50 protein-coding genes and 5 tRNA genes (1 of these 55 running past the window's edge) are annotated in these 45,772 nt (G+C 67.8%); 17 read left to right on the top strand and 38 right to left on the bottom strand.

The window, feature by feature from the left end:
- Positions 1-141: 141 nt before the first annotated feature.
- Positions 142-486, bottom strand: a complete 345-nt coding sequence (locus DFI_RS19970) for a hypothetical protein (RefSeq protein WP_027464395.1) — start codon at positions 484-486, stop codon at positions 142-144.
- 124 nt (positions 487-610) lie between these two features.
- On the opposite strand from DFI_RS19970, the gene DFI_RS19965 reads away from it, so the two are divergent.
- Genes DFI_RS19965 through dnaE form a run of 4 tightly spaced genes read left to right on the top strand, consistent with a single transcriptional unit; the run spans position 611 to position 5,911 of the window.
- Positions 611-1,231: a LexA family protein gene (locus DFI_RS19965; RefSeq protein ID WP_027464396.1), complete on the top strand. Its 621-nt coding sequence runs from the start codon at positions 611-613 to the stop codon at positions 1,229-1,231.
- 2 nt (positions 1,232-1,233) lie between these two features.
- Positions 1,234-2,484 carry a DNA polymerase Y subunit UmuC family protein gene (locus DFI_RS19960; RefSeq protein ID WP_027464397.1) on the top strand — a complete coding sequence of 417 codons (1,251 nt, stop codon included), beginning with the start codon at positions 1,234-1,236 and terminating at the stop codon, positions 2,482-2,484.
- Positions 2,481-2,726 carry a DUF6504 family protein gene (locus tag DFI_RS19955; RefSeq protein ID WP_027464398.1) on the top strand — a complete coding sequence of 82 codons (246 nt, stop codon included), beginning with the start codon at positions 2,481-2,483 and terminating at the stop codon, positions 2,724-2,726. The genes DFI_RS19960 and DFI_RS19955 overlap by 4 nt, the downstream gene beginning before the upstream one ends.
- 2 nt (positions 2,727-2,728) lie before the next feature.
- Positions 2,729-5,911, top strand: coding sequence for a DNA polymerase III subunit alpha (gene dnaE / locus DFI_RS19950; RefSeq protein WP_244940419.1), 3,183 nt, complete (start codon positions 2,729-2,731; stop codon positions 5,909-5,911).
- A 523-nt stretch (positions 5,912-6,434) separates the two neighbouring features.
- Here dnaE and DFI_RS19945 read toward each other — a convergent pair.
- The 6 genes from DFI_RS19945 to DFI_RS19920 all read right to left on the bottom strand — a co-directional run bounded on the left by DFI_RS19945 (position 6,435) and on the right by DFI_RS19920 (position 7,520).
- Positions 6,435-6,953, bottom strand: coding sequence for a hypothetical protein (locus DFI_RS19945; RefSeq protein ID WP_027464400.1), 519 nt, complete (start codon positions 6,951-6,953; stop codon positions 6,435-6,437).
- Between the two features lie 138 nt (positions 6,954-7,091).
- Positions 7,092-7,168, bottom strand: a tRNA-Pro gene (locus DFI_RS19940).
- Positions 7,169-7,172: 4 nt separating this feature from the next.
- A tRNA-His gene (locus tag DFI_RS19935) sits at positions 7,173-7,246 on the bottom strand.
- A gap of 37 nt (positions 7,247-7,283) precedes the next feature.
- Positions 7,284-7,358 (bottom strand) — tRNA-Asp (locus tag DFI_RS19930).
- A 4-nt stretch (positions 7,359-7,362) separates the two neighbouring features.
- Positions 7,363-7,439: transfer RNA gene (locus DFI_RS19925), tRNA-Glu, on the bottom strand.
- Between the two features lie 4 nt (positions 7,440-7,443).
- Positions 7,444-7,520: transfer RNA gene (locus tag DFI_RS19920), tRNA-Cys, on the bottom strand.
- Between the two features lie 335 nt (positions 7,521-7,855).
- Here DFI_RS19920 and DFI_RS19915 point away from each other — a divergent pair.
- Entirely contained in the window at positions 7,856-8,125 is a 270-nt protein-coding gene (locus DFI_RS19915; RefSeq protein WP_027464401.1) for a hypothetical protein, read from the top strand.
- Between the two features lie 15 nt (positions 8,126-8,140).
- On the opposite strand, the gene DFI_RS19910 is transcribed toward DFI_RS19915, so the two are convergent.
- From DFI_RS19910 to DFI_RS19885, 6 genes are all read right to left on the bottom strand, one after another.
- Positions 8,141-8,881, bottom strand: coding sequence for a hypothetical protein (locus tag DFI_RS19910; RefSeq protein WP_027464402.1), 741 nt, complete (start codon positions 8,879-8,881; stop codon positions 8,141-8,143).
- 168 nt (positions 8,882-9,049) lie between these two features.
- Positions 9,050-10,058, bottom strand: a protein-coding gene (locus tag DFI_RS20610; protein WP_216826949.1) for an IS630 family transposase whose coding sequence is annotated in 2 segments (ribosomal slippage) — positions 9,050-9,589 and positions 9,591-10,058 — 1,008 coding nt in all. Because the reading frame shifts where the segments join, the coding sequence is not laid out codon by codon here.
- Between the two features lie 188 nt (positions 10,059-10,246).
- Entirely contained in the window at positions 10,247-11,419 is a 1,173-nt protein-coding gene (locus DFI_RS19900; RefSeq protein WP_027462895.1) for an E3 binding domain-containing protein, read from the bottom strand.
- Between the two features lie 148 nt (positions 11,420-11,567).
- The gene (locus DFI_RS19895) at positions 11,568-12,299 is read right to left on the bottom strand and encodes a class I SAM-dependent methyltransferase (protein WP_162145417.1); all 732 of its coding nucleotides are present in this window, start codon (positions 12,297-12,299) and stop codon (positions 11,568-11,570) included.
- A 204-nt stretch (positions 12,300-12,503) separates the two neighbouring features.
- Entirely contained in the window at positions 12,504-13,562 is a 1,059-nt protein-coding gene (locus DFI_RS19890) for an SAM-dependent methyltransferase (RefSeq protein ID WP_027462894.1), read from the bottom strand.
- A gap of 20 nt (positions 13,563-13,582) precedes the next feature.
- Entirely contained in the window at positions 13,583-14,044 is a 462-nt protein-coding gene (locus DFI_RS19885; RefSeq protein WP_027462893.1) for a hypothetical protein, read from the bottom strand.
- A gap of 496 nt (positions 14,045-14,540) precedes the next feature.
- On the opposite strand from DFI_RS19885, the gene DFI_RS19880 reads away from it, so the two are divergent.
- Both DFI_RS19880 and DFI_RS19875 read left to right on the top strand, forming a co-directional pair.
- Entirely contained in the window at positions 14,541-16,283 is a 1,743-nt protein-coding gene (locus DFI_RS19880) for a hypothetical protein (protein WP_027462892.1), read from the top strand.
- Positions 16,284-16,467: 184 nt separating this feature from the next.
- On the top strand, positions 16,468-17,010 hold the full coding sequence (locus DFI_RS19875) for a hypothetical protein (RefSeq protein ID WP_027462891.1): 543 nt from the start codon (positions 16,468-16,470) through the stop codon (positions 17,008-17,010).
- Between the two features lie 139 nt (positions 17,011-17,149).
- On the opposite strand, the gene DFI_RS20500 is transcribed toward DFI_RS19875, so the two are convergent.
- The 8 genes from DFI_RS20500 to DFI_RS19840 all read right to left on the bottom strand — a co-directional run bounded on the left by DFI_RS20500 (position 17,150) and on the right by DFI_RS19840 (position 22,505).
- Positions 17,150-17,629, bottom strand: coding sequence for a hypothetical protein (locus DFI_RS20500; RefSeq protein ID WP_155864549.1), 480 nt, complete (start codon positions 17,627-17,629; stop codon positions 17,150-17,152).
- A gap of 293 nt (positions 17,630-17,922) precedes the next feature.
- The gene (locus DFI_RS19870; protein ID WP_027462890.1) at positions 17,923-18,336 is read right to left on the bottom strand and encodes a hypothetical protein; all 414 of its coding nucleotides are present in this window, start codon (positions 18,334-18,336) and stop codon (positions 17,923-17,925) included.
- A 151-nt stretch (positions 18,337-18,487) separates the two neighbouring features.
- Positions 18,488-19,426, bottom strand: a complete 939-nt coding sequence (locus tag DFI_RS19865) for an ADP-ribosylglycohydrolase family protein (RefSeq protein WP_027462889.1) — start codon at positions 19,424-19,426, stop codon at positions 18,488-18,490.
- A gap of 84 nt (positions 19,427-19,510) precedes the next feature.
- Positions 19,511-19,858 (bottom strand): hypothetical protein, encoded by a 348-nt coding sequence (locus DFI_RS19860; protein WP_027462888.1) that lies wholly within the window; start codon positions 19,856-19,858, stop codon positions 19,511-19,513.
- Between the two features lie 424 nt (positions 19,859-20,282).
- Positions 20,283-20,957 (bottom strand): hypothetical protein, encoded by a 675-nt coding sequence (locus DFI_RS19855; RefSeq protein ID WP_027462887.1) that lies wholly within the window; start codon positions 20,955-20,957, stop codon positions 20,283-20,285.
- A gap of 10 nt (positions 20,958-20,967) precedes the next feature.
- A complete protein-coding gene (locus DFI_RS19850; protein ID WP_027462886.1) occupies positions 20,968-21,336 on the bottom strand; it encodes a hypothetical protein in 369 nt (122 codons plus the stop codon).
- A 143-nt stretch (positions 21,337-21,479) separates the two neighbouring features.
- A complete protein-coding gene (locus tag DFI_RS19845) occupies positions 21,480-21,872 on the bottom strand; it encodes a hypothetical protein (protein ID WP_027462885.1) in 393 nt (130 codons plus the stop codon).
- Between the two features lie 105 nt (positions 21,873-21,977).
- Positions 21,978-22,505, bottom strand: a complete 528-nt coding sequence (locus DFI_RS19840) for a hypothetical protein (RefSeq protein WP_027462884.1) — start codon at positions 22,503-22,505, stop codon at positions 21,978-21,980.
- 115 nt (positions 22,506-22,620) lie between these two features.
- Here DFI_RS19840 and DFI_RS19835 point away from each other — a divergent pair, with 115 nt between their 5' ends.
- A complete protein-coding gene (locus tag DFI_RS19835; protein WP_027462883.1) occupies positions 22,621-23,739 on the top strand; it encodes a BMP family lipoprotein in 1,119 nt (372 codons plus the stop codon).
- 75 nt (positions 23,740-23,814) lie between these two features.
- On the opposite strand, the gene DFI_RS19830 is transcribed toward DFI_RS19835, so the two are convergent.
- The 3 genes from DFI_RS19830 to DFI_RS19820 form a co-directional block, all read right to left on the bottom strand.
- On the bottom strand, positions 23,815-24,480 hold the full coding sequence (locus DFI_RS19830) for a hypothetical protein (protein ID WP_027462882.1): 666 nt from the start codon (positions 24,478-24,480) through the stop codon (positions 23,815-23,817).
- A 78-nt stretch (positions 24,481-24,558) separates the two neighbouring features.
- The gene (locus tag DFI_RS19825) at positions 24,559-24,921 is read right to left on the bottom strand and encodes a hypothetical protein (protein WP_027462881.1); all 363 of its coding nucleotides are present in this window, start codon (positions 24,919-24,921) and stop codon (positions 24,559-24,561) included.
- A gap of 81 nt (positions 24,922-25,002) precedes the next feature.
- Positions 25,003-25,626, bottom strand: coding sequence for a hypothetical protein (locus DFI_RS19820; protein WP_027462880.1), 624 nt, complete (start codon positions 25,624-25,626; stop codon positions 25,003-25,005).
- 169 nt (positions 25,627-25,795) lie between these two features.
- Here DFI_RS19820 and DFI_RS20495 point away from each other — a divergent pair, with 169 nt between their 5' ends.
- The 3 genes from DFI_RS20495 (at position 25,796) to DFI_RS19805 (ending at position 28,882) form a co-directional block, all read left to right on the top strand.
- On the top strand, positions 25,796-27,091 hold the full coding sequence (locus DFI_RS20495; RefSeq protein WP_027462879.1) for a hypothetical protein: 1,296 nt from the start codon (positions 25,796-25,798) through the stop codon (positions 27,089-27,091).
- A gap of 279 nt (positions 27,092-27,370) precedes the next feature.
- Positions 27,371-28,099, top strand: coding sequence for a DUF4388 domain-containing protein (locus tag DFI_RS19810; RefSeq protein WP_051307726.1), 729 nt, complete (start codon positions 27,371-27,373; stop codon positions 28,097-28,099).
- Between the two features lie 75 nt (positions 28,100-28,174).
- The gene (locus DFI_RS19805) at positions 28,175-28,882 is read left to right on the top strand and encodes a hypothetical protein (RefSeq protein WP_118376066.1); all 708 of its coding nucleotides are present in this window, start codon (positions 28,175-28,177) and stop codon (positions 28,880-28,882) included.
- A 52-nt stretch (positions 28,883-28,934) separates the two neighbouring features.
- On the opposite strand, the gene DFI_RS19800 is transcribed toward DFI_RS19805, so the two are convergent.
- Together DFI_RS19800 and DFI_RS19795 are read right to left on the bottom strand one after the other, a co-directional pair.
- Positions 28,935-30,644 (bottom strand): ATP-binding protein, encoded by a 1,710-nt coding sequence (locus DFI_RS19800; protein ID WP_027462877.1) that lies wholly within the window; start codon positions 30,642-30,644, stop codon positions 28,935-28,937.
- Positions 30,645-30,848: 204 nt separating this feature from the next.
- Positions 30,849-31,112: a hypothetical protein gene (locus DFI_RS19795; protein ID WP_027462876.1), complete on the bottom strand. Its 264-nt coding sequence runs from the start codon at positions 31,110-31,112 to the stop codon at positions 30,849-30,851.
- A 94-nt stretch (positions 31,113-31,206) separates the two neighbouring features.
- Here DFI_RS19795 and DFI_RS19790 point away from each other — a divergent pair, with 94 nt between their 5' ends.
- A complete protein-coding gene (locus DFI_RS19790; RefSeq protein WP_027462875.1) occupies positions 31,207-31,833 on the top strand; it encodes a hypothetical protein in 627 nt (208 codons plus the stop codon).
- 161 nt (positions 31,834-31,994) lie between these two features.
- Here the strand turns inward: DFI_RS19790 and DFI_RS19785 are convergent, their stop codons facing one another.
- A complete protein-coding gene (locus tag DFI_RS19785) occupies positions 31,995-32,642 on the bottom strand; it encodes a hypothetical protein (RefSeq protein ID WP_043777919.1) in 648 nt (215 codons plus the stop codon).
- Positions 32,639-33,220, bottom strand: coding sequence for a hypothetical protein (locus DFI_RS19780; RefSeq protein WP_027462873.1), 582 nt, complete (start codon positions 33,218-33,220; stop codon positions 32,639-32,641). The genes DFI_RS19785 and DFI_RS19780 overlap by 4 nt, the downstream gene beginning before the upstream one ends.
- A 203-nt stretch (positions 33,221-33,423) precedes the next feature.
- Between DFI_RS19780 and DFI_RS19775 the strand changes: the two genes are divergently transcribed.
- Complete coding sequence (locus tag DFI_RS19775) at positions 33,424-33,738, top strand: hypothetical protein (protein ID WP_027462872.1); 315 nt, start codon at positions 33,424-33,426, stop codon at positions 33,736-33,738.
- A gap of 24 nt (positions 33,739-33,762) precedes the next feature.
- Entirely contained in the window at positions 33,763-34,035 is a 273-nt protein-coding gene (locus tag DFI_RS20490) for a hypothetical protein (protein ID WP_027462871.1), read from the top strand.
- Here the strand turns inward: DFI_RS20490 and DFI_RS19770 are convergent.
- Positions 34,032-34,622 (bottom strand): hypothetical protein, encoded by a 591-nt coding sequence (locus DFI_RS19770; protein WP_027462870.1) that lies wholly within the window; start codon positions 34,620-34,622, stop codon positions 34,032-34,034. The two genes, DFI_RS20490 and DFI_RS19770, sit on opposite strands and share 4 nt — an antisense overlap.
- 205 nt (positions 34,623-34,827) lie before the next feature.
- Between DFI_RS19770 and DFI_RS19765 the strand changes: the two genes are divergently transcribed.
- Positions 34,828-35,229 carry a hypothetical protein gene (locus tag DFI_RS19765; RefSeq protein WP_027462869.1) on the top strand — a complete coding sequence of 134 codons (402 nt, stop codon included), beginning with the start codon at positions 34,828-34,830 and terminating at the stop codon, positions 35,227-35,229.
- 44 nt (positions 35,230-35,273) lie between these two features.
- On the opposite strand, the gene DFI_RS19760 is transcribed toward DFI_RS19765, so the two are convergent.
- From DFI_RS19760 to DFI_RS19750, 3 genes are all read right to left on the bottom strand, one after another.
- Positions 35,274-35,663: a helix-turn-helix domain-containing protein gene (locus tag DFI_RS19760; RefSeq protein ID WP_027462868.1), complete on the bottom strand. Its 390-nt coding sequence runs from the start codon at positions 35,661-35,663 to the stop codon at positions 35,274-35,276.
- Positions 35,664-35,733: 70 nt separating this feature from the next.
- On the bottom strand, positions 35,734-37,749 hold the full coding sequence (locus tag DFI_RS19755) for a vWA domain-containing protein (RefSeq protein ID WP_027462867.1): 2,016 nt from the start codon (positions 37,747-37,749) through the stop codon (positions 35,734-35,736).
- 63 nt (positions 37,750-37,812) lie between these two features.
- The gene (locus tag DFI_RS19750; RefSeq protein WP_027462866.1) at positions 37,813-38,205 is read right to left on the bottom strand and encodes a hypothetical protein; all 393 of its coding nucleotides are present in this window, start codon (positions 38,203-38,205) and stop codon (positions 37,813-37,815) included.
- Positions 38,206-38,492: 287 nt separating this feature from the next.
- On the opposite strand from DFI_RS19750, the gene DFI_RS19745 reads away from it, so the two are divergent.
- Complete coding sequence (locus tag DFI_RS19745) at positions 38,493-39,128, top strand: hypothetical protein (protein ID WP_155864548.1); 636 nt, start codon at positions 38,493-38,495, stop codon at positions 39,126-39,128.
- 123 nt (positions 39,129-39,251) lie between these two features.
- Positions 39,252-40,652: a toll/interleukin-1 receptor domain-containing protein gene (locus DFI_RS19740; RefSeq protein WP_027462864.1), complete on the top strand. Its 1,401-nt coding sequence runs from the start codon at positions 39,252-39,254 to the stop codon at positions 40,650-40,652.
- Positions 40,653-40,715: 63 nt separating this feature from the next.
- On the opposite strand, the gene DFI_RS19735 is transcribed toward DFI_RS19740, so the two are convergent.
- From DFI_RS19735 to ligA, 6 genes are all read right to left on the bottom strand, one after another.
- Positions 40,716-41,975: an MFS transporter gene (locus DFI_RS19735; RefSeq protein ID WP_027462863.1), complete on the bottom strand. Its 1,260-nt coding sequence runs from the start codon at positions 41,973-41,975 to the stop codon at positions 40,716-40,718.
- Between the two features lie 191 nt (positions 41,976-42,166).
- A complete protein-coding gene (locus DFI_RS19730; protein WP_043777915.1) occupies positions 42,167-42,514 on the bottom strand; it encodes a hypothetical protein in 348 nt (115 codons plus the stop codon).
- A 101-nt stretch (positions 42,515-42,615) separates the two neighbouring features.
- Entirely contained in the window at positions 42,616-43,251 is a 636-nt protein-coding gene (locus DFI_RS20485) for a hypothetical protein (protein ID WP_155864547.1), read from the bottom strand.
- 144 nt (positions 43,252-43,395) lie between these two features.
- Positions 43,396-44,349, bottom strand: coding sequence for an adenine nucleotide alpha hydrolase family protein (locus tag DFI_RS19715; RefSeq protein WP_027462860.1), 954 nt, complete (start codon positions 44,347-44,349; stop codon positions 43,396-43,398).
- Between the two features lie 422 nt (positions 44,350-44,771).
- Entirely contained in the window at positions 44,772-45,011 is a 240-nt protein-coding gene (locus DFI_RS19710) for a hypothetical protein (RefSeq protein ID WP_155864546.1), read from the bottom strand.
- Between the two features lie 69 nt (positions 45,012-45,080).
- Positions 45,081-45,772, bottom strand: partial view of an NAD-dependent DNA ligase LigA gene (ligA, locus tag DFI_RS19705; RefSeq protein ID WP_027462858.1) — the end only. The gene runs 1,351 nt beyond the window's last position; only the last 692 of its 2,043 coding nucleotides appear in the window; the start codon falls outside the window, past its right edge — the gene reads right to left on this strand; it ends in the stop codon at positions 45,081-45,083.

The following is a 45,772-nucleotide window of genomic DNA, read 5'->3' as shown; positions in this document are numbered from 1 at the left end:
GCCGGCCCGGCTGACCTCCTGCGGAGGTGAGAGTCATTGGCCTGAGTGCGGGCCCGTCCGAAGGGCGCGCCCCTGCAATGGAAAGCGCGTCCCGGGGTTGACAGGCGGAACCGCCTCCTGGCCCGGCGCGGGGGAGGAATCCTACTCGCTGCCGAGGTCGAGGTTGTCGAAGGTCCCCGCGAGGATTTCCCCGACCCGTTCGCGGATGACGCCGGGTTTCTCCTGGAAGGTGCCGGTGAGGCGGATGTCGGCCGCTTTGGCCGCGGTGAGCATCACCTCGGTCTCAGCCCCGTACACGGCCTGCACGGCGGCCGTAATGTCGTCCTCGATGGCGCGGATGACGCGGTCCATGTCAGGGGTCGGTTCCTTGACCGGCTTGCCTTTTTCGTAGCGCACGCGGGGGGCGGGCTGCGCCAGGCGGATCTCGATCTGCCGGGTGAAGGCGGGGGTCGGAGTGTCGTTTACGTCCTGAGCGGATTCAATCATCAAGATTTCACCTCATGAACAGGTTGACACGAGTTAACCCCCCGGCGCAACCTAAGGTCACCCCGGTCACCTTCCTCCGCGTCCTCCCTCCGCCGGGGCTCCTCCCCACCCCCAGGAGTCGCCCATGCCGCCAGAACTCACCCCCACCCGTACCCGGCTGCTGAGCCTGATCCTCAGCCTCGGCAAGGACGCCACCACCACCCGCGTCGCCGAAAAAGCCCGCGTCAGTAAAGCCGCCATCTCCAACCACGTCACCGCCCTGCGCACCCTCGGTTACCTCGAAGAGTCCGCCGGCCGCTACGCGCCCCTGACCCTCACCGACCGCGCCCGCCAGATCCTGCAGATCGGCATTCCCATCTATGGCCAGATCGCCGCCGGCCGCCCCATCCTCGCCGAACAAGCCCCCGACCAGACCACCCCCAGTCTTGACGCCCTCCTGGGCGTCCGCGACGGAGACTTCCTCCTCGAGGTCCGGGGGGACAGCATGACCGGCATCGGCGTCATGAACGGCGACTGGGTCCTCGTCCGCCCTGCCAGCACCGTGCAGGACGGGGAGGTCGCCGTGGTCCTGATCCCAGGCGAGAACACGGCGACGCTCAAACGCGTGCTGCACTTCCACGACGTGATCATCCTGATCAGCGAGAATCCTGACCACCCCCGCATGAGCTTCCCGGCGGAGCAGGTCACCATTCAGGGCAAGATGATCGGCCGCGTCGGCATGGTCCCCACCCGGGGCCGAGGCTGAGCATGATCGCCTGCCTGAACCTCACCCCCTGGCCACTCGTGCTGCTCCAACGGCAGCACCCGGGCGTGCCGGTGGCCGTGCTGGGCGAGGGAAGACTGAGGAAGGTCCTGCATGCCAGCCCGGACGCCGTAAGCGGAGGGGTACAGACGAACATGCGGGATCTGGCCGCGATCAGCCGGGTCCCCGAACTCCACGCGGAAGTCATCGCCGCCCCCGTACAGCAGGCGACCTGGAACGAACTCCTGGAAGACCTGTACGCGAGATACAGCGACCGCATCGAAGGCAAGTCCCCCGGCCTGGCGTACCTGAAGGTGAGCGCGCAGACCGCGCGTGAACTCGCCGCGGCCCTGCACGCTCCGGTCGGGCTCGCAGACAGCATGGAACTCGCGTACCTTGCTTCGCTCCGGGCCAAGCCGGGCGAGATCCGGGAGATCCAGGCTGGTCCGGCCGAGAAGGCCTTCTTGCAGCTCACCCCCATTGAAGGCCTGAGCGTGGCCGGCCTGACGCCGGTTTACGCCGAGCGCCTGCGATTCCTGGGCGTGCGAGGTATTGCGGACTTGTGGAATTGGAGTGCCGCGCAACGAGAAGCCTTCCTCGGCGTTGACGTCGGGAAGCGCGTGAATCGGTTCCTCAAAGGGGAACGGACCACGGCACTGCCGAGATACACGCCCGGCCAGATCATCGAGGCCGGCCTCGCTTTCGATCAGCCCCTCCTGGAGCCGGCTGAGACGGAGGCCGCCCTGCAGGATCTGCTCCCCAGTGTCGTCGAGACCCTGCGCGGCCGGACTGCGGCGTACCTGACCCTTCACGCGGACACGATCGGCGGCTGCCTCACCGCCACGAGAAAGCTCAAGTGGCCGCTGGACAGCAAGGCCCTGCGCCGGATTGCCCTGCTGGCCCTGGAGGACACCCAGGCGCTGCCGCTGGGGATCGACCGATTGTCCGTGCAGTTCAGTGGCCTGCAGCAACCCGCCCGGATGGTCGGCCTGTGGGCGGGCATCGCCGAACTGGAGGTGACCAAAGACGTTCTGGACCGCTTCCCGGACGCACTGGTCCGTGTCCGTTGGCTGGACCCCTGGGCGTACGCCACGGATCAGCAGTACCAGTGGGTGGACTGGCTCACCGGAGACGTCCGCGTCACGGCCATGACCCCCACCCGTTCTGCTCCTCTGACGCCGATGAAGCGCCGTGAAGCGGCCGCCGAGCGCATGCTGGCCTTCTTCGAGCAGACCGCCCGGGAGGCCGACGCATGAAGGCCTACCAGCGCGAAGTGACCGTGGAAATCCGCGCCGACGGGTCCCCCCGGCAGCTGTACTGGGAAGGCCGCGCCTACCCCGTGCAGGTCGTCCTCGACCGCTGGCGGGCCGGGGGTCGCTGGTGGCAGGGTGAGGAGATCCGCGACTGCTACCTCGTGCAGGCCGGTCCCCTCGTCGCCGAGCTGCACCATGAGGCGGTCAGCGGGGGGACCTGGTGGCTGGCGAGACTGCAGGACTGAGCATGGACCCGCCCCGACTGGACGTCCTGATCGGCTGCCAGAGCTACTTCAGCGAGGGACGCAGCACCGTGAGCCCCCGGCGCCTCGTGCAGCGCGCGGCCGCGGCCGGATTCACCGCAGTGGGCCTGGCGGACTGGTGCAGCCTCGCCGGTGCTGTGGAACTCCACGACGTCGCAAGCGAGTTGGGTATTTCAGCCGTTGTCGGGGTGACCCTTCCGGTGATCTTCCCCGCGGTCGGCCGCCAACCCAGTGAAACGTTCCCCATGATTCTGCTCGCGACGTCGCGGGAGGGGTACGAAACACTGTGCGAATTGGTGACGCTGATCAACCTCCAGCACAACGCCGGGTTGCCCTGGGCAGTGATCGAGGAGCTCAGGGGCCAGGAGCACCTCGTCTGCCTGACCGGCGGCCGCGGCGGTTTCCCCACGTTGCTTGGAGAGCGCAAGGAGCTCGCGCTGGCCGCCCGGCACCTCACCGCTCTCAAGGGCATCTTCCCGATGGGCCTGTACGTGCAGCTGTACCACGGGGAAGCGCCGAACGAACGCCGGCGGCTGGAGTACCTGCGCGGCCTGGCCAGGGACCTGGAACTGCCGGTCGTGGCTGCCCCGGAGATCCGGATGGCCGACCGGGAGGACTACCCGCTGCTGGACGCCCTGACATGCGCGCGGCTGGGCATCGACGTCCAGACGCCGCACCCGGAACGGCCACGGAACGACGCGCTGAGCATCGAGACGCCGGAACACTGGGGACAGCTGCTGCCGTTCCCGGATGGGACGCTGAATGCCGCCCGAATCGCTCAGGTGTGTCGTTGGGACCTGCTCCCGGAACGGCTGCACAGCCCGGAACCAACCCTGCCCCCTGGGATGACCCCTCAAGCGGCCCTCGAAGAGCGTGCTCTGGCGGCGGCCGCCGAGAAATACAACGAGTGTGTCACCGAGGCACTGAAGGGCTCACGTGAGGGTGACGTGTCTCTGTCTCAGGCCACTGAACGCCTCCAGTCCGAACTGGCGACAGTCGCGGAACTCGACATGGCCGGCTTCTTCCTCACGGCCGCGGAAGTGGCGGACTACTGCAAGGCACACGGCATCCTCGCGGCCGGGCGAGGCAGCGCGGCTGGGTCGGTGCTCTGCTACGTGCTCGGCATCACCCTGACTGATCCCCTCAAACACAACCTGCTGTTCGAGCGCTTCCTGCACACGGGCCGGACCAGCATGCCCGATGTGGACTTCGACATCGCGAGTTCCCGGCGCGACCAGGTGCTCAGGTGGGTGGAGGAACGCTGGGGCATGACCGGCGCCGGGGAGGCCATGGTGGCCAACCGGATCACGTACCGGCTACCAAGCGCGGTGCAGGACCTGGGACGGGCCCTGGGGCTGCCTCCAGAGTTGCGGGACCGGCTGAGTCGCGCTCTGGGGCGGGATTTCCGCCACCACCGGCCGCACCGGGTTAGGGAAGCGGACTCGATTTTCTGCGAGGTGCTGGGGGATGCGCCGATCAAAGAAGCCCTCTTGAAACTGCTGGAACGGGTCGAAGCCCGATTTACTCGGCATCTTGCCCCACACAGTGGCGGCGTGGTGCTCAGCAGCGCGTCCCTGACGCGTTATTCCCCCCTGATGCGGAGCTCCGGGGGCATCCGGATGCTGACCTTCGACAAGGATGATGTGGAGAGATTGGGGCTGATCAAGCTCGACCTGCTCGGCCTGCGCATGCTCGCCGCCCTCGAACGGGCACGGGAGGAGGTGCTGCGTCTGACCGGTCAGTGGATGCCGTACGGGGACCTGCCCGACGACCCACGGGTGTGGGCGGAGATCAGCAGTGGGGACACCATGGGGCTCTTCCAGATCGAGAGCCCCGCCCAGGTGCAGATGACCGCCCGCCTCCAGCCGAAGACCATGGAACAGCTGGCGCACCAGATTGCCCTGGTCCGCCCGGGACCGATTCAGAGCGGGACTGTGCACCCGTACGTCCGGCGTGCCAGAGGGGAGGAACCCGTCCCCGAGCAGATGGAACCCATTCGCAGCATCCTCCGGGCCACCCACGGCACGTTGATGTTCCAGGAGCAGATTCTGCGCATCGCGGTGCAGTTCGCCGGGTACGACTGGCCGAGAGCGGACCGGTTCCGCAGCCGGCTCAGCAAGGTCGAAGACGAAGCCGAGTTGCAGCAACTCAAGGCGGAATTCGTGCTTGGGGCGGCGCAGACGGTGGGCGCGTTCCCCGAGGAAGCCGAGGAGATCTTCGGCATGTGCGCGGCGTTCCGGGGGTACGGGTTCGCGGAGAGCCACGCGCACGCGTTCGCGCAGCACAGCTACGCCAGTGCGTACATGCGTCACTACCACCCGGCCGCCTTCTTCGCGGGTGTGCTCACGGAGGCCCCGGGGATGTGGCCGGCGGGGACAATCGCTCAGGAGTGTCGTCGGCGCAAAGTGCAGCTCGCCCCGGTGGACATCAACCGCAGCGGCCTGGCCTGGCGGGCCGAGAATCTGCGCAGTATTCGCGCGTCCCTGGTGACCGTGGACGGCATCAGTGAGGACGCCGCCCGAATGATCGTGCAGGAACGCCTGGTGGGCGGGAAGTTCAGAAGTGTTGAAGACTTCTACGACCGGGTGGACCTGCCCAAGGACCGACTGGAGACGCTGGTGAAGGCTGGGGCGTTCGACCGCATCGACGCGCAGAAGAACCGTCGGGAGGCGTACTACGTGCTGCATACGGTCGCCAATACCCGGAAGCCGGGAACGCGGGGCCTGCTTCACGTTTCCACCGATGTCCCTGAACTGTCCGAGATGTCCGAGCCCGAACAGCTGAATCTGGACCTGGAGACCAAGGGCCTCAGCGAGTCCGGCGCGCACCTGCTGGACGCCCACCGGGCCCGGTTGCGGGACCTCGGGTGTCAGGCGTTGGCGGGCCTCCGGCATGGCGAGACGGTCTGGGCGGCTGGGGTGATCGTGGCCCGGCAACGGCCGCCGACCGCGAAGGGCTTCGCGTTCTACGTGCTGGAGGACGCCACCGCGCGGGTGCAGGCGATCATCAGCCCGGACCTCTGGGAAGCGAACCGCGTGCTCCTGAGGGACGCCCGGGCCCTGATCGTGCAGGGTCAGGTCACCCGCACTGGGCGGGCCGTGACGGTCAAGGTGCAGCGGCTCAGTGAACTGCCCCTGCGCCCAGCGCTTCCGCAGGCCGCGGATTGAGAACATCGGCAACTCAGCAGACGACCGTTCTCTGAACAAGCAGGCAATGGGAACGCACACCTGACACGACCTGTGCCCTCAGACCTCGCCCCCCGTTGCTCGCGTGATTCAGGCGTGCACACCTGTACCCTGAGCCATGCCTTCTCGCAGCAGGTCCTGGCGCTGGGTGCCCGAGACGTCAGCGGTGGCCTGGCGGGACCTCTTCGCGCGGTATCTCCCCAGCCCGGACCCGGCCAGTCCCTGTCCGCTCTGCGGGGAGTGGACGCTGCATCAGCACTTCCTCCGGTGGCGTGCTGAACCCACCTGGGTGGAGTCCCGCCTCTGGGCGGGGCGGGGCAGCCATTGGGCATGGTGCAGCTCTTGCCTGCACTATGAGCATGCTCAGGCCCTGATTCCGTTGAACTGGCCAGACCATCTGCCCGTGCCCCTGAGTGGCCTGGGTCCGCACCCTGGCGCGCTTGAGCGTGTGCGACTTCACCACGACATTCCCCTGAGGGCTTCTAGCCAGCCACATTGAGCCGGGTTAACGGCGCCGCTGTCGCCCAATGTGCGAGGCCGGCGGCCTGAGGGCGTCGAGTGCGGACTGGATGGCTGCGCGGACCTCGTCCTCGGGGTCTTCAAGTCCGGCCTGAAGCGCTTCCGCTGTGCGCTCGACTTGTAGAACGGCGAGCTGCTCGGCCGCCCAGAGCCTCGTTCCAGGGCGATGGGAGTTCAGGGCGTGCAGGCAGGCCTCGGCCAGGAAGTCCCAGTCCGGCCCGGCGATCTGTTCCAGGTGGTGGCGCAGCCCGCGCATGGTTTCGCCCGGGTCGCCGAACGCCGCCCGGTCGAGCAGGAGCGGCACGGCCGCACGGAGCCGGCGTTCGGCACACACCTCGGCGAGGGCCACGTACCGGTAGACGTCACTCCAGTCACCTGTGGGGCCGTTCAGGGCCGCTTCATCGGCCAGGGGGGTGAGGGCGGCGAGGTCCTGGAGGACAGCATCGTCCGGCCATGCGCGGCGCTCCTGGACAAGGTGACCGATGGTTGCTGCAGGGGACGACACAGCCTGAAGTGTAGTGGGCGGGTCGCGGGCAAGGGTCGAGTCCGGCGTGACAGACGCGACTTCGGAAGCGCCCCTGGTCGGTCGCGTGACTACAAAGGAGGACGCGCGCCCCCATCAGAGGTACGCGCGTTCCCTTGTTGGTCGGGAAGGCAGGATTTGAACCTGCGGCCCCTCGGTCCCAAACCGAGTGCTCTGCCGGACTGAGCTACTGCCCGAAACTGGGGTGATCAACCAGGGTCGAACTGGTGTTTCCTGATCCACACTCAGGCGTCCTGCCACTGGACGATGACCACCGTACTGGGGAAGGAGAACCCTCCCCTCTGGAAAATTTGGCGGTCCCGACGGGATTTGAACCCGCGACCTTCCGGCTGACAACCGGGTGCGCTCCCCCTGCGCTACGGAACCACGTTGGTGACCTCAGACGGACTTGAACCGTCAATCTCCTGGGTGAAAGCCAGGTGTGTTCACCATTTCCACCATGAGGCCAGATTGGAGGCGACGAGCAGATTCGAACTGCCGACAACACCTTTTGCAGAGGTGCGGGTTGAGCCACTTCCCTACGTCGCCTCGGGGTGGAGTTACGGAAGCTGGAGTTTGATGGACTCCGGCTCAGGTATGCATGCGAGGGGAACAGCTTGGGGTCTCTCGCGGATCTCGGCCTGCATCGCCCGGATGTTCGGGCGGGCACACGCGCTCACGCACCGGATCCTCGCAGCGGCCGGCGGGGGGGCGCGGCGCGGCGTGGGTGTGGTGGGGGCGGGGCGTGTTCATGCCCGGCAGTCTATGGGGCGCCAGGATGGGCAGCATCCGCCAGGTGGCGGACCGGCGCGCTAGGCCACCTGATCAGCGCAGGAGGGGTTGAACGGCACAGTCTGTCGTGCTGGTCTCCGTACACTGACCGCATGCGCCCTGCGGACCTGACGCCCCCTGAACTCGCGGACCTGCTGCACCAGGCGTTCGAGGCAGACCTCGGTGGCCTCAGCGAACCCCTCAGGCCAGAGCAGCGGACGGAACTCGCGGACTACCTCGGGTGCCACCCTGACGCCCGGGATGCGACGTGGGAAGCCTGGCAGGCCCTGCTGGAAGACGCCGGGCATGACCCGGCCGACGCGGAGTACTGGCTGGACGTCGAGTTCATCGAACCCTGCCCGGAGAACGGGCCCGGCGCCTGAGCGTCCGCAGGCCCACTACTCGGAGGCGGCGCCCTGCCGGGCATGCAGTTCGGCAATCAGGTCGCCGCGGGCTTCGTCGGTGAGCGTGGCGAACCAGTCCAGGGCGTCGGTGCCCCCGGTGGCGCGGTACACGCGGCTGGCCGCCTGCGGGGGGCAGAAGTGGCAGGGGCGTTTTCTGGGCGGGTAGGCGGACTTGATGTGACGCAGGTGGCCGCACTCCAGCACGTCCGCACCCTGCCAGGAAGCCGTGACCTTGCGGCGCGGCTGGAACCGCAGGGCGGGCAGGGCCGCCGCCCACGCCTGAAAGCGCTGGAACTCAGGCAGGAGCGCCGCGTCGGCACTCAGGTCCTCGAGGGCAGGACGCGGCTGGCGTTGTCCCGCCCAGGGGGGCGGCGTGATGGACACGTACACGCCGGGCCGGGCAGATTGAGCGCGGGGGTCCTGGTCTTGTGGGTTGAACTGGTCGCCGGTGATGTCGACGTGGTACGGCCCGGCGCACACCCAGGTGTGGGAGAAGTCGGTGACCGTCACGGGGTCGAACGCGGTCACGGTCACCAGCTGCGCCGTCTGTCCGTCGGCGCGCAGGGCCCAGGCGAGCAGGGTGGACGCGGCGCTGCAGGCCCCTGCCGGAAACGCCTGAAGTGCCGGTTCCAACTGCTGGCGGCGCTGGCACCGGGCGTTCAGGAGGAACTCCCGCAGCAGGGTGGCCGTGCGCGTCAGGGCGGCTCGTTGTTCGGGCGAGGCGGTGGGGGTCACGGGGAATACCGTCCTGTCAGGGGGGCGCGCTGGCCGTGCGGCGCGAAGAGGCGTCGGCGTGGATGGTCACGTCAGGGTCATCGCGACCAGCGCCATGAACCCCAGGGCCAGCAATACCAGCAGGACGCGCTGCGTCACTTCCAGCCAGTCGCGTTTCATGGGGTCACCTTATTGATAACGGCATAAGTTGGAATCCATCAGCTGTTGAGGCAGTTTGATGTACCGAACCCGTTGCCAAGCCGTCACCAGCTTCGCTTTCAGCACTCCCACCGAGCGGGCACAGACGTTCCCCAGCACATTGCGCTTTACATACGCCCACACCAGCTCGATCGGATTCAATTCAGGGGCGTAGGGCGGCAGAAACACCAAGAACAGGCGTTCGTGCTGCAGCACGAACGCCTGTGTTGCCTTCGCCCGGTGGATCCCGGCGTTATCCAGCACGACCACGATCTCTCCCTGAATGTGACGCAGCAGATGCTGGAAGAACCGGATGACGTCCCCACTCCGAATCGCCCCGGACTTCGTGTGCTGGAAGAATCTCCCGTCTGAGGTGATCGCCCCAATCGTTGAAAGCTTCTCCCAGTTCGCGGGAAGCGTGACCAAGGGCGTCACGCCCTTGGTCGACCAGGTCCGTCGCCGCACGCCCTTCAACGAGAACCCGACTTCATCCAGATAGACGAGTGTCGCGCCCTCAGCGACCTTTTTTTCCCAACTCCGGCGCGACCTGTTCTTTCCAGGACGCGATCCGGAGTTCATTGCGCTCAGCCGCGCGTCCATCCGGCATCTGGGGCGTGAACCCCAACTGGCGAAGAATTCTCCGGACGTGATCATGGTGGTACCACACGTCGAAGTGCCGCCCGATCAGATCCGTGACCCGCTTGGTGCTCCACGTCTGGTCGGGAAAGCCATGGTGCAGTGCACCCTCCCTCAGGAGGGTGCGGACCTGTTCGAGCTGTGCGGCGGTGAGTCGGGAGGGGCGTCCGGTCGTCACCGTCGCCTGGAGACTGCCGGTACGTTTCAGGCGTTTTTTCCAGTTGCTGACGGTGTGTACTGAAACCCCGAAGTGCTGGGCAATCTCCTGCTGTGAATGCTTGCTCTCTTGAAGCCACGGCGTCGCGGCCAGCCGGCGTTCTTCCAGCTGGGCACGGGAGTATTTGGAAGGATGCCATTCGGCCACGCCGCAAGCCTAGCAGCTCATACTTACGCCGTCATCAATAGGCCGTGACGGCGGCGGGCGCTGCCTCATGTGACCACCCGGATCCAGCGAGGCTCGGGGCCCACTGAACCCCGGAGACGCAGGGGTCGTTCGCAGGGTAGGGAACGCGCCAGGCCCACCGAGGTCAGCCTGGCGCGAACGGGGCGGGGTCAGAGCAGCAGGGCGATGGGACGCTGCAGCAGTCGTTCGATGGCCGCGAGGAACGCCGCGCCCTGCTGAACGTCCACCTCGCCGAGGAGGCTGAGGCTCAGCAGGCCGTCGTGCACGTCGGCGGTCAGCAGCAGGCCCCCTGGCTGCTGCGCGAACTCGGTCACGGGGCCCCCGCCGATCAGGATGTCGCCGGAGCGTTCGGCGGGGCGGCCCCTGAGCGCCGCCTGACGCAGTGGCAGGTCCGGGGTGAGGACGGCCTGACCGTCCAGGTAGGTCACGTGCGCGCGGCCGGTGAGATGCGCTGCGCGCTGCGCGGCGTGCGCGATCAGCAGTGTGTCGCTGACCGTGGTGCCGAGCACCTCCTCGAGCTGCGTTTTGAAGGCGGTGTACGCGGGGACCGGGTCGCTGCGGCGCATGAACGTGCCGCGCCACGCCGTGACGCCTGCCGCTGGAGCCGCAGCCGGGGTCGGCGCGGGCAGAGGCACGGACGGTGCGGAGACAGGCGTGCTCTGGGGGACGCGTTCGCTGAGCGGCCGCTCCACTTCCGGAGGGGTGACCGGCACCGGAATCGCCGGCGGCGCAGTCGTCGGCGATTCCGCCGGGGAGACCACGGCAGCGGGAATGAAGGAGGGGGCCGGAACGGGCGGGTGCGCCGGGAGGTTCGGCGCGGCGGGCACCGCATGCGGTTGAGCCGGGGCAGGCGCGCGTTCCGTGTCCTGACGCCCGTACAGCCGGCCCAGCAGGCCACTGAGTCCACCCTTGGACGGGGCGGCCGGGACCGCGGGGACCGGGTCAGGCCCCACGTTCGGCGCGGCCGTGGGGACAGGCGCGGGAGGGGCCGCCGGTTCCGGTGCCGGCTCGGCCGCGGGCACGGGATCAGGCGCGGCGGGCCGGAGGCTCGCGGCGGCCTCGCCGACCATCTGGAGGGTTTCCTGGTCCATGCCCGCGGCCTGAAGCATCGCGGGGTCCAGGTCGATCACGCCGTTCCAGTCGGGCGGCGGCGCGTCGACGGGCGTCAGTGGCGCGTCCACGTGGCCCATCATGATCGCGGCAAGGTGGGTCAGGACATCTTCCTCGGTGATGACCCCGCCTTCTCCGGTGCCGCGCAGGGCGTACCAGTCGATCCCGTTGGATTCGGCGAGAGTCTGGGCGCTGGGCAGAATAGTGGTCACGCTTCATGGTGCTCCGCAGGTGAGTGGTGGCCGGTCGCCGGGGGGGCATGCCCCTGCCGGGGAGGGTGGGCCGTCCACGCCGGGCGGATGGCCGGCGGACACGTGAAGCGCCCCGCTTCAGCTGAAGCGGGGCGCGGTTCAGGGACGTTCAGTGGGTGCCGGCGTTGATCCAGCGCATGACCATGAACGGCGGGATCGTCGCGAACTCCGGTTTGATGGTGCCGAGTTCACCGGTCGCCTGGGGTTCACTGATGGCCTCGAGCGTGAAGCCGGCGCGGATCAGGGTGTTGATGTACGTGGACAGCGTGCGGTGGTGCGCCCCGACCCGCCCGCGGACACTCTCGGTATTGACCGACCACCACTCGCGTTCCTGGAAGTACTCCGGGATCACGCGTGTCACGCGGTCACCGTCACGCACCTCCCAATGCGCTTCGGGCGCCTGAAAGCACGGGTGGGTGATGGAGAACACGAAAAACGCCTCAGGTTTGAGGACGCGCTTCACGGCCGAGACGACCGCCGTGAAATTCGGAATGTCCATCAGGGCGAGGTTGCTCACGCAGCCGCTGTGCGACTGGTCCGCCAGGGAGCTCAGGGTCTGCGCGTCGTCGAGCTGGTACCGGATCCCCAGGGGAAAGCGGCGTTCTTCCTCCTGTGCGATGCCGAGCAGTTTGCTGGACAGGTCGATGCCGGTCACGTGAGCGCCGGCCCGGCCGAGGTGCCGGGAGATGTGGCCCTGACCGCAGGCCAGGTCGCACAGGTGCAGGCCCTGGACGTCGCCGGTCATGCGCAGCAGTTCAGGAACGATCAGGGCTTCGGAAGGCTGGATGCTCTGGATGTGGGCGTCGTACCACTCGGCGATGGCGTCGTAACGGGGTGTCATGGCGGGCGTCTCCTTCGTCGCCTTGCGGCGTTGATCCAGTTCGGGGGCACGAAAAGCGCTGCGGATCGCCAGGGGCGTGGCCGCAGGGCCTCGATGACCGGCCTGGGGTGCGCTCCGCTGGCGCGGAGGCAGCCGCGCGGCGGTCATCCCCGTCATGGTGGGCGACACCCGGGTGGTTTCCGCCCGAAACGGGCCCCCGCCCGGTCAGGGCGCAGGGACGCCGGGCTCGAAGAGCGGAAGGAGGGGCCTGGCCGGAGCGGGCGGCGGCGCGGCGCCGGAGAAGGTCAGCCAACGGGCGTACAGGAAGGCCATGTCGACGTCCTCCAGCCAGACCGGCAGGTGCTGCCGCTGCAGGTCCAGCGCGATGGCCTGCAGGCCCCGCTCGAACCTCGACCGGCTCCGCTCGCCCGGGTCGAGGGTGTTCCAGACGCTGTCACCGAACGTGTAGGCCGTCAGGAAGACCTGCAGGGTGCTGGTGTTCGGGAACGGGTCGTCATGCCACGTCGTGGGCTGACGCCGCCACGACTGGTCGGTCTGGGTGACGTGCAGGATCACCGTCTTGCAGAGCGTGCCGCTGCTCTTGAAACTGCCGTCCGGCAGCGGGAGCACTTCGTACTCGCGGTCCAGCAGCAGCGGGGCGAGGAGCCGGTCCTCGAGCAGCGGAACGGCCGGCAGCACGGCGATGACGCTGCCGCCTTCCCGGCACAGGCCAACGGCGTGGATCAGGTGCGTGCGCCAGGCCAGGGCGTCCCCGGGCACGCTGAACGGCGGGTTCATGACGATCAGGTCGGCTGGCGTGGCGCAGCTCAGAAAGTCAGCGCGGGTGACGCGGTACCCGAGGACGTGCAGGATGGCCGCCCGGCCCGGGTCGAGTTCCCAGGCGTGCAGGTCCAGATGCGCCGGGTCGTCCCAGACGCGCTCGACCGCCTGCAGGAGCGCGCCTTCGCCAGCGCTGGGTTCCAGCACCGTGACGCGTCTCCCCAGGTGAGCGCGGTACCCGAGGGCCTCATGGGCCAGCTCGGCGACCTGCTGCGCGACCTCCGGCGGGGTGGGAAAGAACGCCAGGGGATTGCGCGGGGGCAGGCGGCCGCCGGCGTTCAGGTGAGCGAGCTTGCGGCGCAGGTCCACTTCGCTGCCGGTCAGGCGGTGGACTTTACGGCGTTTGTCCCAGGTGACGCCGAGGTACGCCAGGACGTCCTTGAGCCCGGCGTACGTCTTGGGCGGCATCTGCGGGAGCGTCACGTCCTGGCCCTGAACGGTCATGCCTGCCAGGGCACTGAGGTTCACAGGGCTTTCCAGCCCTTGCCGGTCTCCCAGTAGTGCGTGATGGCCGGGTCCTGGACCTTGAGCTGCCGCAGTACGGCCGGGCTGACGGCCGCTTTGAAGCCCTTGATTTCCAGGTCGCCCAGGTCGTCTTTGCGGCTGGTCCGAACGACGATCTTCTTTCTGGATTCACGGTCGAACTGCCAGCCGGTGATCAGCTCCTCCACGAGCGACTCGCCGTCGGCCGGGACCGTGAAGTCGTCGTACTCCCGGGCGGGGCGGGACGTGGCCAGCGCCTCGAACGCGGTCTGCTCGGCACGGTCGGCGAAGTACAGCATGGTGCTGCCGCCGCGGCCGCTCTGCTCCGCCGAGCCCACCTTCCGGCCTTCGCGCCAGATGGTGCAGACGTAGGCGACCCCGTCCATGGTGTCGTGCTCTTTGTAGCCCTTGATGTGGTATCCGCCGATGTTGAAGTGATCCATGACGCTCTCCTTGGAAGTGGGCTGACGTGGCCCGGACGTGAGGGTGTGAGGCCGCGGCACGCAGCCACAGGCGCACCGCCCCGACCCGCAGACAGCGGGTGAAGGGGTTGGGAAGCGCGTGCGTTCGGGGCGCTGCACGGTGGTGGAAGGCGGTCTGGCCTGGCCTGCTGGGACTCTGGAGCACCCCTCGTCGTCCTGGTCGGTGAGGGGCTGTGGTGAGTCGGGGAAGGCCGCTGCCGAGTGTGCGTCCAGGTGCGACGCTGAAGGTCATTTCGCCGGAACCAGGCAGGGATTTTCTCGCCGTTTGGCCGCTTCGTGCCCCCGTGATCCTTTCCAAATTCAGCTCTGAATTTTCCCAGGCTGGCTTCAGGTTGCTCTCAGGACTCCGGGTGCGCGCGGCCCGTAAGGTTCGGAGCGGATCATCCCAGTTCACGCACGTCTTCTTGGAGGTATGGGTATGCGACGGTCGTCTTTTCTTCCCCTTTCCCTGTTCCTGTTGCCCGGCCTTCTCGCCGCCTGCAGTCAGTCCAGTGTCCAGCCTGCGGACGCAGCGGCCATCACCTCCCTGGGTGAACCGCCCGCCCGCCTGACCGCCCAGGCGTTTGATGCCCGGACCGTCCCGGCGGACCACGGCCGCCTGAGGGTGTCCTTCATCGGGGATCAACCGGGCCTGCCCCGCGTCGGCGTCCGCCAGGTGTTCCTCTGCGGAACCGGTTGCGTGGCCGTCGGCGCCACGAAGTCCATCGCGGCCCCCGACGACGGTCGCGGGACCGGGGAGCTGTTCAGCGATTCGGCCTTCCCGGCCATGCGGGTGGACCGCATCATCGTCCAGCCGGACCCGGCCGCAGGTGAGGTCGTCCCCTTCAAGACCATCCGCCTGGCGGAGCCCATCAACGTGATGGCCGGCGCCCGGCACGAGGTCTTCCTGACCGTCAGGACCGTCCAGACTGGGGCGAAACGGCACCTGGCTGTGGACTACCTTGCCGACGGCCAGATGCCGCCCACCAGCGCTGACGTGGTCGCCTACCGCCCGGACCGTCTGTTGAATGCCGGCGGGCACTTCAAGCTGGAGCCGGGCAGCCTGCCGGAAGCCACGCTCCTGGGCCTGCAGACCCTGGACACGGGAGACGTGACCTCGCGCGTGGCCGTGTGGCCAGGAACCAGGCTGACGAAACCCGCGGAGGTCACCCTCCCCGTCAACGAGGCCCGCCTGCCCACCGGGCTCACCTGGGCGGACTACCACGTCCGGGTCGCGGGCCGGAAGGTGGGCCAACCGGTGGTGAAAGGCGGGGCGGCCACCTTCACGACGGGTGAACTCGGGGACGTGCAGCTGGCCACGGAACGCCTGATCGTGCAGGCCGACGGGGAGCGGCCCGTGGCCGTGGCGGAGCCCGCCCGCGCTGAAGGGGTCCTGACGGCCCTGTCGGAGGACACGAGCAGCTGCCGGACCCGGCTGAAGAGCGCGAACACCGAGATCGAGAGCCTGTTCGCGCAGGGGCACAGCGCCGTGAAGACCAACGCCTGCGAAACCAGTGCGCCCTACATGCACGTGGTGGTGATCAACCGCTCCGACCGGGACCAGACCCTGCACGTTCCGCTGGTTCCGGTGTCCGGCGGATATGAACTGCGCTCCATTGAACAGCACGGGGCCGGTTCAATGGTCGCCATCAACGCCACGCAGTGGGACGGTGACTACGGGGTCTTCGCCGGGGGCGTCGGGTACCCGCTGTGGACCCTGCGCACGCAGAACGTCAACCGCAAACTCACGTCCAATTACGAGGCGTTCCTCGCGTTCCAGCAGCAGCCCGCCGACAAGTCCAGGGGCACGTCCGCGGAATTCCACCGCGGGTACAGCGCGAACTCCACCCTGTCCGGCAGCGCTACCCCATCGGTGAACTTCAACACGCACACGTACCACGTGCTGGGCTCGACGACGTCCATCGTGGCGAACGGCGCGTGCTCCCGCTCGCCGGGCACCACGCGGGAAACCTGGAGTGCCGCCGGCATCGGCCTGAACCGCATGGTGCTGGCGTCCACCACGTCGGACGCCTCAACGAACGACTACGAGATCTGCGCGATCTTCGAGGCGCTCGGGTACATGAACGGCGCCCTGCGTCTGGACGGCGGCGGGGCGGCCGCGATGGCGTGGAATGGTGTGCACCTCAACCCGCTGACCGGCACGAACTACCTGAAGTACGGCAACTTCCGGTACCTGCTCAACGCGATGGTCTGGAAGTAGCCCTGGACAACGAAACGGCATCTGTGGCCTGAAGAGGAGGGGACGCGGGGTTGTTGACCGCGTCCCCCTCTGTGTGTGGGGAGCAGGGGCTGGAGCTGACGTCCACGCAGGAAGCGGCGTGATCGCTGCGAACGCCTGAGCAAACTCGCCGGAGCGCTGTGTCCAGCGGTGTTAGCCTTGCCCAATGTCAAAAGGGAAAGTGACGACTTTTGCCGGCAATCACGACGAGCACATGCGGCGATACGTGCAGGCCCTGCTGATCGGGAACCTGAGGGACTACGTCCGCAGCGCCCGGGCTCTGCCTGCCGACGGCGCGGATGTGTACCGCACGATGCTGAACCTCAGTCTGGCTGCGCAGGGGTACTGGGAACATGCGACCGAGGGAGACTCCAACGCGGCCAATGCGCTGCGCAGAGCAGGGACGACGAACATCAAGATCAACGGCGAAATCACGGACGGCTACCGGCATTTCACGACGACGTCTAGTAAGCACGTGACGGAGCACACGCCGAAGCGGACCCGCGAAATCTTCGCCGGCGAGGGCGTGGAAACCCGGGCTGTCTACCATCCCCAGGTACACCTTGAAGGAGGCAGCGTGAATTACAACGACGTCATTAAAGACGTCATCACGCAGATTTCCACGCATGCGGTCAGCTGCGGGTGGATGACTGACGACGATCAGGCGGAGCGTGACGCTCTCCTGGCCGAACTGGTGATTGCGCCGTAGCTCGGCAATATGACAGCGAGGTCAGGCGGTTGTGGAGACCCACAATCGCGTCATCGGTATGAGCTGAATGCCTGAGGGAGACTCTTGGCGCGGGCACCGCCAATGTCAAACTGAGACCCCTTCTCTGTGCCTCTGGAGGTCAAGGATGGGTCGCAATCCACTCCTTGAGGAACCAGGTCACCAGGGTCTCTGTCATCTTCGGTAGTGCTTTCTCCACGGCTTTCTTTTCACTTACATACCAAGTAAATGTGATGGTGCGTGCTGTTCCTGACTCATGCATTTTTTTGTGCGTTCCACTCAATTCCTTGAGAGAAGCAATATCATTAACGATTAGACTTATTGTTGTTGACATCAGAAGTTGATCAACTGCAAGAGATTGAATAATAATGCGGACGTTGTAATCGTCGCAACCGATCTCCACTTCTCTAAATCCGTATGAAATGAGTTTTTCCAGTGCGTTAGCGACCGCAGTATCGATTTGGAGTGCTACGCCGTCAGGCACATAGTCATGGATCGTAGCAGACCTATAGACACAAACATTTTCCTTCGTGAGTTTGGAAAAGTCGCTGGCACCAGCAACAGTTAATAGAAGGAAGCACATCAAGAGGTACTTTTTCATTCGCAACTCCTGGCAGACATATCATTCACACCCTTCAGCGCCAACGATATTTCCGTTCCAACTCTGAGTGAACATTGGGGTGCCTGGTGCATCGCCCACCTAAAATTCGTCTCCGAGAGATGCACGAACATGGAGGTCAAGGACTTTCCTGCATGTTCTTCTGTCAGACAGAAGCCGACGTTGACGCGGTCGCGTTGTTGCGCAGGCTCAACATGCCCCAGCGCCGATTGCCAGCTGAGCATGTTCAAAGTTCGCAAGACGCAGCCATGCTCCGCCAAGGACGGCTTCCCGCCCTACTGACCAGCGTCAGGGGTGATGAAGATGCGGGTGACCGAGTACGACCAGCCGTTCGGCGGAATCACCGCCGCGAGCATGCTCAGCGTTCCTTTGGTAATGGTGGCGGTGTACCACCCGCTCTTCCCATCGAACGTCCAGGCGCTGACGCTGGCGTTGCGGGCGCGGGCGGCCTGCTCGACGACGCGGCGCCCGAACTCGGCGTTCCGCTCCGTGGCGAAGCAGTAGGGCAGGGATTTGAAGTTCTTGTGGAACTTTGCCTCGTCTAACCCGGACTGCCAGCAGTCGGCCTGTTCAACGCCGGTGTAGCTGTACACCTCGGCCGCGAGGTTGCGGATGTTGGGGTTGTCCTTGAGGTGGGTGGCGCTGGCAGACGTCGCCAGCAGCGCGAGCAGGGGCAGCAGGCGTTGCATCACGCCGAGCATAGGGGCGCCACCGCAGGGCCACAACAACCCCCCCCCTGCTGGACGAAGGCCATTGATGTCGTGTTCGCACGGACGCTGCCTCCCTCGCTCGGAAGGGACCACGCGACCTAGCTGACTCTGATTGTCGTTCGCAGGGGCGTTACGACTGCGGCTCGCCGCTGGCCGGCACGATCGCGGGGTAGCGCTCCTCGCAGGACCACTCCCGCGCCCAGGCCTTCCAGGTGTGCCCGACGCGCAACTCGGGAATCAGCGTGGGGGGGACCGTCAGTCCGCGCGCGGTGAGCACCGCGCCCGTCAACGCCGCGCTGTCCGGGCTGGTGCGTATGGCGGCCTGAACGCCGTCGATGAAGGTTCCGGCCCGACCGTGCGCGACCACCGACTGCAGGGTGTCCAGAACCGACGCTGCCAGGGGCGCCACTTCCCCCCGGAGGCCCGCCTCGATCCGGGCGTGCACCTGCTCACGCGCCTCGTCGCTGCGCCGGCGGATCAGGTGCTTGGCTTTGAGCGTCTCATCGTGGTTTTCGGGGTGCAGGCCGCGGGTTTCGGTGATGGCGGTGAGGTTGACGTGGGACGCGCGGGTCCAGGCGCGGTCATGCGCCCCGGGCTCGCCGCGGAGGGTCAACTCCTCCAGCAGGGCGGCCAGGAACGCACTCGCGTACAGGTTGCGGGGGTCGGGATGCGTCAGGGCCGTGATGTACACCGCTTCATGCAGCAGGAACTCCCCCGTGGCCCCGGCGATCAGGGCGCCCGGGACACCGTTCAGGCCGCTGCTGCCCGCAGGCTGCCCGCCGCTCTCCATCCAGGTGAGCATGCCGCCCCACGGCACTTCCCGTTGCAGGGCCCGCTGCGTCTGCACGTCGATGTCGCTCGGCGCGGACCACGCCCATTCGACCAGGCCGCGCAGCACGTTCCGTTTCCTGTACCCGTCGAGCGTCGCGAGGACCATCTGCGTGTCACGGCCGGCGTCTCCCACGTTCAGCCCGTCCTGGGCGGCAGGGTCGGCGGGGTGGGCGGCCTCGGGCGCGGCGAGGGCGTCAGCGGCGGTGAGACCGAAGAGGATGGTGAGGCGGCGGGTCATGAACCCAGTTTGCCCTCCAGGGAGGAAGGCCGTGGCGTTCGGGATGGAGGTGAGCTGAATCATGGGTCTCCTTCTGGGACGCGTTCAGGGGCTGGTCTGGTAGGACCGGACGGTGTGCTGCGCCTCGGTGAGGCCAGGAGCGCGCGTGAAGCCCGGCCACGGGACGGCGCGGAAGCGGGGCCACAGGGCCGCGTTGGTCTGCTCGATCAGGCGCAGCAGTGCAGCGTGGTCATGAAGGTCCACCGCGTGCGCGCCTGACCCTGCGCGGCGGACGGCCAGCGCGGCCTCCTCAGCCGTGGCGAACCCGAGAACCAGGGGAGGCCCGTCATCCTGGTCGAGGCGGACGAGGTGATCGTGCCGGTCGCCGTAGATCTCCGCTTCGGACGCCGCCAGTTCACCGTTGTCGCCGAGCAGGTACAGCGCCCCGAGCACCGCCTGCGGGCCGGTCAGGTCACCCGGGGGGACGCTGAGGTCGACAACAGCGGCCCAGGCGTCCTGCGGGCTGCTGGTTTCACTGTGGGCGTCCTCCGCCTCTTCGTCAGCCCTTCCGGCTTCGACTTCTGCGCGGTCAAAGGCGTTCAGAATCCGCTGCAGCTGAGCGGGGTCGGCCGGGTCAACCGGTTCGACGATCAGGTCCTGCTGCGGGAACGGAAACCAGGCCGCTTCCTCCCGGGCCGCCGTGAGAAACGCCGCGGCGTCACCCGCGTGACCGAACTGGTAGAGCGCGGGTGTGTACGCCTGGTCGCTCGTGGCGTTGTGGATGAGTACGAGGTGCGGCGTGATCGGCCTCCTGGTGGTCTCTGGACGGGACTGCCCAGGCGAGTCGCACTGGACCCCGGACTGGCCGTGCGGCCGACTAGGAGCGGCCCGGATGGCCGGAGGGTTCCTTGATGAGTCCGAGCACGGCGGCGTAGGACAGGGCCGAATCGGTGAGGTTGTCGGCGTCGAGTTCACCCTCGGACAGCAGGGCCTGCGTCTCACTGCCCCGCCAGCACGCGACGTCCTGCTGCGTGTCCTGGCGGACGATGCGGATGACCGTTCCGTCGCGGTCACGGCCGGTCAGCACGCGGCACTGGCCGTGGTCCGGGCGGGCGCGTTCCTGCCGGACGATCTGCGCGGCGTACGCCCAGTCCGGCTGGACGTGCAGGCCCGGCCGGTCCTGGAGGCGCTGCAGCATCCACAGAATCTCCCGCTCCGAACAGACGTGAACCGTGTCGTCACTGACGTCGATGATCTTGAGGCCGTGCCGCTCGATGCCGCCCCGCAGCGCGTCGAGGCCGTCCTGAGCCGACTCGAACCTGCCGATGCACCGGTACTGCGGTCCGCGGCGGGTGTCCTCGTGCCGTTCCAGCAACTCCCACTGCGGGGCCGGCCCGGGCGGGTGAGGGGAGAGCGTGAACGAGGCGGCGCCGTGCGCGTCGCTGCACTCCGGCACGTCCGGGGACTGCTGAAGGCGCGTGACGGCGTGCGCGGCCGCTTCCCTGAGGTCTTCGGGGGTCAGGGCGGTGACGGTGATGTGGACGTGATGCATGGCCGGGGACCTACTGCGGACCTGGCGTCCCTGCACTGTCCGTGGCGGGGAACGTGAACGGGCTCAGGGGCTGCTCGGGCAGGTCGCGGATGAGCTGCGCGAGCCAGCGGTTGCGGTCGGCGCTGCCCTGACCGGACAGGTGACGCCGTTCGATGTGGACCGCTTCGGCCTGAAGCCGCTCCCACGCCACCCGGGCGCTCAGCCCGGCGTAACGCCGGGCCTCCGCGCAGATCTCCTCGGCCATCCGCGGGTGATTCCGTTTCAGGCGGGCGGCCTGCGCCTCGAGCGCGAACCGCGGGTGGGGTGGGGCGCTGCGTTCGGGTGTGCCAGGCGCCGGCGGCGGCGGTTGAGGGGTGAAGTCGGTGGGGTTCAGCGTCATACGTGCTCTCCAGTGTTCGGGACGTGTGGGTGGTGTTGACCGTCAGTGGCCGCGCCGCGCGTTCTGGCGCGGAACCACCGCACAACGAAGTCACCCTGGCCGCGGCCAGGGTGAAAGGAGGTCCGGATGGCGTCGCGCGGCGGTCAGGCCAGGGCGGCCGTGTCGGACAGCATCTGCCTGAGGTGCCCGGCGGAATGGCCGGACATGCGCCGGTACGCGCGGTACTGGTCGAGGCGGCGCAGCGCCTCATCGAACGGCCCCTGCAGCTCCTGGGCCAGCGCCGGGTTGGCGTCCATCGCCGGCTGCGAGGGGATCAGCTCGTACTGCTCGTCGTCGGTGTCCATGCGCTTGAGGAACATCAGCGGGGTGTCGCCGGTCGCCACCATCATGTAGCCGTCGAAGGTCTCGTCGTTCATGTGGCACAGGGCGTGAAACAGGGCGTTCGTGAAGGTGGGCGGCACGGGAAAGTCACAGCGCGTGCCCATGTGACGCTCCTGGTAGGGATTGAACACTCCGGGGACCTCGATGAGTTCCATACCCCTGAGCCTAGGTACGCCCTGGTGCTTTGTCTACGGCCGGGGCCGGACGAGGGCTCCGTCCTCGTGAGCGTGGTGCCCTGCACCGCGCTCACCCGTGACGTCTCAGGTCAGCGGCCAGAGGTAGGGCGGCTGCGGACTGAGCATGAGTTCGTCGGTGGGGTGAGCGCCGGCGCCCAGCGAGAGTGCAGCGGGGAGAGTGGCGTGGCGGTCCAGGTCGTAGCGGCTGATCACGCGGGGCAGGGCCCCCGTCCAGAGCGGAGCGTCCGGGGCGCCGAGCTGGCGGGTGACGACCTTGCGCTCGTCATGCACCTGACCGGTGTAGTCGACGGCGAGGCGGTCTTCCGGGATGGGGGCCAGCGCGAGCAGCGTGGTGATGCTCCCGGCATGCAGGCCCAGCAGGACGCCCGGGTGGTGCCGGTGCGCCCAGCGCTCCCCGCCGGCCGCGCGGCACCACCCGAGCATCTCGACGCTCTCCTGCTCGTAGCGGCCGCTGCCGACAATCCAGATCAAGGCCGGGTCCAGCAGGGTGGGGTGCCGGATGGCGTTGAGGTACGGCGCGCACAGCACCACCGGCTGCTGCGTGTGATCGGCGAGGGCGTGCATCAGGGAGCGCAGGGGCGTGTCGGTCATGGTGACCGGACTGGGACCCCGCCTGCGGGGTGAGTTGGGGGTCGGCCCGGGCAGGCCGGGGCGCGGGGCCGGAAATCACCCACCTGCGGCATACGGTGAATTCGGAGGCACACGAATGAAGAAACTGCTGATTCTTACGGCCCTTGGGCTTGCTGCGCACGGAATATCTCAGACGACGCCGGTCAAGGTGGGTATGGTCTTCGACGCGGGTGGGAAGAACGACCGCTCATTCAACCAGAGCGCCTACGAAGGCGCGCAGCGCGCCGTGCGGGACCTGGGCGTCATTCAGACCGACTTCGACGCGACCAGCGAGGGCGAGAAGCGCACCGCTCCGCAGGCCATCAACGAGTTCGCCAAGCAGCGGTACGACTTCACGGCCGGGATCGGCTACGCCAACAACGAAGCCATCACTGCGGCCGCCAAGGCGAACCCCAACCTGAAGTTCGGACTGGTGGACGACGTGTCCCCGGCGAAGAACGTCGCCAGCATGATCTTCAAGGAAGAGGAGGGCGGCTACCTGGTGGGCTACATCGCTGGCCTGAACACCAGCACCAACCGCATCGGCTTCGTCGGCGGCATGGAAATTCCCGTGATCTACCGCTTCGCGGCAGGCTTCAAGGCCGGTGTCCGCGCCGCCAACCCGAAGGCGAAAGTCACGTCGCGGTACGTCGGCGGCCCGAACGACTACACGGCCTGGGACAACCCCGACAAGGCGTACAAGCAGGCCGCGGACCTCACGCGCCAGGGCGCGGACATCATCTTCCACGCCGCCGGCAACAGCGGCCTGGGCGTGATCAAGTTCGTCAAGGACAAGCAGTGCCTCAAGGCGTCGCAGTTGCCGTCCGGGGTGAAGTTCACCTCCGACAACTTCGTCAAGGTGCCCAAGTCCGACGCGTACAAGAAGGCCTGCGCCAGCGACACCCGGCCTCTGCTGTTTATCGGCGTGGACAGCAACCAGAACTACCTCGGCGACACCGACAACAACCCGGTCACGCTCAACCACGGCCTGACCTCGATGGTCAAACGGGTGGACAACGTGATGTACCAGGTGATCAAGGAAGTCGCCGAAGGCAAGTTCAAAGGTGGCGAGCGCCTCTTCGGCCTGAAAGAAGACGGTGTGGGCTTCGCCATGGACCGCTACAACCGCGCGCTCGTGCCGGCCGCTCAGGTGGCCAAGGTCGCGCAGCAGCGGGCCATGATCGTGTCCGGGAGCCTGAAGGTGCCGGGCCGCTGACCGTTCCCCCTCACCAGAGGGCCGCCCCACCAGGATCACTGGTGGGGCGGCCCTCTAGGTGCGTGCCGGGCGGCCTCAGCCGCCGAAGAGGCGGCGCAGCTGGCCGAACAGGCTGCGCTCCGGAGCGGGCCGGGGCTGCTCCTGCTGCTCCTGTAGGCGGGCCTGACGGACGCGCTGGTTGGCCTCGCCGGGCAGCATGACCCTGCGGGGAATGGGCTGCTGCGCGTTCAGGGCCGCGGCGCTGCCCACGGCCACCGGAACGGGGACCGCGTCAGGGCGCCCCAGGGGAAGGTCCGGCAGCGCCGCAGGCGGGCGGGTGGCCGGGGCCGGGACGGGCGCGGCGCCCAGGGCAGGCGTCCAGCCGGCGCCGGACGTCTGCGGGGCCGGGTCAGGGCGGAAGATGACGTCCATGTCGGGGTTGAGGATGTGGATGTCCGTGAGCAGGTTCCGGATCGTGGCTTCGATCTCCGGGGAGTTCTTCAGGGTGATCCAGGCGTCGGACTGCTCGGAGAGCAGGGAGATGACCTCCGGCAGGTCGAACTCCTCGAGCTCGATGCTCCGCTCCCCGTAGAGCACGGTGTAGGCGGTCTTCATGGAGATGGAGGTGCCGCACACCAGGGCGTGGGTTTTCGGGTGGAAGGAACTGTAGTAGGCGGGCAGGTCGGAGTTGTGCAGCAGGTGGAGGTGTCCGTTCTTGAGGGTCAGGCTGCCGAAGTAGCTGAGCGTGGGTTCCTGGGTCATGGGGGTCTCCTGACGCTCAGCGTAGGTTGCAGGTGGGTGAACGCAGCGCCCAGCCGCACCTCGCCCCCGGTCCGGTCCTCAGAGGTTGAGTTCGCAGAACCGCGCCTGCCAGCCGGGGCCCTGGCGGCCGGTCATGTCGTATTCCCCCGTGTCCAGGTCCTCCGCGAGGAGATCCAGCGCCTCGTTCACGTCATCCCCCGTCTCGCTCTCGAGCACCAGGAGCAGCTGCGTGCTGGCGCGCCCGCTCCGGAACGCCGCCTCGTACGCCCCGATCGCCTCGTCACTGAGCGGTCCAGCCTGGACCTGCATCTCAGTGATGGCGTACCCCGACCCGGACGGCGCGTCCGCACCGCCGCTCGAGACGTAGGTGGCGATGTCCCGCAGGCCCTGGGCCAGCGTTCGCGCGTCAGTTCCGGTCAGGTGCCCGATCACGGTGATCATGCGTTCAGTCTGGCAGCTTTCCCCCACCCGCGCGGACGACGGGACGTCTGCGCCCGGGTGCAACGCCGGCGACCTTGCCGGTCAGAGCAGCTGGCTGGACGCGAAGTACAGCGCTGCCAGGAGGTTTGCAGCTGCGAGGGCATTCGCCACACCGCCGACCAGCGGGTGATCCATCCGGCTCAAGGTGATCAGGGCTTCAAGCAGCAGGAGGCCGCCGACGCCCCCGTAATACGGCCAGGCAACTTCCGGGTAGTAGTGGAGAAGGTTTAAGCCGTCCCTGTACAGACTCACCATGACGACGATGCTCACGACCAACGTCATGACCCGCATGCCGCGTACCGCCTTTCGGCTGAATTCCGAGGACGCTTCCGGCCTGACGGCGGCGGCAGTGCCATGCTCCGGCCTGCCAGCGAGCGTGGACAGGGTCGACCGCGCGCGGCGCGCATCGTCAAGGTACTGCTCGAGGTCGTGCGGCGGTGGGTCAAAACCGTCATGCATGACGCGGTTGCGGAGATAGGCTATTCGGCGGATCTGCTGCTGCGTGGTGTCCGGCAAGTCCGGGAGGCTCCTCGCCTTTTCCCCCAGACCGTTGCCTTCAGCCCCGAGCTCGGCCAGGAGTCCTTCCAGGGTCACGCTGACATCGCGAACCAGGCGAACAGGATCCATGGCGGCGGGCTCATCTTTCGTCGGGGCAGGCTGCGTCACACAAGCCATTATCCAGCTGCCCCCATTGCCATGCCCTCTGAAATGCCCACCCCCCCCACCGCATCGTTTCACCCTCACAGGCCTTTCACGCGTCCACCGCACGGACTCCAAGAACGCCGAACCGAACAGCCCGGCCACCGCCCCCCACTTCACCCTTTCAGAGGTCAACATGAACATCAGCCGCGCCGTCCCCCTGACTGCTCTTCTCCTTGGCGGGAGCCTCGCCGCGACCCTCGAACAGAGGCACACGCATGTGACGCAGGTGATGCGGGCCATGAAGATGACTCCGGTGACCTGCCCCGTGTCGACGCTGAAGAACCTGAATTTCGACATCCTCTGTTCGAAGAGTGACCTCTCCCCTCAGGAGTTCCAGCAGGCCTGGATGGGCGCAGTGTCGTCAAGCAAAGCTGTCAGTCTTCCTGCGCGAACTCGTTCCCCGTGGGATCACTCGAGTGGACTGACTTCAGCGACTCTTGAACTCTCCGACGGGGACTTCTACCTGATCAGCTACTTTGCTTCGACGGGCGAAGTGACGGTGAGCTGGATGAAGAAAACCAACGGCAGCCGGAAACTCGATCCGAACCGGACGCTTGCCTCCGCACCTGCCGGGAAGCCAGCTGCGACATTCAATGCGTCCACCTTGATGAAGATTCCAGGTGCGACCCTGGCCTCACTGTTGAATGCCAAGGCGCCCCGTACGCGGACTGGCCCGTTAACCGCGCAGTTCGTCACCGTGACGTCGCGGGGCCTGAAAGGTCCAGTCCAGGTGCAAAAGACGCGCATGATGGACGTGACGGAAGCCGGCGGAAAACGAATCGAGACGCTGTCAGGATCGGCTGTGACCACCTTCGACCGTGAGGGTCGGGCAGTGGCGTATGTTCGCTCCGATGAGGCAGGAAAGCCGATCTCGGAAACCCGCTACCGGTTCCAGGATGGGCGGCTGGTGGAGCGAACTGACAAATTTGGCGGAAAGACGACGAAGATCTCGTTCGCGTACGTGAATGGTGTGCTGACAGCAGGCACGACCACGAATAGCCAGAACCAGCTGGTTGAGGCGACGCGGTACGAGGCCTTCCCAAATGGCTTTGCGGCCACCACCACAACGGGAGGCGCCGTCGTGAAGAAGGAGTACTTCCTGCAGGACAGTGAGGGACGGATGATCCGGTCTGAGCAAACCACTCCGAAGGAGTGGTCGATCAAGACCTGGACATATGCCGGGGCGGTCCTGCGTGGCCGGACCACGGCAGACCCGGTTTACGTGACCAAAACGACGATTACCCCCACTGAGGAGCGGTACGAGTCCACGTTCCTATCGGACACAAGCGTGTACGTGACGAAGAAGGAACAGCCTGACCGGTACGGCAACCCGACGGTACTTCGCATGTTCCAGGAAGCCCGGGGGGCACTGAAGTCGAACCTGAAGGAAGTGTCCGTGGCCTATGAAACGTTGGAGTACTTCAATTGACGGACGTGGGCTGATCCTTGACCTGGTCTCACTGGCCGGGGCCGGTGAACCTCAACTGAAGGGGCAGCGGGAGGAATCCTCCCGCTACCCCTTGCCGTCGGCGGCGGATCACGGGGATCTTGTGATCACGCGGCAAGCGCGATGGGCACGCGCTCTGCGTCGCCGGGAGAGTGGGGTTCACCTGCAGGCGTACGCGGCCGGCCTCCCGTGTCGGCTTCATGCGTCCACGCCAGTCCGCGGTGATTTCCACGTTCACCCGGACGTACCTACTCTGGAAGTATGTTTAAGGGCCCCCTGTCGGACGTTTCCCTGATCTCGATCCTGATGCTCCTGCGGGAAAACAAGCATTCCGGCGTGCTCCACGTCAACAGTGACGTGCCCATGACCATGACCCTGTCGAGCGGCGAGCTCATCGACGGGTGCGTCCTGGACTGGACGGGGCTGGAGGCGGTGCAGACCACCCCGCTGGACCCGAACGTCGGGCACTTCCACTTCGTCAAAGGCGACGTGGAGGGGGAACCGCTGGGCTTTTTCGACGCGGTGATCACCGAGTGGGCCCGCGTCTGCGACGAGTGGGAGGTGGTGCGTCCGCAGATCGGGTCCCCGAGCGTCGTGTTCGAAGGCTCCACTGCCTTGCTCGGCGGGGAGGCGCTGAGCGTGCGCGAGATCGCCCTGCGCACCGGCCGGCCCCTGCTGGACGTCGCCAGTGACATGGCGGTCGCGGTGCAGGCCGGTCAGGCCCGGCCGCTGGAGCGGCGCAGTTGGCTGAGTTACCGCCTGCCGCACGACGGGGAGCTGCATGACGACATGACCCGGCACCTGGACGGCACGGTCAGTTTCGGTGACCTGCTGAAGCTGGGCTTCCACCCGGCACGGGTCCGGGAGTACGTGGTGGGACAGATCAACTCCGGCTGGCGCTTTCCGGGGTGTGGGTGGGTCATCCGCGACCTCACGTGGGAAGCCGACGTGGCCACCCGGTCCGGTGGGGTTCTGGCGGGGCACGCCTGACCGGCGGTGGACCCGGGTGCCTGACCTGAGAGGCCTGCCGAGTGCGCACGGCACCGGCCGACCGAGGAGGACTGCGTGAAGCTGGAGTGGTGGATGCTGGGGCTGCTGCTCGCGGCCGTGATGGCCGCTGTGGCCGCCTGGCGTGCGCGCCGTCAGCCGCTGGCGCTGCAGGTGCTCCCGGACGCCACGGCGGAGGTGCAGGGCGTGCCGGTGGTGCTTGAAGGCAGCGATCTGGTGGTGGAGGTGAGCCTTGTCGGGCGCGCGGAGGTCCAGGCGACCGTCGGGACCGAGGACCTGGACGACTCCTGGTGGACGGCCGTGTCCGAATCGGCCGTGCTGCGCGTGTGGCACCTGGCGCTGCCCACCACCGCGCCGGGTCAGCACACCGTGACCGTGCGCGCGGGGTCCGGCGGGCGCCGCGTCCAGACGGCGTTTGACTATCGCGTCGTGCCGCTGGCCGTGCGCGGCGGAACGGTGGAGTTCTCCGGTCCACGTCCGGGCGGGGTGCACCTGACCTTCTGGGGCGTGATCGACGCGGCGGACCATTACCAGCTGGACCTGGAGTTCCAGCCGCTGGCCGGCCGCACCGTGCACCTGACGCACAAAGCGAGCCTGTCGGCCGGGGAGCACGAGTACCGCTTCACCGTGGAGCGCCAGGCCCTCGACGCGCAGGGGGGGCAGGGTCCGTACCGTCTGGTCGGCGCGACCCTGCAGCCTGTGGACGGGGCGCTGCTGCCCACGCCCCTGGACCTTGAGCCCTGGCCGGAGGACGCGGCGTTGTGAAGCCCCAGAAGGTCATGAAAGAGGCTCCAGGAATCACCTGGAGCCTTTCACCTCAGTCGCCTTCGCCCTCCGCCGCGTCCGGTTCAGGTTCCGCCGCCTGACCTTTTCCTTTCTTCCCGGCCGCGTACGCGGGCTCGTCCTTGTAGCGGAGGTAGGTCGCGTGGGCTTTTTCGACGGCCTGGCCGAACTTCAGCCGCATGGCCGCGTCGTGGAACGTCTGGTAGAAGTCCGCGTCGTGCAGGGCGGATTTCGAGTCGCCGCGGTGGGTGTACTCGTGCAGGATCAGGGCGCCCAGGGCGACGAACCCGGGCAGGCCTTCTTTCGCCTGCTTGAGTTGCCGGCGCTCGATCGCGATGAAGGAGCGTCCGTCCGTCCAGCCGGCGGCGGTGGCGGACTCCCCGAGGACCAGCTCGCGTTTGTTCAGGGTCGTCCGGTCCCCCTGCGCGCGGAGCGCCTGGCTCACCGCCGACTCCCAGTGCGCGCTGGGGGTGTTCAGCGCCCGCATCACCAGGCGTTCGAACGGCGTCCATTTGCTGCGCTCCACCAGGACGTGATCGACGTTCAGTTTCGGCACGGCCTTCTGGATGTCGCCTTCCACGGTGACCCGGCTGAGCTGCTCCAGCGCCTGCTTCAGGGCGAAGGGGCTGTCCTTGAGCTGGAGGCGGAGGATGTCCTGCACCGTCTCGAACCAGCGCTGCAGGGAGTCGCAGTCGTACACCGACAGCATGCCGCGCTGCAGCACGAACGCCTGGCGGTGCTGGTGGGCCATGTCCGCGTAGGGGTCGCCTCGGCCGTGCATGGACTCCATGCTCAGCACGCGCCGCTTCTCGACTTCCGTCACGAACTCCATCAGGGTGTACTTCGAGCCGGTCACGTCGTGCACGAGCTTGTGCCGGCTCCAGTCGTCGACTTTCATGTACTGCATCTCGGCGAGCAGCTGGCGTTTCTCGTCGTCGGTGAGCTTGAGCTTGTCGCGGCGCTGCCGGGCGGCAATCCGGCTGATTTTCGCCCGGATCCGGTCGAGGTGGACGGGCAGGACTGCGGTGCGGGTGATGTTCACCTGCAGCGGCACCTTGCTCAGCACGTACCCGCCGTTGCCCCAGAACGACTGCACCAGCACGCCCTTGTTGAACACGAACGTCTCACCCCGCGAGGTGACCTTGTAGTACGCGAGGTCGTCCTCGTCGTCCCAGTCCATGGTGACGCGGCAGGGCTGGCCGTTGACGGTGACCGGCGTGTCCAGGAACTGGAAGTGCGTCCGCAGGGCCTTGAGGTGCCCGTCGAAGTTCTTCGTGATGTGGTCGGCCTCGTTGAACACCACGTGAATGTGCACGCCCGGCTGGAAACGCGGGCGCTCCTCGTGGGTGTACGCCATGCCGTGGGCGTGGATGTCGACGGTGAGTTTGTGGTGGCCGGTGCGCCAGGTGACGCGGCCGAACTTGAACAGCTGCGCGCGGCCCATGCCGAACTCGCCGTACTGGCGTTTGCCCTGCTCGTCGGCCGTGTCGTGGTCGAAGCCGAACACGGCGAAGTATTTCTCGATCTCCTCTTTCTGTGTGAGGCCGCGGCCGTTGTCGCGGATGTGAAGTTCCGTCGGGCTGAGGTCGACGTCCACGGCGCTCGCACCGGCGTCCACGGCGTTCATGACGGCCTCGGCGATCGCCCGTTCGATGGTGGTGGCCTGGTGCGTGACGAGCTTCTTGAGCAGGGCCGTGGCGATGGTGAAGGGCTGGAGGGTGACGGGAGGTTCGGTCAGGGTCATGGGGTCCTCGGGGTGTGGGGTGGCAGGAGTTGGCCCCCTGAACCGTGAGGCTCAGGGGGCGGTAGGGGCACTTCAGTCAGGGCCGGGAGTCTGTGGGAGGCTCCAGGAGGTCACCGACCCGGCCGCGCCGGGTGAGAGGGGGTGCGCAGCGCGTCCCGGCCGGCAGGTGGGGCCAGGCGGGGCTAGCGTGCACGCCTGCCCGGCTCAGAGCGGCTCGGGGGTCGAGTCCTGGGACGGCTGGAGCAGGGCCAGGATGCCGTGGACGGCGATGACGCCCAGGTGCACGGTCAGCAGGGCGTACAGGCCGGGATCGGGGGAGAGGTGCTGCGTGACGCTGCCGAGCAGCTGGAAGAGCAGCATGGCCGTGAGGCCGGCATTGCGCTGCGGGGGGCGGCGGGCGACGACGCTCCCGCCGGTGAGGCTGAACAGCAGCGCGAGCATCATCAGCGGAACCAGACCTTCATTCATTCTTGAAGTGTCAGTGGCAAGCGGGTGATTGTGGGGTGCAGGGGCCCAGTCAATTGCCCCTGCGCCGGCGCGCGGCGGGACCTACCATGCCCGCATGCGAGCCTCCCCCCTGCTTCTTCTCGCGCTGCCCGCCTCGCTGATTGGCCTGTGGGCGCTCTACACCCGCTCGGCACCTCAAGAAGGCGGCCAGGTGGGCTTCAAGGTGCCCGTGAGCAACGTCGCCGTCCTGAACAAGCCGGAATTGGCGGCCCAGACCCTGCGCTACGGCCTGCGCGACTACACGCACTGGTCGATGAATGAAGGCGGCGAGTACCACCAGTACGAGTTTGGCGGCGCGGCCACCTGGGCGCTCGGCACGATCGTCGATGAAGGCGAGATCACGCAGCTGATGTTCACCTTCGAGCGCCGGAACCCCACGGCCACCGCCTGGCAGTTCGACGCGCCGGGGTACACGGGTGAAGTGCAGGACCCCAACGGTAAGGCGGTCTTCCCTGAACTGCGCGGCAAGCTTGAAGAGGCCACCCTCAAGCGGGTGATCGCCAGCAGCGTGGACGCCAATCCCGACCTGGCGTTCATCGCCATGAAAGACGCGGTCGCGGGGGCGTGTCCGGACCCGGTGGCGAACCTGCGGGGCTTCACGCGCGTGGGCACCTGGGTGGTTAAGGCCTGTCACACCGAGAACGACCTGCACGCCTGGCTGGAAAAAGCGCCCCTCGGCTAGGGACCTGCCCCAAACACCCACCCCTGTCCCTTCGGCGGACCCCTGGCGGCGGGCAGCCTGGATGACGTGGCGCCCCACCGGACCTCAGCCGCCAGGAGCGGGTCAAGAACGGCCGGCGGGGCGCCCGTGCCCGGTTCAGGCCGCGTCGCCGGCCCCCCTCCTCAGCGGCCCGGCCGCAGGGTCAGGTGAGCCCCGCCCGCCCTCGACGTCAGGAGCGCGGCCTCGCCCGGCCCGGGCGGGGCCAGGTCGGTGGGGCGTAACCCGCGCGCCGCGCTGAACCCGTCCGCCCAGCACATCACGTTGCCGAACAGCCAGCGCATTCCAGGCTGCACCTGCTCGGGCGACAGGCAGACGATCACCGCGAAGTTGTGCCCTCGGAGCGCCGGGATCCAGTGCAGCACCACGTCCAGCACCTCGCTCGGCAGGCCGGGCGTCACGAGCAGCATGAACGGCCAGACGTCCGGAGTGTACCGGCTGCTCCGGGCCTGACTCCATTCGAACAGGGCGTGCACGGCCTGGTCAGCCTCGGCCGCGCTGGTCACGCGGTGCACGTCGCTCCCGCTGTCCACTCCGGGCGGGAAAGCGTCGCCGGGACCGGTCAGCGCCAGTGCCGTCATGCCGTGCGGCACGCAGGCCTGCAACAGCCCCCCGGCGCCCTGACGCGTCTGTTCCGGCGTGCCGATCACGAGCACCTGCTCGCGCAGCTCCCTGCAGGTCAGTCCGGTCCGTTCGCCGAGCATCACCCGCTCGGGCGGCGGGAGCGGGCGGCGCAGGTCCTGCCAGAGCCTGCTCAACCGGCCGAAGGTCACGGGCGCTCCCGGGCGGCCGGCTCGCGCAGCAGCAGCAGGGTCCGCAGCAGCCTGGACTCCTGCTGCCGGCGTTCATGCCACAGGACCTGCCGGAGGCCCCACAGGGTGCACAGGCCGGCCACGCCCGCCAGAGCGCCGCCGAGCAGCGGGGACTCCAGGCTGCCCACCAGGCCCGCCAGCGGGCAGGCCCACACAGGCACCTGGGGACTGAACGGAGGGCGCTGAGCGTCCAGCCTCACCTGCGCCGCGGTCAGGTCACCTCGCGTCCAGCCGTGCCGGTGCAGGAGCCGCTGCGCGAACCCCTCCGCCCGCCGCCACTCCCGGGCCGGCGCCTGGGCCCGTCCCGGGCGCAAACTGCTCAGGACCAGCAGGGCGCTCCCCATGACACTCAGCAGCGCCAGGAAGCACAGCAGCAGAATCCGCTGGGGATCGGCGCTGACACTCAACCAGACACTGAGGGCCGTGACCAGGCCGCAGAAGAACACCAGGGGAACGGCCGAGGTGACCAGCCCCCGGAGTTCCGGCGCGCGGCTCGCCACCTGAATCACCGCGGAAATCTCGTGTTCGTTGTCGGGCATAGGCGACCTCGGAGGCGGAGGGAAGGGGGCTGGCGCCAGGGCGCGGGGCGTGACCTTCATCCTGCATCGCTCGCGGGTGGTTCCGGTCCACGACGGCCGGATCGGCCGGACCGAGACCGTTTCCCCCAAGTGTGTCGTGCGGGTGGGCGCACGCTGCCGAGTTTGCCCCTCGGGCGGTCCGACCCGCGGCGCAGCATGCCGGGATGAAACACGTCATCGTCGTGGCGGCGCTGCTGGGATGCTCGGCGCAGGCCGCTAGGTTCCTGGGCAAGCCGATCACCGACACCACCGCGCCACTGTGCGGCCGGACGCAGTGCACACTGCTCAGCTCCCGGGTGGAGTACCGGGAGTTCGGCACCGTGCGCATCCGGACCTTCCAGATGCGCGGTACGGACGTGAAACTCACCTACACGTCCGACTCCACGGGCGTGATCCGGGAAGGAACGATGTGGGCAGGTGCGGCTGGACGGCGATCCACTGGACGTCAGTCAGGTCATGCCGATGCAACATGGCGCTGAAGGTAGGCCCGCTATGCTTGAGAAATGCAACTGACTGTGCGGGTTCAGCAGTCACTCCGCAAGGAGAATCCGGGCGAAGCGCTCCGCAGTTTGGTAGGGGAACTCCACACCGAAGGCTGGACAAAGCAGCAACTGTACCGAGAGTTTAATGCGCTGTTAGAGGGCAAGGTGAGGAAGCTTCCTGAGTCAGAACAGGATCTACTCAGGGACAACGTCCTGGATGCGCTCGTGGGTTGGTGTGCGCCTGCGCGGCGTCTTCTTCCTGAGGAGCCGGACGTCCGTGAGCACACGCTCTAGCACGACTTAAACACATTGTCCCAAGGGTTGATTTCCAACGCCTGCGCACGTGCCCTTAACGCCACTTGTACCCCTTCGTGCGCTCCAGGCTCAAGAAGCTGTGCCAGTTTGAGGGCCCGATCGAACGACCAGCTTGCCCGCGGCTCGAGAAACATGCCTGGCTGGTAGTCCTCCAGCATGAAGCGGACCAACCCTGTCAGCGATGAAACCACCCTCAGATGGGGCTCGAGGGTCTGCTCGTAGACCTCGCCGAGGGTATGCACCAGGGGTTCGGGATTCGTTCCCTGGAGGTATTGCCATTCGTTCGGCCACCGAGGGTCGAGCATGGACGGAAGTGTCCGGAACCGCATGGTGCTGCGTTCCATCCCCTCGCTGGGGTCTTCGTCAGGAAGGAAGAAGGCGGTTGTTGCCGTGAGGTGGACGCGCCAGCTTCTGCGTTTCCAGGTGAGGCTAAGGTCCAGGGTTTGAACCCCTTGAGGAGTGGAACGGGAGGCGGCGATCCCCCTGTCATCCACCTGCACAAGGTCGTAGGACCAGCCCGTGCAGCGCCCTGCAAACGCCTGCAGGAGGACGCGCTCATTCGTCATGCTTCAGGGTACCTGCGACAGTTCGCGATCCGCGCTGTACATCGGGCCTCGGCACTGGTGTGTCGAAACGTACGTGTTTAAGTCGTGCTAGGACTGAGCCGCACCGGCACGCAGAACTGCAGGGGTGGGGGACGCAGCACGGCGTCCCCAACTTTTGTTCCTCGTCGTTTCCGCTGGCTGTGTGACCCTTCCTATAGTGGGCGCCATGGACGTCATGCAGCTGCTGAACCGACTGATCAGGGTGGATCCGGACCACTTCGTGTGGCCGACGATGACAACCGGTGGTGTCGTCCAGGACGACTCTCCCTTTACCTTGCTCTACTCGGGGGGCGTCACGGTGACTCAGATCATGAAAAGCGAGACCAGCGAGGACAACGACCCCCTCGAAGAGTCTGGACTGGTCTACGGCCTGATGAGAGTCGCGGCGGAGCAGGGCATGCGCACCCTCGTCTGGGAGGAGGAGACCCCGCACGGGAAGCGGTTCTTCGCCCGGGTCTGGAAACCGAACGGGACGCCGCACAGCCCCCGGGAAGTCAAGGCGCCGTCACTGTTTCAAGCGCTCTGCCTGGCGTACCTGTCGAATTTCGAGGCGGAGAACATTGGGTGAGCGCCCCTGCAGTGCACCCTGGTCGTGGGCGGCCCCGCTCCAGGTCAGCTGAGGATGCGCCGCAGGTGCAGGAAGATCTCGTACCAGTCCTGCTTGTCACGGGGGCGGCGGCCGCGCAGTTCGATGCGGGCGAGCGACTCGACCCACTCCGGGGTGATCTGCGCGCCCAGGATGGGGTCGTCGAGCAGCTCCTTGAGGCCGAGTGGGAGGCTCTGGGCGCTAGCGTTGCCGTAGAAGTCCACGCCCATCAGCAGGTCGTTGACGCTCAGCTCGTACGCGCCGGCCAGCGTCTGGAGGGTGTCCAGGCTGGGGTTGGCCCGGCCGCGTTCGAGGTCGCTGAGGTAGGGCACGCTCACGCCGCAACGCTCGGCGATGTCCTTGAGCCGCAGCCCGCGTTCGCTGCGCAGCTCCCTGAGTCGTTCGTGTAATCGCATATTCTCCTCCTCGAAATTAGTATAGGGCCGCTCGATCGGCGGTTCACCGGCGCCCGGCAGCGGAGCCACGTCAGACGCCCTCGGTCAGCTCACGGGTCCCGAGGCGCACCGTGAAGGGCTCGCCCCCCTCCGTCACCGTCACTTCCGTCTCGTCCGGGGCCAGGTCCGCAAACCAGGTCTGCCCGACCAGCAGGGCCATCAGGTCACGGCGCAGGTCGACTTCAGCCTCCCGCACGTGCTGGAGATGCCGGTCCAGCGCGCCGGGCAGCTCGGCCGGATCCACCGGGACCTGCGCCAGAGCGGCCTGGATCAGCCGTTCACGGGTCGTGAGGGCCTTGCCCGCCGCGATCCTGGCCAGCACGTCGCTGGTTTTGGGCAGGCTGGACACGCCCTTGATCGCCACCTCGAGTTCGACGACCGGCACGTCATCCCGCCCGGGCTGCAGTGGGCCGCGCGGGCTGAAGCCGCGGTCCGTCACGCCCTGCTCACGCAGCCAGGCCGCGGCGTCCGCGCCGTACGTGCCGGCCAGCATTGCACTGCTGCGGGGCGGGAAGTGCACGGCGTAGGCTTCCCTCAGAACCTTGACGACCGCCTTGTGCCGCTCGAGCTGCACCGTTCGCCGGGCGAAATCCGCCGCGCGCACGCGCTGCACCTCGCTCCGCCGGACCAGCGGCAGGCGGCCGAGCTCCACGCAGACCGCCTCGCCAGGCGCAGTGTGTTCGGGCGCGAGCCCCCAGGCCTTCAGCTGCGTCAGGGCGACCGGGGACGGCCGGACCGGCAGGGTGGAGAGGTGGAGGATTCCCGAGTGAAGCACGGTGTAGGTCTGCACGCGGGGGACGTCCAGGGTGTCCGGCAGCAGGGCGGCCAACGCCTGCGGGGGGCGGCGCAGCTGCGCGGTGCCGGGCGTCGTGACCTGCAGGGAGAGGTTCGGCCGCCGGGCGTGGGAGACGAGACCCGTGATGCGCGGCTCGCCGGTGCCACGCCAGGTCACGGCCGGGTCAGGGTCCGGCGCCGTCCCCCGGCTGACCCGGCGGTACTGGAACGCCGGGTGCCTTGTCAGCAGCTCACTCCCGCCGTCACTGAGCAGCGTCAGCACTTCCGTGACGGTCGGCTGCGACTCGTCCGGCAGGGCCGCGGCGTCGTAGCCGAGCGGGTAGCGCCGCTCCGGCCTCGTGCACATCTCCTCGACCACCGCTTCGAACTGCCCGAACCGCTGCTTGCCGTACAGCCCGCCCGTCAGCTGAATCAGGGCCCGGTCGCCGAGCCGCCGCAGGGTGCGCTCGATTTCCGGACCGTCGAGGGTGCGGGCCGCACGCAGCAGCTGAACGTACAACGCGTCCTGAAACGCCCCTTCCGGCTTCCCGCCGACGTCATCCGGACCGGGCAGACCGGTGAAGGGGCGCACCTGCGCCGTGCCTTCCGGCAGCATCACCTGGCCCGCCTCCGCCTGAACGATGATGACCGGGTCATCCCGGAGGACGTCGAACGCGGTCTTCTCGGCAGGCGCGGGCAGGCCCAACACCTGGCCCGTGACGTCCTGGTCCACCGCGGCGCTCTGCACGAGGCGCGGGGCGGCACCGAGCATGCCGGCCAGCTCACTCAACGTGCGGCGGTCGGTGTGATCGCCGTACTCGACGCCATGGGCGTCACGGACGTGCAGGGCGAGCTCCTGCGCGGCTTGCAGAATGCTCGAGCGGTCATTCTGGGTGTCCTGCCCGTCGGTCATGAAGACGGCCGAGGTGGGCCGGGCCGCGAGGGCCGCGCCGTGGTTCAGGGCGTCCGTGAAGCGGGTGGATCCCACCGGCACCAGCCACCGCCCGATCAGGTCCGCCACGCGCTGGGACTCGGCCAGCGTGGTGACCGTCTCGTGCGCGAGGACCGCGCCGCACTCCCCGCGCCCGGAGAACCACACGACGCTGAGTTCGTCACCCGGACACAGGTGTTCGAGCAGGTGCCGGTGCAGGTCAGCGGTAAGCCCAGGCAGTTCACTGGTCATCGAGCACGACACGTCGATCAGGAGCAGCACATGCTTGTGGCCGGGCAGTGAGGCGGCGGGGGTGGGCAGCGCGACGGAATGGAGATACATGCCAAAAAGGCACCCCGCGTGCAGCGGGGTGAGAGGAGGGCAGAAGCAGAACGCCTGGCCGGATCAGGTCGTCAGGGCGCGGATGACCTGGTACAGACTCACCGCCAACAGCCCGCCCATGAACAGCACCACCGCGATGAACTGGAGGTTGGCCGTCCGGCGCTGGGCGGCCAGGTGCGGACCCCGCTGGCGGTTGGATTCCACAATCTCGACGGCCTTGTCGGTCATCACCTGTGCCGAACCTGCCTCCACACCGCGCGCCACCAGCGCCGCCACCACGTCCTCCCGGCTCGTCCCCGTCTCATACAGAGCGCAGGCTTCCCCGATGACGGGCAAGGTGGCCTCGAGCACCTCCTCTCCACTCATTTCACGGCCGCTCTGGAGGGTGGCGATGGCGGCCTGAAGCTCGGCCTCGGACGGCTGTTGAAGGGCAATGAGGTGCGGGGTATTGGTCATATCCGGTCCATCCTTGGTTGAGTGTGGGTGAAAGCGCTGGGGAGGATCCGGCAACTCTGCAGCCGGCCGTGAAGCGGCCTGAGCTCAGCACTCTGGCTCCAGCAGGCGGGGATGCCGTCAGGTGGGTTGGCCGCCCTGAAGGGAGCGCTCGGCCGCTCAGTGTAGCTGGGCTCTCCCGCTCGGCTCTGGAGGGTTGACGCACCGATCCACGCTCTGTCAGGCATGGGAGACACCTGTTCCCGCTCAAGCGTGACCGGCCGCCAACGGTCCCGGATGCCCTCGACGGTGTGATCGTGCTTGGCGACGGATGTGCGCAGCATCCGGACACCGAGGCTGCGATCATAGACGGAATGAAGCGCGCCACGACCCTCCTGATCACCGCCGTGACGCTGAGCGCCCTCAGTGCCGTCTCAGCGCAGGGCGGCGCTCAGGTGCCGGCGCCGGGGTCCTGGCCGGACCAGGCGGCGCGTGCCCTCCTCGCCGCGCCCCTCAAACCCACGGGGTTCACCCTGCCGGACCCCGGCGACAGGCCGCGCAAGGTCCGCGTTCAGCTGCCGAAGGGATTGGAAGCGAGCCGCAACGCGAATGGCAGCGTGGGACGCGAGGCATGGGTCCGGTCAGGCGATAACGGCCCTGATCTCGGCATTCAGCTGAAACTGGGCCTGTGGAGCAACGCCGGCATGACGATGGTGATCGGCGGCTCGAGCGTGACGAAGCGCGACGGGGCCTTCACGGTCAGGACGACCACCTACCGCAATGGCGACATCGGCCTGGAAGTCTCGCGCCCGGCGGGCAAGGCCTTTGACGGCGTGCTGGTCTGCTCGGCCACGGTGAACGGATGGGGCGTGAGCCCGTCGCTTCTCGCGAAGACAAGCGCGCTGGCGCTGAAGATCTGCAAATCCTTCGAGCTGGCTCCACGCTGAGGTGACATGGCCCGGGTCCGGGCAGCAAAGAGCCGGGGTCCGCAGAGAGGGTGTCTGTGACCCGCCTCAGGCCCGATCTGATTCTGGGCGTCTGGCCGCTGCACGGTGCGGTCTAATCACGGGATGGCGACCGAGGACGGCAAACCGAAGGTGTTCATCTCGTACTCCTGGGGAAACGCGACCACCGTCACGCGCGTCAACGCCGTGGCCGACTTCCTGGAGGGGAACGGCGTCTGGGTGGAAATGGACCGGTACCAGGAGCCTGGATCGAACCTCTACCGGTTCATGGAGCAGATGGTGCGCGATCCCTCGATCGACAAGGTCCTGTGCTTCTGCGACCGCAGCTACACGCAGAAGGCAGAAGCGGGCCAGGGCGGGGTGGGCACCGAGGCCGCCATCATCACCCCTGAAGTGTACGAGCAGGTCAAAGGGAACCAGGACGCCGCACGCCACCGGTATGTCGCCGTGGCCATGGAGACGGACGACCACGACAAGTTCAGCCTGCCGCTGATGTTCCAGTCGCTGATGGTGGTGCCGATGACGGACCCGGCGCGGGACACGGAGGTGTACCCGGAACTCCTGCGGATCGCCGCGGGTCAGCCCCGGCGAGTGCGCAACGTCACGTCCACCCTCCCGGAGTACCTGCAGGGCAACGCCACGCGTCATGCCCTGGGCACGGAACCGAAGGCGCTGCTGGCCCGCATGGAGGCCCGCAACCAGGGCGCCCGACGGGCCACCGCGGCCCTGCGGGAGTACCTGGAGGCGCTGAGCCAGGGGCTCGCCCACATGAGTCCAGGCGAGCCTGGGTCCCGCACCGCGCGGCTGGACCAGGAGATCCAGACCAACCGCCCCGTATTCCAGGAGTTCGCCCAGGTCGTGGACGCCGCAGCGCAGTTCATCGACGGCCCGCTGGAGCCGACCCTGTACGGGTTCTTTCAGACGCTCATCACCCACAACTTCTCGTACCAGGTGGACCGCGACCGCCAGGACTTCACCCGCCTGGCCGCCACCGAGTTCTTCGTGGCGACCATCACCGCCCTGATCGAGCACCGCCGTTTCGATCAGGCGGCGGGGTTACTCACGCGCGCTTACTGGGAACGCGCTCAGGACCGGGACGCCCGGGGGTATGAACTGCTTTGCTACGGCCCGGAGGACCTGCATGACGACCGCTGGCTTGAACAGACGCGCCGTGCCCTGCGTCAGGCGTCTGGCCTGGACCCTGCGAAGTACAACCAGGCCGACGCGCTGCTGCACCTGCGCGGCGCGTTTCACCGCAGCTACCGGTGGCACATGACCCTGGTCTCGGACTGGATGCGCAGCGGCCTTCCCTTGACTCGGGAGGTCACCAACGCCGCGACGGCCGTGCCGCTCGAGACGCTCCTTGATCTCCCCCTGGCACGGATCGTTCAGCGGCTGGACGACGCCGCCACGCCCGGCCAGAACGACCCATTGGCGTGGCAGACCGGGGTCCTGGGCGGCCCTGGCTACCTGATGAACCTGGAGCATCTGAAAAAAGCACTGTAGCCGTCGGCGCCGCGCACAAAAGAGCAGCCCCGCCTTTCGGACGGGGCTGCAGAAGTCTGGAACTCAGGGGTGGTGTGAGAGGACCGCGTCCTTGTCCTCCCGGCCCTGCGGCGCGGGAAGCAGCTCGGTGTGCAGGCGCTGGGGGTGACGCTCCAGCTCTGAGGGCGCGCCTGAAGGGCCGCCGTCCTGGACGGGGGTTTTCAGGACGGTCCAGAGCGCGGCGCTCAGCACCGCCAGGGCCAGCGGCAGCACGAACGCCAGGTGCAGACCCACAGCGGCGCTGAGCAGCCCCATCACCGCCGGGCCGACGAGGAAGCCGCAGTAGAACACCGTGATCAGCCCGGTCATGGCGGCCGGATTGGGGTGCCGGCCGGCCGCACTGAACATGAGCGGCGCGAGCACGGAAATGCCCAGGCCGACCAGGGCGAAGCCGCCCAGACCCACCGCCTCGCCCTGGCCCTTGAGCAGCAGGCCGAGCCCGGCCGCGGTCATGAGGCTGCCGAGCGTGCCCAGGATCACAGGTCCGAACGCGCGGGTGAGTCCGTCGCCGATCAGGCGGCCGACGGTCATCATCAGCCCGAACGCGGCCAGGCCGAGCGGGGCGGCCTGCTCACTGCTGCCCAGCACGTCCCCCATGTACAGCGTCGACCAGTCGTTGATCAGCCCTTCGATCAGGGCGGCGCACAGGCCCAGGGTGAGGATCAGGGGAATGCCGCGGCTGGGGGCGGCGCGGCTGGGACCGTCCTCGGGCGGGTTCACGGCCGGGTCGAGGGTGCGCTGGTGCAGGGGCAGCAGCGCAGCGGTCAGGGCGATGCACAGCGCGCCGAGGCCGGCGAAGGCCGGGAGCAGCCCGACGTTCTGCGAGACGATCAGGGCGAACAGGCCGGCCCCGGCCATGATTCCGACGCTGAACGCGCCGTGCAGGCCCGACATGATCGGCGTGCCGAGCGCTTCTTCCAGGCGCGCGCCGGCGCGGTTCATGCCCAGGTCGGTGGCGGCGAACCCGGCGCCGAGCACCAGGATGCCCCCCATCAGGAGCGGCACGGTCGGGGCGATGGTGAGCAGCAGCAGGCCGGCGCTCATGACGCTGATGCCGATCAAGCCGACCTGCCCGGTGGTCATGCGCCGGAGCGCCGCGTTCGTGGGGCGGATGGCGAGCAGGTTGCCGAGCGTCATCAGCAGAAGCATCACCCCGAGGGTCTGGTGGTTGAGGTCGTGGCGCTCGGTCATCCGGGGAATCTGAGCGGCCCAGCTGGCGAAGAGGATGCCGTTGAACAGGAACAGCAGCCACGTGGCGGTGCGGGCACGGTGGAGTTCAGTCATGGGTCTACGCTCACAGGAGGAGAAGGCGAAAAGGCAGCGGTGGGCACAGGGCGAGGGCCGCGCAGCTGTGGGGAGGCAGCCGGGGCACGGCGGAGGACCTGACGCACGTTCCGTCCGGGAGCGTGGGGGAGGCGCAGGTCCGACGCGGCGCGTGACACGCCGCACGTCATGGTAGGGAGCGGGCGGGTGATTCAGTCCAACAGTTGCGCCGCGAGCCGCAGAAGCTCTGTGCTATCGCTGATGAGCTGCGACTGGACCGCGGCATTCCCGGCCGGCTCGTACCCGTTCAGTCCCCGGCTCGTCATCCGGGGGTGGGGGATGGAGGCGATGGGATTCCACGTCATGGCGGCCGGGTCGAAGCCCTCCGCCCGGGCGTACGACTGAAAGGGCACGCTGTCACGCACGACGTTTACGCGCACTTTCGCGCCGCTGCGGTGCACGAACGTCTGGTCGAGGTGCACGCTCTGGCGCTCGTTCCAGAAGCGGGGCGGGGCGAGGGGGGTGAGGCTGTCCGGGCCAGCGGGGGTGAACTGCGTCATGGGGACCGTCCTTGGGGAAGTGTGGCGGGCGACCGCGGTGGTGCAGCGCCCATGCCGCCCCATGACCCTGAATGCAGGGTGAACGGTGTTCCCTGACCGGGTCAGTGCCGCCGGCCACCGCGCCGCCCGGCCAGCACCAGCGCAGCGAACAACGCGAGGGTGCCCACGGTCAGGAGGACCCACAACAGGATGTTCGGCCGCTGCTCGGTGTTCTGCACCGCGGAGACGACCTGCGCGTCTGCAAGCTCCGCTCCGTTGGTGGTGACGGCGGGCGCACCCGCCACGGCCACGCCGGTCGCGGCTGCGCCCGCCACGACGGCCGGGAGCGCGGCCACCCCGCAGTCCTGCACGTCACCTTCAGCCAGGTCGTCCGCGTCGCAGTCGCTGACCTTGACCTTCGGTTTAAGGGACGTCTTCGGCACCGCCCTGGTCATGGGCGCCGCCTTCGTGCCGGACGCCGGCGCGGTGCGGGGCACGGCCCGTCCGCCCATGGCCCCGCCACTGACGGCCGCGGGCCGGGCAGCTGGGGTGGACACCACGGGCTTGGGGGCCGCCGGTTTCGGAGTGCTGGGGGTGGAGCCGGTGGAACGCGGGGTGGATGAACGGCTGACACTCGTTGAACTGCTGCGGCTGGACGTGCTTGCAGAACTGGAGCTGGTGCTCCGGCGGCTGGCGTCCGCGCTGCCCAGCAGAAGAAGGGCGGTGCAGACGGTCACGGTCAGGCGGGTTCGGGTCATGTTGGTCCTTTGATACGCAGGTGAGGGGTGGAGGGATGCTGCGCCGCGGCGCACCGGAATGACCGCAGGCAAGGAAGATGCGTCAGGCTTCGAGCATGGAGGACGCCCGGGTGGTTGCGCGCGGTACCTGCCGTCCTTCCTGCTTCAGAAGCCGGTGGTATTGCCGTGCCCTCTGGTGTGCCGCAGGAAGTCGAGTTCCGCGACGTCGAGGTGACCGAACTCGCGCGTGGCCGCGTCGAGGTGCTGGTCGAGGGTGCGGTCGTCGCCTTTGACCGTGTGGTTGCGCGTGCCCTGCCATTTCTCGGCGGTGAGCTTCGTGCGTTCGAACTGACTCCACAGCGCGAAGCTTTCCGGGTGTTTGCGGTGAAGCCGCAGCAGGTCCAGGGGGCCGTGAAAGGGGCAGTGCTGGCAGTTCGATGGCATCGGCACCTCGAAGCCCAGTGCGGCCGTGCCGGCCTGGCAGCCAGCGCGGGTCAGGCCCATGTCGATCAGGGGAAAGAGACGCTCGACCGTCTGGGTCATGAACCCGCTGGGGGTGGGCTTGATGCGGCGCTCCTCGCCTTTGCCGAACCCGATCATGACCTGCACCGGACCGTAATCCTGCGCGTAGGCGTAGAGGGCCGCCCGCGTGACGCGCCCGCGCTGCGCGGGGTAGCCGTAACGCTGCGCCAGGAGCGCGTTGAGTGCCTTATAGAAGGGGCCGAGCTTGAGTGATATGGAACAGGTGCGGGGGAAGACCAGGGATTGAATCGTCTGGTTCTTGATCCACTGTGTGTGCAGGGTCTGCCAGGACGGTGTGTGAAAGCCCAGGTCCGGCGTGATGTGCAGGAAGGGGACGTTCCGCTCGGCGCACAGGGCGGCGGTCCGCTCGCGGTAGGCGTCGGTCTCCGGGTGCTCCAGGCCGGTGGAGCTCATCAGGACTGCCAGGTCGCCGGGGATGTACTGCTTCTGGAATGCGCGGTCTTCCAGGCACAGGGCGAGCAGCATCGCGCTGTCCTGTCCGGCGCCGAAGCTCAGGACGGTCAGAGGCGGCTTCTGGCTGAGCCGCAGGAGGGGCGTGAGGTGCGGCTTGCGGGTGGGGGCTGGGTGGACAGGCATGCCCAGGTCTGGACCCTGGCCAGGGTGAAGGGCTGTTCGCTCATCGGTGGATGCGCCTGGTACGCGTGTGGAGCATTGCCCAGGTGAGTGAGGCTCGCAGTGGATGTTCTCTCTCGTCGCGGCGATGGGTGCAGGGGCTGTCGCGCTGCGCCCGGCATCCGTTGTATTTCCTTTATAAACAGAACAGACTCAAAAGATTCTGTCCGGAAACTGCCCACTAAACCCTGACACCGGCCCCTGACCTCGCTGGTCAGGGGCCGGTCGCTGTGTGTGTCCCCGCCTCGGCAGGGCTGATTTATCTGTGACTCCCGCCCTGCGGGCCGATTCCACCAACCGCTCAGGCGACCTGACTCCTTGATCTCCACTGCCACATGAACGCACCCGGCGCGGGAGGCGCCGGGTGCCGTGGAGGTGCTGAAGGGTTACTTCCGGTAGGCGCGAAGGGCGAACAGGCCGAACGCGAGGGCGCTGAGGGTCGGCGCCACGCACGGGGCGAGGAAGGTCAGGCCGACCATCACGGGCATGCTGGCCGCGCCGGCCATCAGCACGCGGCCGCTCAGGGCGCGCTCCTCTGCGGGAATCTGTGCGAGCAGCTGCTGCAGCGCAGGCACAGGCGAGGCAAACGCAACGGAGGACGCTGGGCTGTGCAGGGTGGCAGTCATGCCTCCGTTATCACCTGCAGGCATGAGACCGGCCGTCACCTCAGCTAAGGGCGAACTTTACCCACGGGGTCACGCGAGGAAGGTCAGGCCCCGCTCCGCACACAGCGCGGCCATCTGCGCCTCGGTGAGGGCAGGCACGCCCAGAGCCTCGGCCTTCTGCGCCTTGCCGCCCCCGCCCGCCCCGGCCAGGAGGTGCGTGGTCTTCTTCGTGACGCTCCCGCTCACCTGCGCGCCGTGCTGACGCAGCCACGTCTCCACGGCGCTGCGGTCCAGGCTGAGCGTGCCGGTCACCACGACCTTCAGGTCCGCCAGGCCCGTCCCGACGCTCAACGCCCGGCTCGCGGTGGGCGTGACGCCCGCCCCGTTCAGGGCCTGAATCAGCCGGCCCCCTTCCCCCCGCAGGTGCTCCACGATCTGCCCGGCCGTGAACGCCCCGATGTCGCGAATGCCCGCGAAGACGCTCACCGCGTCGGGTTGCAGCGCCGCGACGCGGAGTTCCTCCAGGCTGGCGTACTGCTCAGCGAGGCGCTGCGCGGTGCCTTTGCCCGTGCCGGGAATCGACAGCGCGCGAATGAAGCGCCACAGGTCCCGTGACCGGCTTTCCTGAATGGCGGCGTGAATCTTCGCGCCGTTTTTCGCCCCGATCACGCGTCCCTCGCCGAGCGGCACCGCCGCGATGTCCTGCTCGGTCAGGGCGTACAGCTGATCGAACGTCCGCACCCCGGCCGCCTGGAGGCCCTGCACCGCCGCCTCCCGCACGC

Source organism: Deinococcus ficus (assembly GCF_003444775.1).
Lineage (GTDB): Bacteria > Deinococcota > Deinococci > Deinococcales > Deinococcaceae > Deinococcus > Deinococcus ficus.
This window is presented reverse-complemented; position numbering and strand designations above follow the sequence as displayed.

Coding starts and splice junctions, on each gene's coding strand:
- DFI_RS19970 (WP_027464395.1), bottom strand. CDS start 486: ATGATTGAATCCGCTCAGGACGTAAACGACACTCCGACCCCCGCCTTC.
- DFI_RS19965 (WP_027464396.1), top strand. CDS start 611: ATGCCGCCAGAACTCACCCCCACCCGTACCCGGCTGCTGAGCCTGATC.
- DFI_RS19960 (WP_027464397.1), top strand. CDS start 1,234: ATGATCGCCTGCCTGAACCTCACCCCCTGGCCACTCGTGCTGCTCCAA.
- DFI_RS19955 (WP_027464398.1), top strand. CDS start 2,481: ATGAAGGCCTACCAGCGCGAAGTGACCGTGGAAATCCGCGCCGACGGG.
- dnaE (WP_244940419.1), top strand. CDS start 2,729: ATGGACCCGCCCCGACTGGACGTCCTGATCGGCTGCCAGAGCTACTTC.
- DFI_RS19915 (WP_027464401.1), top strand. CDS start 7,856: ATGCGCCCTGCGGACCTGACGCCCCCTGAACTCGCGGACCTGCTGCAC.
- DFI_RS19895 (WP_162145417.1), bottom strand. CDS start 12,299: ATGACACCCCGTTACGACGCCATCGCCGAGTGGTACGACGCCCACATC.
- DFI_RS19890 (WP_027462894.1), bottom strand. CDS start 13,562: ATGACCGTTCAGGGCCAGGACGTGACGCTCCCGCAGATGCCGCCCAAG.
- DFI_RS19885 (WP_027462893.1), bottom strand. CDS start 14,044: ATGGATCACTTCAACATCGGCGGATACCACATCAAGGGCTACAAAGAG.
- DFI_RS19875 (WP_027462891.1), top strand. CDS start 16,468: ATGTCAAAAGGGAAAGTGACGACTTTTGCCGGCAATCACGACGAGCAC.
- DFI_RS20500 (WP_155864549.1), bottom strand. CDS start 17,629: ATGAAAAAGTACCTCTTGATGTGCTTCCTTCTATTAACTGTTGCTGGT.
- DFI_RS19870 (WP_027462890.1), bottom strand. CDS start 18,336: ATGCAACGCCTGCTGCCCCTGCTCGCGCTGCTGGCGACGTCTGCCAGC.
- DFI_RS19865 (WP_027462889.1), bottom strand. CDS start 19,426: ATGACCCGCCGCCTCACCATCCTCTTCGGTCTCACCGCCGCTGACGCC.
- DFI_RS19855 (WP_027462887.1), bottom strand. CDS start 20,957: ATGCATCACGTCCACATCACCGTCACCGCCCTGACCCCCGAAGACCTC.
- DFI_RS19850 (WP_027462886.1), bottom strand. CDS start 21,336: ATGACGCTGAACCCCACCGACTTCACCCCTCAACCGCCGCCGCCGGCG.
- DFI_RS19845 (WP_027462885.1), bottom strand. CDS start 21,872: ATGGAACTCATCGAGGTCCCCGGAGTGTTCAATCCCTACCAGGAGCGT.
- DFI_RS19840 (WP_027462884.1), bottom strand. CDS start 22,505: ATGACCGACACGCCCCTGCGCTCCCTGATGCACGCCCTCGCCGATCAC.
- DFI_RS19835 (WP_027462883.1), top strand. CDS start 22,621: ATGAAGAAACTGCTGATTCTTACGGCCCTTGGGCTTGCTGCGCACGGA.
- DFI_RS19830 (WP_027462882.1), bottom strand. CDS start 24,480: ATGACCCAGGAACCCACGCTCAGCTACTTCGGCAGCCTGACCCTCAAG.
- DFI_RS19825 (WP_027462881.1), bottom strand. CDS start 24,921: ATGATCACCGTGATCGGGCACCTGACCGGAACTGACGCGCGAACGCTG.
- DFI_RS20495 (WP_027462879.1), top strand. CDS start 25,796: ATGAACATCAGCCGCGCCGTCCCCCTGACTGCTCTTCTCCTTGGCGGG.
- DFI_RS19810 (WP_051307726.1), top strand. CDS start 27,371: ATGTTTAAGGGCCCCCTGTCGGACGTTTCCCTGATCTCGATCCTGATG.
- DFI_RS19800 (WP_027462877.1), bottom strand. CDS start 30,644: ATGACCCTGACCGAACCTCCCGTCACCCTCCAGCCCTTCACCATCGCC.
- DFI_RS19795 (WP_027462876.1), bottom strand. CDS start 31,112: ATGAATGAAGGTCTGGTTCCGCTGATGATGCTCGCGCTGCTGTTCAGC.
- DFI_RS19790 (WP_027462875.1), top strand. CDS start 31,207: ATGCGAGCCTCCCCCCTGCTTCTTCTCGCGCTGCCCGCCTCGCTGATT.
- DFI_RS19780 (WP_027462873.1), bottom strand. CDS start 33,220: ATGCCCGACAACGAACACGAGATTTCCGCGGTGATTCAGGTGGCGAGC.
- DFI_RS19775 (WP_027462872.1), top strand. CDS start 33,424: ATGAAACACGTCATCGTCGTGGCGGCGCTGCTGGGATGCTCGGCGCAG.
- DFI_RS20490 (WP_027462871.1), top strand. CDS start 33,763: ATGCAACTGACTGTGCGGGTTCAGCAGTCACTCCGCAAGGAGAATCCG.
- DFI_RS19770 (WP_027462870.1), bottom strand. CDS start 34,622: ATGACGAATGAGCGCGTCCTCCTGCAGGCGTTTGCAGGGCGCTGCACG.
- DFI_RS19765 (WP_027462869.1), top strand. CDS start 34,828: ATGGACGTCATGCAGCTGCTGAACCGACTGATCAGGGTGGATCCGGAC.
- DFI_RS19760 (WP_027462868.1), bottom strand. CDS start 35,663: ATGCGATTACACGAACGACTCAGGGAGCTGCGCAGCGAACGCGGGCTG.
- DFI_RS19755 (WP_027462867.1), bottom strand. CDS start 37,749: ATGTATCTCCATTCCGTCGCGCTGCCCACCCCCGCCGCCTCACTGCCC.
- DFI_RS19750 (WP_027462866.1), bottom strand. CDS start 38,205: ATGACCAATACCCCGCACCTCATTGCCCTTCAACAGCCGTCCGAGGCC.
- DFI_RS19740 (WP_027462864.1), top strand. CDS start 39,252: ATGGCGACCGAGGACGGCAAACCGAAGGTGTTCATCTCGTACTCCTGG.
- DFI_RS19735 (WP_027462863.1), bottom strand. CDS start 41,975: ATGACTGAACTCCACCGTGCCCGCACCGCCACGTGGCTGCTGTTCCTG.
- DFI_RS19730 (WP_043777915.1), bottom strand. CDS start 42,514: ATGACGCAGTTCACCCCCGCTGGCCCGGACAGCCTCACCCCCCTCGCC.
- DFI_RS20485 (WP_155864547.1), bottom strand. CDS start 43,251: ATGACCCGAACCCGCCTGACCGTGACCGTCTGCACCGCCCTTCTTCTG.
- DFI_RS19715 (WP_027462860.1), bottom strand. CDS start 44,349: ATGCCTGTCCACCCAGCCCCCACCCGCAAGCCGCACCTCACGCCCCTC.
- DFI_RS19710 (WP_155864546.1), bottom strand. CDS start 45,011: ATGACTGCCACCCTGCACAGCCCAGCGTCCTCCGTTGCGTTTGCCTCG.